At 64.9% G+C, this 57,671-nt stretch carries 53 protein-coding genes (2 of these 53 cut by a window edge); 37 read left to right on the top strand and 16 right to left on the bottom strand.

The features are described from left to right. From mraY to O4220_RS12235, 17 genes are all read left to right on the top strand, one after another. Positions 1-127 carry the end of a phospho-N-acetylmuramoyl-pentapeptide-transferase gene (gene mraY, locus O4220_RS12155; protein ID WP_032379042.1) on the top strand. 959 nt of this gene lie to the left of the window's left edge, so only the last 127 of its 1,086 coding nucleotides appear in the window; its start codon lies off the left edge, out of view; its stop codon occupies positions 125-127. A 2-nt stretch (positions 128-129) separates the two neighbouring features. Then, the gene (murD, locus tag O4220_RS12160) at positions 130-1,590 is read left to right on the top strand and encodes a UDP-N-acetylmuramoyl-L-alanine--D-glutamate ligase (protein WP_269604476.1); all 1,461 of its coding nucleotides are present in this window, start codon (positions 130-132) and stop codon (positions 1,588-1,590) included. Further along, positions 1,587-3,203 carry a putative lipid II flippase FtsW gene (gene ftsW, locus O4220_RS12165; protein ID WP_269604477.1) on the top strand — a complete coding sequence of 539 codons (1,617 nt, stop codon included), beginning with the start codon at positions 1,587-1,589 and terminating at the stop codon, positions 3,201-3,203. Before murD ends, ftsW begins: the two co-directional genes overlap by 4 nt. After that, positions 3,200-4,342: an undecaprenyldiphospho-muramoylpentapeptide beta-N-acetylglucosaminyltransferase gene (murG, locus tag O4220_RS12170; protein ID WP_269604478.1), complete on the top strand. Its 1,143-nt coding sequence runs from the start codon at positions 3,200-3,202 to the stop codon at positions 4,340-4,342. Before ftsW ends, murG begins: the two co-directional genes overlap by 4 nt. Positions 4,343-4,408: 66 nt before the next feature. Beyond that, positions 4,409-5,914, top strand: a complete 1,506-nt coding sequence (murC, locus tag O4220_RS12175; protein ID WP_269604617.1) for a UDP-N-acetylmuramate--L-alanine ligase — start codon at positions 4,409-4,411, stop codon at positions 5,912-5,914. Between the two features lie 71 nt (positions 5,915-5,985). Beyond that, the gene (locus tag O4220_RS12180; protein WP_269604479.1) at positions 5,986-6,705 is read left to right on the top strand and encodes a cell division protein FtsQ/DivIB; all 720 of its coding nucleotides are present in this window, start codon (positions 5,986-5,988) and stop codon (positions 6,703-6,705) included. Positions 6,706-6,877: 172 nt separating this feature from the next. Beyond that, positions 6,878-8,131, top strand: a complete 1,254-nt coding sequence (gene ftsZ / locus O4220_RS12185) for a cell division protein FtsZ (RefSeq protein WP_269604480.1) — start codon at positions 6,878-6,880, stop codon at positions 8,129-8,131. Continuing rightward, the gene (gene pgeF / locus O4220_RS12190) at positions 8,128-8,910 is read left to right on the top strand and encodes a peptidoglycan editing factor PgeF (protein WP_269604481.1); all 783 of its coding nucleotides are present in this window, start codon (positions 8,128-8,130) and stop codon (positions 8,908-8,910) included. Before ftsZ ends, pgeF begins: the two co-directional genes overlap by 4 nt. Positions 8,911-8,929: 19 nt before the next feature. Next, complete coding sequence (locus O4220_RS12195) at positions 8,930-9,688, top strand: YggS family pyridoxal phosphate-dependent enzyme (RefSeq protein ID WP_269604484.1); 759 nt, start codon at positions 8,930-8,932, stop codon at positions 9,686-9,688. A gap of 82 nt (positions 9,689-9,770) precedes the next feature. Beyond that, a complete protein-coding gene (locus tag O4220_RS12200) occupies positions 9,771-10,418 on the top strand; it encodes a cell division protein SepF (RefSeq protein WP_269604486.1) in 648 nt (215 codons plus the stop codon). An 82-nt stretch (positions 10,419-10,500) separates the two neighbouring features. Further along, positions 10,501-10,788, top strand: a complete 288-nt coding sequence (locus O4220_RS12205) for a YggT family protein (protein ID WP_032379036.1) — start codon at positions 10,501-10,503, stop codon at positions 10,786-10,788. Positions 10,789-10,947: 159 nt separating this feature from the next. Further along, complete coding sequence (locus O4220_RS12210; RefSeq protein ID WP_032379035.1) at positions 10,948-11,799, top strand: DivIVA domain-containing protein; 852 nt, start codon at positions 10,948-10,950, stop codon at positions 11,797-11,799. Between the two features lie 81 nt (positions 11,800-11,880). Then, positions 11,881-12,057, top strand: a complete 177-nt coding sequence (locus O4220_RS12215; protein WP_269604490.1) for a hypothetical protein — start codon at positions 11,881-11,883, stop codon at positions 12,055-12,057. Positions 12,058-12,343: 286 nt separating this feature from the next. Continuing rightward, on the top strand, positions 12,344-15,481 hold the full coding sequence (gene ileS, locus O4220_RS12220) for an isoleucine--tRNA ligase (protein ID WP_269604492.1): 3,138 nt from the start codon (positions 12,344-12,346) through the stop codon (positions 15,479-15,481). Next, the gene (locus O4220_RS12225; RefSeq protein WP_269604494.1) at positions 15,478-16,155 is read left to right on the top strand and encodes a peptide deformylase; all 678 of its coding nucleotides are present in this window, start codon (positions 15,478-15,480) and stop codon (positions 16,153-16,155) included. The genes ileS and O4220_RS12225 overlap by 4 nt, the downstream gene beginning before the upstream one ends. 59 nt (positions 16,156-16,214) lie before the next feature. Further along, positions 16,215-17,525: a DNA polymerase IV gene (locus O4220_RS12230; RefSeq protein ID WP_420030380.1), complete on the top strand. Its 1,311-nt coding sequence runs from the start codon at positions 16,215-16,217 to the stop codon at positions 17,523-17,525. 199 nt (positions 17,526-17,724) lie between these two features. Next, the gene (locus O4220_RS12235; protein WP_371829189.1) at positions 17,725-18,213 is read left to right on the top strand and encodes a hypothetical protein; all 489 of its coding nucleotides are present in this window, start codon (positions 17,725-17,727) and stop codon (positions 18,211-18,213) included. 97 nt (positions 18,214-18,310) lie between these two features. Here the strand turns inward: O4220_RS12235 and O4220_RS12240 are convergent, their stop codons facing one another. Then, entirely contained in the window at positions 18,311-19,054 is a 744-nt protein-coding gene (locus O4220_RS12240; RefSeq protein WP_032379032.1) for a sensor domain-containing protein, read from the bottom strand. Then, positions 19,051-20,022: a hypothetical protein gene (locus tag O4220_RS12245; protein ID WP_269604501.1), complete on the bottom strand. Its 972-nt coding sequence runs from the start codon at positions 20,020-20,022 to the stop codon at positions 19,051-19,053. The genes O4220_RS12240 and O4220_RS12245 overlap by 4 nt, the downstream gene beginning before the upstream one ends. Positions 20,023-20,092: 70 nt before the next feature. Between O4220_RS12245 and lspA the strand changes: the two genes are divergently transcribed. From lspA to dnaE, 4 genes are all read left to right on the top strand, one after another. Next, the gene (gene lspA / locus O4220_RS12250) at positions 20,093-20,743 is read left to right on the top strand and encodes a signal peptidase II (RefSeq protein WP_080730625.1); all 651 of its coding nucleotides are present in this window, start codon (positions 20,093-20,095) and stop codon (positions 20,741-20,743) included. Continuing rightward, on the top strand, positions 20,740-21,666 hold the full coding sequence (locus tag O4220_RS12255; RefSeq protein WP_032379030.1) for an RluA family pseudouridine synthase: 927 nt from the start codon (positions 20,740-20,742) through the stop codon (positions 21,664-21,666). Before lspA ends, O4220_RS12255 begins: the two co-directional genes overlap by 4 nt. Continuing rightward, a complete protein-coding gene (locus O4220_RS12260; RefSeq protein ID WP_032379029.1) occupies positions 21,666-22,325 on the top strand; it encodes a hypothetical protein in 660 nt (219 codons plus the stop codon). The genes O4220_RS12255 and O4220_RS12260 overlap by 1 nt, the downstream gene beginning before the upstream one ends. Before the next feature lie 147 nt (positions 22,326-22,472). Further along, the gene (gene dnaE / locus O4220_RS12265) at positions 22,473-26,009 is read left to right on the top strand and encodes a DNA polymerase III subunit alpha (RefSeq protein ID WP_269604507.1); all 3,537 of its coding nucleotides are present in this window, start codon (positions 22,473-22,475) and stop codon (positions 26,007-26,009) included. On the opposite strand, the gene O4220_RS12270 is transcribed toward dnaE, so the two are convergent. Continuing rightward, entirely contained in the window at positions 25,980-26,249 is a 270-nt protein-coding gene (locus O4220_RS12270; protein ID WP_269604509.1) for a hypothetical protein, read from the bottom strand. The two genes, dnaE and O4220_RS12270, sit on opposite strands and share 30 nt — an antisense overlap. Positions 26,250-26,414: 165 nt before the next feature. Here O4220_RS12270 and O4220_RS12275 point away from each other — a divergent pair, with 165 nt between their 5' ends. Beyond that, a complete protein-coding gene (locus O4220_RS12275) occupies positions 26,415-26,849 on the top strand; it encodes a nitroreductase family deazaflavin-dependent oxidoreductase (protein WP_032379532.1) in 435 nt (144 codons plus the stop codon). A 70-nt stretch (positions 26,850-26,919) separates the two neighbouring features. Continuing rightward, positions 26,920-28,275, top strand: a complete 1,356-nt coding sequence (gene ilvA, locus O4220_RS12280; RefSeq protein ID WP_269604513.1) for a threonine ammonia-lyase IlvA — start codon at positions 26,920-26,922, stop codon at positions 28,273-28,275. Between the two features lies 1 nt (position 28,276). Here the strand turns inward: ilvA and O4220_RS12285 are convergent, their stop codons facing one another. Beyond that, complete coding sequence (locus O4220_RS12285) at positions 28,277-28,801, bottom strand: TetR/AcrR family transcriptional regulator (protein WP_269604515.1); 525 nt, start codon at positions 28,799-28,801, stop codon at positions 28,277-28,279. Between the two features lie 134 nt (positions 28,802-28,935). On the opposite strand from O4220_RS12285, the gene O4220_RS12290 reads away from it, so the two are divergent. Beyond that, entirely contained in the window at positions 28,936-30,483 is a 1,548-nt protein-coding gene (locus O4220_RS12290; protein ID WP_269604618.1) for an MFS transporter, read from the top strand. On the opposite strand, the gene treZ is transcribed toward O4220_RS12290, so the two are convergent. The 4 genes from treZ to O4220_RS12310 are packed head-to-tail and all read right to left on the bottom strand — an operon-like array spanning position 30,456 to position 39,087. Further along, positions 30,456-32,204 carry a malto-oligosyltrehalose trehalohydrolase gene (gene treZ / locus O4220_RS12295; protein WP_269604518.1) on the bottom strand — a complete coding sequence of 583 codons (1,749 nt, stop codon included), beginning with the start codon at positions 32,202-32,204 and terminating at the stop codon, positions 30,456-30,458. The two genes, O4220_RS12290 and treZ, sit on opposite strands and share 28 nt — an antisense overlap. Next, the gene (gene treY, locus O4220_RS12300) at positions 32,201-34,576 is read right to left on the bottom strand and encodes a malto-oligosyltrehalose synthase (protein WP_269604520.1); all 2,376 of its coding nucleotides are present in this window, start codon (positions 34,574-34,576) and stop codon (positions 32,201-32,203) included. The genes treZ and treY overlap by 4 nt, the downstream gene beginning before the upstream one ends. A gap of 3 nt (positions 34,577-34,579) precedes the next feature. After that, on the bottom strand, positions 34,580-36,871 hold the full coding sequence (gene glgX, locus O4220_RS12305) for a glycogen debranching protein GlgX (protein ID WP_269604522.1): 2,292 nt from the start codon (positions 36,869-36,871) through the stop codon (positions 34,580-34,582). Between the two features lie 56 nt (positions 36,872-36,927). Further along, on the bottom strand, positions 36,928-39,087 hold the full coding sequence (locus O4220_RS12310) for an acyltransferase family protein (protein WP_269604525.1): 2,160 nt from the start codon (positions 39,085-39,087) through the stop codon (positions 36,928-36,930). A gap of 257 nt (positions 39,088-39,344) precedes the next feature. Between O4220_RS12310 and O4220_RS12315 the strand changes: the two genes are divergently transcribed. After that, the gene (locus O4220_RS12315; protein WP_269604526.1) at positions 39,345-40,553 is read left to right on the top strand and encodes an MFS transporter; all 1,209 of its coding nucleotides are present in this window, start codon (positions 39,345-39,347) and stop codon (positions 40,551-40,553) included. A gap of 529 nt (positions 40,554-41,082) precedes the next feature. Here the strand turns inward: O4220_RS12315 and O4220_RS12320 are convergent. Beyond that, complete coding sequence (locus tag O4220_RS12320) at positions 41,083-41,886, bottom strand: MerR family transcriptional regulator (protein WP_269604528.1); 804 nt, start codon at positions 41,884-41,886, stop codon at positions 41,083-41,085. A 30-nt stretch (positions 41,887-41,916) separates the two neighbouring features. Between O4220_RS12320 and O4220_RS12325 the strand changes: the two genes are divergently transcribed. After that, entirely contained in the window at positions 41,917-42,903 is a 987-nt protein-coding gene (locus O4220_RS12325) for a GGDEF domain-containing protein (protein WP_269604529.1), read from the top strand. A gap of 3 nt (positions 42,904-42,906) precedes the next feature. Here O4220_RS12325 and O4220_RS12330 read toward each other — a convergent pair whose 3' ends face one another. Next, positions 42,907-43,503, bottom strand: coding sequence for a CHAP domain-containing protein (locus tag O4220_RS12330; RefSeq protein ID WP_269604532.1), 597 nt, complete (start codon positions 43,501-43,503; stop codon positions 42,907-42,909). Between the two features lie 95 nt (positions 43,504-43,598). On the opposite strand from O4220_RS12330, the gene O4220_RS12335 reads away from it, so the two are divergent. Continuing rightward, positions 43,599-44,330 carry an SIR2 family NAD-dependent protein deacylase gene (locus tag O4220_RS12335; RefSeq protein ID WP_420030381.1) on the top strand — a complete coding sequence of 244 codons (732 nt, stop codon included), beginning with the start codon at positions 43,599-43,601 and terminating at the stop codon, positions 44,328-44,330. Between the two features lie 44 nt (positions 44,331-44,374). Here O4220_RS12335 and O4220_RS12340 read toward each other — a convergent pair whose 3' ends face one another. The 3 genes from O4220_RS12340 to O4220_RS12350 are packed head-to-tail and all read right to left on the bottom strand — an operon-like array spanning position 44,375 to position 46,700. Beyond that, complete coding sequence (locus O4220_RS12340) at positions 44,375-45,445, bottom strand: hypothetical protein (RefSeq protein ID WP_269604536.1); 1,071 nt, start codon at positions 45,443-45,445, stop codon at positions 44,375-44,377. Further along, positions 45,442-46,302 carry an ABC transporter ATP-binding protein gene (locus O4220_RS12345; RefSeq protein WP_269604538.1) on the bottom strand — a complete coding sequence of 287 codons (861 nt, stop codon included), beginning with the start codon at positions 46,300-46,302 and terminating at the stop codon, positions 45,442-45,444. Before O4220_RS12345 ends, O4220_RS12340 begins: the two co-directional genes overlap by 4 nt. Further along, the gene (locus O4220_RS12350) at positions 46,299-46,700 is read right to left on the bottom strand and encodes a GntR family transcriptional regulator (RefSeq protein ID WP_032403970.1); all 402 of its coding nucleotides are present in this window, start codon (positions 46,698-46,700) and stop codon (positions 46,299-46,301) included. Before O4220_RS12350 ends, O4220_RS12345 begins: the two co-directional genes overlap by 4 nt. A gap of 98 nt (positions 46,701-46,798) precedes the next feature. Between O4220_RS12350 and O4220_RS12355 the strand changes: the two genes are divergently transcribed. Next, a complete protein-coding gene (locus O4220_RS12355; protein WP_269604541.1) occupies positions 46,799-47,188 on the top strand; it encodes a hypothetical protein in 390 nt (129 codons plus the stop codon). Positions 47,189-47,249: 61 nt separating this feature from the next. Here O4220_RS12355 and O4220_RS12360 read toward each other — a convergent pair whose 3' ends face one another. Next, on the bottom strand, positions 47,250-47,819 hold the full coding sequence (locus O4220_RS12360) for a TetR/AcrR family transcriptional regulator (RefSeq protein WP_269604543.1): 570 nt from the start codon (positions 47,817-47,819) through the stop codon (positions 47,250-47,252). A gap of 76 nt (positions 47,820-47,895) precedes the next feature. Here O4220_RS12360 and O4220_RS12365 point away from each other — a divergent pair, with 76 nt between their 5' ends. The 3 genes from O4220_RS12365 (at position 47,896) to O4220_RS12375 (ending at position 51,246) form a co-directional block, all read left to right on the top strand. Continuing rightward, positions 47,896-48,468 (top strand): dihydrofolate reductase family protein, encoded by a 573-nt coding sequence (locus O4220_RS12365; RefSeq protein WP_269604545.1) that lies wholly within the window; start codon positions 47,896-47,898, stop codon positions 48,466-48,468. Between the two features lie 74 nt (positions 48,469-48,542). After that, the gene (secA2, locus tag O4220_RS12370; protein ID WP_269604547.1) at positions 48,543-50,846 is read left to right on the top strand and encodes an accessory Sec system translocase SecA2; all 2,304 of its coding nucleotides are present in this window, start codon (positions 48,543-48,545) and stop codon (positions 50,844-50,846) included. Next, entirely contained in the window at positions 50,839-51,246 is a 408-nt protein-coding gene (locus tag O4220_RS12375) for an META domain-containing protein (protein ID WP_269604550.1), read from the top strand. Before secA2 ends, O4220_RS12375 begins: the two co-directional genes overlap by 8 nt. Positions 51,247-51,258: 12 nt before the next feature. On the opposite strand, the gene O4220_RS12380 is transcribed toward O4220_RS12375, so the two are convergent. Beyond that, complete coding sequence (locus O4220_RS12380) at positions 51,259-51,846, bottom strand: TetR/AcrR family transcriptional regulator C-terminal domain-containing protein (protein WP_269604552.1); 588 nt, start codon at positions 51,844-51,846, stop codon at positions 51,259-51,261. Positions 51,847-51,969: 123 nt separating this feature from the next. Between O4220_RS12380 and bioB the strand changes: the two genes are divergently transcribed. The 3 genes from bioB to O4220_RS12395 are packed head-to-tail and all read left to right on the top strand — an operon-like array spanning position 51,970 to position 53,803. Then, on the top strand, positions 51,970-52,962 hold the full coding sequence (gene bioB / locus O4220_RS12385) for a biotin synthase BioB (RefSeq protein WP_269604619.1): 993 nt from the start codon (positions 51,970-51,972) through the stop codon (positions 52,960-52,962). 22 nt (positions 52,963-52,984) lie between these two features. Then, positions 52,985-53,209 carry a hypothetical protein gene (locus O4220_RS12390; RefSeq protein WP_032379013.1) on the top strand — a complete coding sequence of 75 codons (225 nt, stop codon included), beginning with the start codon at positions 52,985-52,987 and terminating at the stop codon, positions 53,207-53,209. Positions 53,210-53,215: 6 nt separating this feature from the next. Then, positions 53,216-53,803 (top strand): DUF2567 domain-containing protein, encoded by a 588-nt coding sequence (locus tag O4220_RS12395; RefSeq protein WP_269604554.1) that lies wholly within the window; start codon positions 53,216-53,218, stop codon positions 53,801-53,803. Positions 53,804-53,817: 14 nt separating this feature from the next. Here the strand turns inward: O4220_RS12395 and O4220_RS12400 are convergent, their stop codons facing one another. Further along, positions 53,818-54,516 (bottom strand): NUDIX hydrolase, encoded by a 699-nt coding sequence (locus O4220_RS12400; RefSeq protein ID WP_269604556.1) that lies wholly within the window; start codon positions 54,514-54,516, stop codon positions 53,818-53,820. A gap of 79 nt (positions 54,517-54,595) precedes the next feature. Between O4220_RS12400 and nadA the strand changes: the two genes are divergently transcribed. The 3 genes in view from nadA to nadC are tightly spaced (at most 1 nt apart) and all read left to right on the top strand, a layout consistent with a single transcriptional unit that may run on beyond the window. Next, positions 54,596-55,654 carry a quinolinate synthase NadA gene (nadA, locus tag O4220_RS12405; protein ID WP_052065879.1) on the top strand — a complete coding sequence of 353 codons (1,059 nt, stop codon included), beginning with the start codon at positions 54,596-54,598 and terminating at the stop codon, positions 55,652-55,654. Further along, positions 55,651-57,219 carry an L-aspartate oxidase gene (locus O4220_RS12410; protein WP_269604559.1) on the top strand — a complete coding sequence of 523 codons (1,569 nt, stop codon included), beginning with the start codon at positions 55,651-55,653 and terminating at the stop codon, positions 57,217-57,219. Before nadA ends, O4220_RS12410 begins: the two co-directional genes overlap by 4 nt. Before the next feature lies 1 nt (position 57,220). After that, positions 57,221-57,671 carry the 5' portion of a carboxylating nicotinate-nucleotide diphosphorylase gene (gene nadC / locus O4220_RS12415; protein WP_269604561.1) on the top strand. It continues 425 nt past the right edge of the window, so the window shows 451 of its 876 coding nt (coding positions 1-451); its start codon is at positions 57,221-57,223; its stop codon lies off the right edge, out of view.

Genomic DNA, 57,671 nt, shown 5'->3' on the forward strand with positions numbered 1-57,671 from the left:
TCACTTCGAGTTGGCGGGGTGGGCCGAGACGACGGTGATCATCCGGTTCTGGTTGCTGGCCGCCATCGCGTCGGCCGTCGGACTCGCCCTGTTCTACAGCGAGTACCTCGCTGCTGTCGGCGGATAGGCATGAACGAATCTTCGATCGACCTGACGTGGTTGCGCGGTAGTTCTGTGCTGGTGACCGGTGCCCGCGTGTCCGGCCTCGCCGTGGTGCGCCCATTGCTGGACCTCGGGGCCGTCGTCACAGTCACCGATTCCGATCGCGGCGCGCTCGACGGGGCGTCGAGTATCGGTGCCGCGGTGGTGCTGCAGGACGACCTGCTCGGCGATCCCGCGGCGCTGGCAGCGTTTTCGCTCGTTGTCACCAGTCCCGGCTTCCGTCCCGATTCTCCGGTGTTGGCCGCTGCCGCAGAACAGCGCATTCCGGTGTGGGGCGATGTCGAGTTGTCCTGGCACGTGGACAGAGCCGAGCTGTACGGACCGAGAACTCGCTGGCTGGTGGTCACCGGAACCAACGGGAAAACGACCACCACCTCGATGTTGGCGTCGATTCTGGAGGCGGCCGCGATCGAGTCCGTGGCCTGCGGAAATATCGGACTCCCCATCGCCGACGCGTTACGACGCACCCCACATCCGAGTGTTCTCGCTGTGGAACTGTCGTCGTTCCAATTGTTCTGGGCTCCGTCGGTGCATCCGGCGGCCGGGGTGGTGCTCAACATCGCCGAGGATCACCTCGATTGGCACGGCGGCATGGACGGATATGTCCACGCCAAAGCTAGAGCGCTGTCCGGTGACGTCGCTGTCGTCGGCCTCGACGATGCGCGAGCGGCGAGTCTGGCCGCGGGCTCGCCTGCGGACGACGTCGTCGGTTTCCGGTTGGGCGAACCCGCCTCGGGCGAGCTGGGAGTGCGGTCGGGCGTACTCGTGGACAACGCCTTCGGTGAGAACGTCGAACTCCTCGCAGCCGAGGACGTCGAGCCGAGTGGACCCTCCGGCATTCTCGATGCGCTGGCGGCCGCCGCGCTGGCTCGCTCGATAGGGGTGCAGGCAGATACGGTTCGTACCGGTCTGCAGAGCTATCGGGTGGGACCGCATCGCGCGGCGGTGGTGCGCGACCTCGGCGGAGTGACGTTCATCGACGATTCGAAGGCGACGAATCCGCATGCCGCTCGTTCGTCGATCCTGGCCCACGAGCGCGTCGTATGGATCGCGGGCGGGTTGCTCAAGGGTGCCGTGATCGACGATCTGGTCGTGGAGATCGCCGATCGACTCGTTGCTGCGGTGGTGCTCGGCCGCGATGGGATGCAGATCGCACAGGCTTTGGCGCGACACGCGCCCGATGTTCCGGTCGTCAGGCTCCCTTCGGGAGACGATGCTGGTGTGACTCATGGTGCTGAAGATGCTGATGCGGTGATGCGGGCGGTTGTCGCCCATGCGGCCGGACGCGCTGCGCCGGGGGACACGGTCCTGCTGGCTCCCGCGGCTGCATCACTGGACATGTTCGTCGATTACGGCCATCGCGGCCGAAGCTTCGCCGAGTCCGTGCTGCAGCTGGGCCTCGCCGACATCGGATCGCCGCGCTCGTGACCACCGCTGCTCAGCGGCCGCGCCCACCTCGCCGCACCTCACCGCCCCGCACTCGAATCGGCCTGTGGTTCGGCCGTCCGTTGGCGTCGTTCCACCTCATCGTCACGATCGCGGTACTGCTGACGGTGCTGGGCCTGGTGATGGTGCTGTCGGCGTCGTCCGCCGAGTCCTTCGCGGCCGACGAGTCCGGATATGCGCTGTTCACTCAGCAGTTGATCGGAGTGGCGCTGGGAGTCGTCGCGTTCTACGTCGCGCTCCGACTCCCGGTTCGGTACCTCAGGAAGCTGTCGTTTCCGCTGTTCCTGGTCTCGATCACGATGTTGATGCTGGTGCTGATTCCCGGAATCGGTGCCGAGCGTCAGGGTGCGCGACGTTGGTTCGACTTCGGCGTCGTCTCGTTCCAGCCGTCCGAGCTGGCCAAGGTTGCGCTGGTGCTGTGGGGCGCGCACCTGCTGGCCTCGCGTCGCAGCGAACACGGCAACATCAAGTCGTTGCTGGTGCCGCTGCTGCCTGCGGGTCTGCTGATGTGTCTGCTGGTCGTGCTGCAGCCGAACCTGAGTACGGCGATCGCTCTCGGCATCATTCTGGTGGCCCTGCTGTGGTTCGCCGGCCTCAACGCCCGGTTGTTCGGTGCGGTGCTGCTGACGGGTCTGGCGCTGGCGACTGTGCTCGCGTTCACCGCCGGCTACCGCTCCAACCGCGTGAAGGCCTGGCTCAACCCGGGAGAAGACACCTCGGGACTGTCCTACCAGTCGACCCAGGCGAAATACTCGCTGGCCGACGGCGGTTTGTTCGGCCGCGGGTTGGGACAGAGCCGCGCAAAGTGGAGCTATCTTCCCAACGCGCACAACGACTTCATCTTTGCCATCATCGGTGAGGAACTCGGCACGATCGGCTGCCTTGCGGTCATCGGCTTGTTCGGCCTGTTCGTCTACACGGGCCTGCGCATCGCCATGCGTTCGGTCGATCCCTTCCTGCGCCTGTTGACGGCCGGTGCCACCTGCTGGGTGTTCGGTCAGGCCATGATCAACATCAGCTATGTCGTGGGCCTGCTGCCGGTGACCGGTCTGCAGCTGCCGCTGGTGTCCTACGGCGGCACATCGACGGCGATCACCCTGTTGATGTTCGGCATCATCGCAAGCGCTGCCCGCCACGAGCCGGAAGCGATCGCGGCCCTGCACGCCGGGCAGGAGGGTCGAATCGCTCGTGCACTCAAGCTTCCGTTGCCCGCGGTGTTCTCGCCTCAACGCGCCGCGATGGCTCGCTCGAAGTCCACTCGCCCCACCCTGGCCGCTCAGGATCGCAAGCGTCTCGAGGCCCGCAGGGGTAAGGACGGGCGAGGATCGCGCGCACCCGAGCCGGGACGTACCCGAGTGTCGAGTTCTCGGGCAGACACGATGTCGCCCGCATCGACCGACCGACGCGGCGATTCGCTCCGCGGCCGGGCTCGCCGCTCCGAACCGCAGCGTCGTGAGCCGTCGGCCGGGTACCCCGCAGGATCCCGGACGTCCCCCCGGCCTCGTCCCGAACCTCAGACTTCGTACCGTCCGCGACCGGAACCGCAACCCGGTCGCCCACCCGTTCGCTCGGGTGAGCGAGGATATCGACGGTGAAGCAGACCTCTCGACCGATCTCAGTCGTGGTCGCCGGAGGCGGAACGGCCGGGCACATCGAGCCGGCGCTCGCCGTGGCCGACGCCCTCCGCGTCCTCGACCCCACCGTCACCGTCACCGCTCTCGGCAGCAGCCGCGGCCTGGAGACGACGCTCGTACCGGCCCGTGGGTACGCCCTCGAACTCATCCCGCCCGTGCCGCTGCCGCGTAAGCCCACCGTCGACCTGTTGAAGCTGCCGGTCCGCGTCGTGCGATCGGTGCGTCGAACCAGGGAGATATTCGCGGCCGTCGAGGCCGACGTACTCGTCGGCTTCGGTGGTTACGTCGCGCTGCCCGCCTATCTTGCCGCGCGTGGACGGCTGCTCGGTCGCGGTGGCCGACTTCCCGTGGTCATTCACGAAGCCAATGCCAGGGCAGGCATCGCCAACAAGGTCGGGGCTCGGTCCGCTCGACGGGTGCTCGCGGCCGTAGCAGGATCGGGTATCGCGGCGCGCGGCGCAGCCGACGCGGAAGTGATCGGAATCCCGGTGCGCCCCACCATCACCGAACTCGACCGCGAGGCGGTGCGTGCACAGGCCCGGGAACACTTCGGTCTGCCCGAGCACGGCCCGGTGCTGCTGGTGTTCGGTGGTTCGCAGGGAGCCCGATCACTCAACGACGCAGTCTCCGGTGCCTCGTCTGCGCTCGCCGAGGCCGGTATTTCGGTTCTGCACGCGCACGGACCAAAGAACTCTCTCGACGTCGAACAATGCAACCCGAACGCTCCGTACGTCGCGCTGCCGTACATCGACCGGATGGATCTGGCGTACGCGGCCGCGGACCTGGCCATCTGCCGTTCCGGTGCCATGACGGTCGCCGAGGTGTCCGCGACCGGCCTGCCCGCCGTGTACGTACCTCTGCCGCACGGCAACGGCGAGCAGGAGCTCAACGCCCGTCCGGTCGTCGACGCCGGAGGTGGCATCCTGGTGTCCGATGCGACATTGACCGAGCAGTACGTGACCGACACGGTGGTCGCGCTGCTGAACGACACGGAGAAGATTGCTGCCATGTCTCGGGCCGCGGCCGGTGCCGGGCACAAAGGAGCAGCAGCGGCCGTAGCGCAGATCGTGCTCGATACTGCGCACGCGGCGAGACGGTGATCCGGGCGGTGTCGCGCATGCGAAGAGAACGAGGGAGACGTCCGCGTGACAATTGACGGTGCGGCGATGTCGGAATTGCCGGCAGAGCTCGAACGAGTACACATGGTGGGTATCGGTGGTGCCGGAATGTCCGGTATCGCGCGCATCCTGCTGGCTCGCGGCGGGCAGGTATCGGGATCGGACGCCAAGGAATCACGTGGTGTGCTCGCGCTACGTGCACGTGGTGCGCAGGTTCGCATCGGTCACGACGCCAGTGCGCTCGACATGATCGACGGCGGCCCCACTGTCGTCGTCACGACCCATGCCGCGATTCCGAAGACCAATCCAGAGCTGGTCGAGGCCCGGATGCGCGGAATTCCGGTGGTGCTGCGGCCGGCCGTGCTGTCCTCCCTCATGCAGGGCTACCGCACATTGCTGGTCTCGGGCACCCACGGGAAGACGTCGACCACCTCGATGCTGGTGGTCGCGCTTCAGCATTGCGGGTTCGATCCGTCGTTCGCCGTCGGCGGGGAGCTCAACGAGGCCGGGACCAATGCGCACCACGGAAGCGGCGACGTGTTCGTAGCCGAGGCGGACGAGAGCGACGGTTCGCTGCTGCAGTACACGGCCGACGTGATCATCGTGACCAATATCGAGGCCGATCACCTGGACCACTTCGGCACCACCGAGGCCTACGTGCAGGTGTTCGACGACTTCGCCGCTGTGCTGCGCCCCGGCGGCGTGCTCGTGGCATGCATGGACGATCCGGGTTCGGCAGCGCTGGCTCGCCGGGTGGTCGAGAAGAACCTGCCCGGCGTGACGGTGCTCGGCTACGGGTCGTCCGACGTCGACGCCGGACCGGTCGAGATGGCTGTTCGACTGTTGGCGTGGGAGCCCGAGGACATCGGCGGCGTCGCGCAGCTGCAGATCGCCGGTGAGGATGCGGCCCGCACGGTTCGGCTCGGTGTTCCTGGACGGCACACCGCACTCAACGCGCTTGCGGCGTTCGTCGCGGCGCGTCAGGTGGGTGCCGGTACGGAAGAACTGTTGGCCGGACTCACCGGCTTCGGTGGAGTTCATCGACGTTTTCAGTTCACCGGTCGAGAGCACGGCGTTCGAGTGTTCGACGATTACGCACACCATCCCACCGAGGTGCGCGCGGTGTTGACCGCAGCGCAGGCTCTCGTCGCCGGCCAGGACCGCGCAGGTCTCGAGCGGGGGCGGGTCGTGGTGGTGTTCCAACCGCACCTGTATTCGCGGACCGCCACGTTCGCCGAGGAGTTCGGTGCTGCGTTGTCGTTGGCGGACGAGATCGTGGTGCTCGATGTCTACGGTGCACGCGAGGAACCGTTGCCCGGTGTGACGGGAGCACTGGTTGCCGCCTCGGTGACCAAACCGGTGAACTATCAACCGGATCTGTCGTTGGTGGCCAAGCAGGTCGCTCATCTGAGCAGGCCCGGCGACGTGGTCATCACCATGGGGGCCGGTGACGTGACGATGCTCGGCGGACCGATTCTGGACGCACTTCGCTCGAAAACCGATTTCGGTGCTGCGACCGGCCGCGGCGTACCGAAGGATCGGCCGGCGCCGTGACCCGCCGCTCCGATCGAGTCCGTTCTTCGAGGTCGGGAACAGCTGCAGCAGAGAATGATTCACCATCGCCGATGAGCGACAAGCAGGCGCGCGCCCTGGCCAGGGAGCACGAGCGCGCTCGGGTGAAGCGGTCGCGTCGCAAGGCCGTGCTGATTGCGCTTGCCGTCGTTGTCGTGGTGGTGGGATCGGCTGCGCTGGTGTACTTCACGCCGCTGCTGTCGGTTCGGAGCGTCACGGTCGCGGGGGAGTCCTCGGTGTCCGAGCAGGAGATCCTCGACCTGCTCGACGTTCCCGCCGGTCTGCCGCTGGTTCGGGTGGACACGGCTGCAGCGGCGCAGCGGGTGGCCACGATTCCGGCGTTGGCGACGGTGCGCGTGCAGCGCAAGTATCCGTCGACAGTGCAGGTGACTGTCGAGGAGCGAACGCCGGTGGCGTTCTTCGATTCTCCGGACGGTGCCCATCTGCTCGATTCCACCGGGGTGGATTTCGCGATCGCACCTCCGCCGCCGGGAGTTGTGCGGCTGGTGACAGAGAATCCGGTGTTCGGTGATGCGGTGACGAAAGATGCTCTCGCGGTGCTCGATACGCTTCCGCCGCTGCTGCGAGATCAGGTGGGAGAGTTGCGAGCGAGCACCTTGTCCGACATCTCGATTCTGTTGCTCGACGGGCGAACCGTGGTGTGGGGTAGCAAGGACAACTCGGAGCGCAAGGCTGCGGTGGCGATCGCCTTGCTCTCGCAGCCCGGGCAGATCTTCGACGTGTCGAGTCCGGATCTACCCACCACGAAGTAATTTCGGCGCGAGTGACGCATATTTCCGGCGCGGCGTCGGCGCGCCTAATGGCGATAGCCGTCGGTGATGAATAGCGTTCCGAGCAGTTCAGTACTTGACATAACTCTAAGCCTGTGGTTTAGGTTGAGGGTTTTCCACTTTTCACGCAACAACCCATGGAAGGCGAGAGCCCATGACGCCCCCGCACAACTACCTCGCCGTAATCAAGGTCGTCGGCATCGGCGGCGGCGGCGTGAACGCGGTCAACCGCATGATCGAACAGGGACTCAAGGGAGTCGAGTTCATCGCGGTCAACACCGACGCTCAGGCCTTGCTGATGAGTGACGCAGACGTCAAGCTCGACGTGGGCCGCGAACTGACCCGCGGGCTCGGCGCAGGTGCCGATCCCGAGGTGGGTCGCCGCGCAGCAGACGACCACAAGGACGAGATCGAAGAGGTGCTCAAGGGTGCCGACATGGTCTTCGTCACCGCAGGCGAGGGTGGCGGAACCGGTACCGGCGGCGCTCCCGTTGTCGCCAACATCGCCCGCAAGCTCGGTGCGCTGACCGTCGGCGTCGTCACTCGGCCGTTCTCGTTCGAGGGCAAGCGGCGCGGCGGGCAGGCCGATACCGGCATCCAGCAGCTTCGGGAGTCCTGCGACACGCTCATCGTCATCCCCAACGACCGCTTGCTTCAGCTCGGCGATGCAGCGGTGAGCCTCATGGATGCATTCCGCAGCGCCGACGAGGTGCTGCTCAACGGTGTCCAGGGCATCACCGATCTCATCACCACCCCGGGCCTGATCAACGTCGACTTCGCCGACGTCAAGGGCGTCATGTCCGGCGCAGGCAGTGCGCTGATGGGTATCGGCTCCTCCCGCGGCGAAGGTCGCGCGATCAAGGCCGCCGAATCTGCGATCAACTCGCCGCTGCTCGAAGCGTCGATGGAAGGCGCACGCGGAGTGCTGCTGTCCATCGCCGGCGGCTCGGACCTCGGTCTGTTCGAGATCAACGAGGCTGCGTCGCTGGTGCAGGAGGCAGCCCACATCGATGCCAACATCATCTTCGGAACGGTCATCGACGATTCACTCGGCGACGAGGTTCGGGTGACCGTCATCGCCGCAGGCTTCGACGGCGGTACCCCGACGCGCCGCCCGGTCGAAGCGGCCACGTCCACGCGCGGTCCGATCGGATCGGCCCGCTCCGGAGAGGTGTCCTCGCGCACGAACGAGAGCTCCGAGGGTGCTGTGTTCCGTGACCCGGTCGGTGCACCGAGTGCCAGCAGCCTGCCGCCGCTGAACTCGTCGAGCTCGTCCAACCGTGAGTCGTCCAGCCGTGAATCCGGCGGCGGGCAGGGCCGCGAGGGCGTCGGCTCCGGCCGTCGGGTGCCCATCGCCGAGGACGAGGGCGAAGACGAAGTCGACGTACCGTCCTTCATGCGGCGGTGAGCGGTACCGCATCCGCTGGTCCGTTCCGCGTTCGACGCGTCTCGACGACGAGAGCGGGCGGTGTCTCGGCACCCCCGTTCGACACCTTCAATCTCGGCGATCACGTCGGCGACGCCCCGTCTGCTGTCGAGGCCAACCGCCGTCGTCTCGGCGAGAGATTGGGAATGGGCGTCGAGCGGCTCGTCTTCATGGAACAGGTCCACGGGCGCACGGTCACTGTGGTCGACGGTCCCGTGGCCGAGCCGGTGCCGATGACCGATGCATTGGTGACGACACAGCGTGACCTCGGGCTCGTGGTGTTGACCGCCGATTGCGTACCTATCCTGCTCTCCGACGAGGAAGCCGGAGTGATCGCCGCCGTGCACGCAGGTCGGGTCGGTGCCCGTATCGGCATCGTGCCTCGGGTCGTGAATGCCATGGTCGAGCTCGGTGCAGTACCCGCGAGGATCGGTGCATTTCTCGGTCCGGCCGCGAGTGGTCGGCAGTACGAGGTGCCCGCAGCGATGCGTGCGGACGTCGACAAGCATCTCCCCGGCAGCGCGACGACGACGGTTCGCAACACGCCGGGACTCGACATTCCCGCCGGTGTCCGGGCCCAACTGCTCGCGGCCGGAGTGTCGGCCGTGGCACAGGATCCGCGCTGCACCATCGAGGACAGAACTCTGTTCAGCCACCGCCGGGAAGGGTCGACCGGCCGGATCGCCAGCGTGGTCTGGATGGACAGTGCATCGACAGACGAGGCATCGACAGACGAGCAGCCCGCAGCGCCCGGTCGCTGAGCCGGCGGAAGGGGATGTCATGAGCGAACCCATCGAAGACGGCGGGCCGGTCGCGGACCGTGCCATCGAGATCGAGACGGCGTTGACGACGGTCCGCGAACGGTTGCGCCGTGCGTGCGTCGACGCCGGACGCACCCCCGCCGAGGTGGCCCTGCTTCCGGTGACCAAGTTCTTTCCGGCGTCGGACGTGCGCATCCTGTACCGGCTCGGCTGCCGCGACTTCGGCGAATCCCGAGAGCAGGACGCATCGCCGAAGGTTGCCGATACGGCCGAGGATTTCCTCGCCGATCCGCCGCGGTGGCACATGATCGGACACCTGCAGCGAAACAAGGCGAAGTCCGTCGCGGCCTGGGCCCATTCCATCCATTCGGTGGACAGTGCGAGGCTCGTGGCGGCACTGTCGAAGGCGACCACATCCGCTCTGGACGAGGGCGCGCGTCGGTCGGAACTCGACGTGCTTCTTCAAGTCAGTCTCGACGGCGATGTGCACCGCGGAGGAGTCGAACGTGACGAACTCCACGAGCTCGCCGAGGCTGTGTCGAACGCAGCAGGGTTGCGTCTGGCCGGGTTGATGGCGGTGCCGCCTCTCGACGCCGAACCGGAGGCCGCATTCGCCGACCTCGAGAATCTCCACCATCGTCTGTTGCTCGATCATCCCGAGGCACTCGAGCTATCGGCCGGTATGACCGGAGACCTGGAAGCTGCTGTGCGCCACGGATCGACGTGCGTGCGTGTCGGTACCGCAATACTCGGGGCCCGGCCGATAACCTCGCAATGACAGTCCACGGATCACATCAGTCACAACAGACACTTGCGAACCTGAGGATCGACGGTAGACACACTCCACGGAAGGCAGAACGATGAGCACCCTGCACAAGTTCAAGGCGTACTTCGGCATGGTTCCGCTCGCCGACTACGAGGACGACTACCTCGACGATCCGGACACGCGGCGCGGCTCCCGTGGTGGGCGTGACAGCTACGACGAGCTCGACGAACGCGAGTTCGTGAAGCCGTCGTTCGGCGGATCTCGGCACGCTCAACTCGACGACGACTACGACGATTACGAGGCTCCCCGTCCGGCGGCCACCCTGGCCCCGATCGGCGGCCGAGGGCGTGCATCGGCACCGTCGAGCCGAGGTGCCGCCACTCGCGGCGCACTGGCAATGGACACCCGCATGGACGTGCGGGCGGAAACTCGGCGCAGCCCGATCGTCGACGACGGCGGTCCGCTGTCGAAGATCACCACACTGCGTCCCCGCGACTACAGCGAGGCCCGCACGATCGGTGAGCGCTTCCGCGACGGCACCCCGGTGATCATGGACCTGGTGGAGATGAGCAACGCGGACGCCAAGCGACTCGTCGATTTCGCTGCCGGTCTGGCATTTGCGCTCCGCGGTTCCTTCGACAAGGTGGCGACGAAGGTCTTTCTGCTCTCGCCCGCCGATGTCGACGTATCGCCGCAGGAGCGCAGGCGCATCGCCGAGACCGGTTTCTACAGTCAGCAGTGACAGTTTCTCTGTTCGGAGCGGTAGTTCGAGGCTGTGACCAGCGCGCTTTGCTCAGCCTGGCGAAGTCAGGCAGAGTATAGCCGTGATCGTGTTCACGGTGATCAACATCGTATTGTTTCTTTTTTGGCTCCTTCTCATCGGTCGAATCATCGTCGAGTTCATCAGGACTTTTGCGAGAGATTGGCAACCGACGGGAGTCGTCGTCATCTTGCTCGAGGCGATCTTCACGGTGACCGACCCGCCGGTGAAGTTTCTCCGCAGGATCATTCCGCCTCTGAACCTCGGTGGAGTTCGGCTGGACCTGTCCATCATGGTCCTGCTGTTCGTCGTCTTCATCGCGTGGAATGTGACCAGCGGTCTCGCGGCCTGAGGCCGAAGATGGAATGTTAGAACGTAGGACGCGCGCAAGCTGCGTGTCCTGTGTGACAGAATGGACGCCAGTTACAGTTTGATTGTTCTGCACTCGCGCGGAATGGCATATAACTGAATGCTTGCTCTACCGCCCCAAGACGCGTGAAGGGATCCTTCCATGCCGCTGACTCCAGCTGATGTGCACAACGTAGCGTTCAGCAAGCCGCCTATCGGTAAGCGTGGTTACAACGAAGACGAGGTCGACGCTTTCCTCGACCTCGTCGAGCAAGAGCTGTCGCGACTGATCGAAGAGAACGCCGACCTCCGCCAGCGAGTCGGTGAGCTCGATCAGGAGCTCGCGGATGCCAAGAGCTCGGTTCGGCAGAACCCGCAGCCTGCTCAGGTGGCGGCACCGAAGGTCGAGCCGCCGCGCCCGGTGGATCCCCCGAAGCCCGCGCCCGTGGTTCAGCAGCCGGCACCGGTCGCACCCGTTGCCGCAGCCCCTCAGCAGAGTGGCGACTCCAACATGCAGGCCGCGAAGATCCTCGGTCTCGCCCAGGAGATGGCCGATCGTCTCACCGGTGATGCCAAGTCCGAGTCCGAGCAGCTGCTCGGCAATGCTCGCACCAACGCCGAGCGTCTGGTGTCCGATGCACGCACGCGCTCCGAGTCGATGATGTCCGAGGCCCGGCAGAAGTCCGAGTCGCTGCTCTCCGATGCGCAGACGCGCTCCGAGACCCAGCTTCGTCAGGCCAAGGAGAAGGCCGACGCACTGCAGGCCGACGCCGAGCGCAAGCACACCGAGATCATGGCGACGATCAACCAGCAGCGTTCCGTTCTCGAAGGCCGCATCGAGCAGCTCAAGACGTTCGAGCGCGAGTACCGGGTGCGTCTCAAGTCGTACCTCGAATCCCAGCTCGAAGAGCTCGAGAATCGTTCGTCGGCTCTGCCGGTCGACAACGGCCAGGACAACTTCAATCAGGACAACCAGTCGTCCGGGTACAGCCAGTCGTACGCCAAGGGCAACTGACGCTCGAATGCGTCCGCCGACGCTGCCGGTGACGGCAGCGTCGGACCTGGTTGTCATTGCGAGTGGTGAGCGAGGAATCCCGTGTTGGTCCTGACTCTCGGCGCAGCGGCGATCGGCTTCGGATTCTTGGTTCTTGCCCTGATGACGGGGTCCGTCGTGTGGGCATGGGCGTGCATAGTGGTGTGCATTCTCGGAGCGATCATGCTGCTGGTCGGTGCGCTCACCGGCCGTCGACCACCGCCAGAACTCGACAGGTAGCATCACCTTTCGGACAGGTAGTTTCAGGCGTCGATCCGGCCATCACCGGGGAGCCTTCGGAAGAACGACGTTGATGCGAAGCGCCCAGGTGTTTCGGATGGACGTTCAGTAGAACCGAACGGGTGAGCCCGTCACAGCTCACGTGGAGTGGCTCGTTCCGACGGTAGAACCGTCGAGTGCGAGCAAGCGGGGTGGTACCGCGGTATTCGGCGTCCAGATCGTCGAATGTCGTCCCCGTGCCAACAGGTGTCGCGTCTCGTACGCGTCCGGCACGGAGGAGACAGACATGACAGATTCGAGCGCACATCCGAAGAGCTCGTCCTACCCGCTGGTGGATCTCGCCGAGGGTCGCTCGGGAAGTGTTCCGTTCCCCGATCTCGAGCGCATCGTGCTGCACGAGTGGGCCGAGGACGGTACGTTCCGGGCCAGTATCGACAACCGCGCAGATGCCGAGGAGTTCGTCTTCTACGACGGTCCTCCGTTCGCGAACGGCCTGCCGCACTACGGACATCTGCTCACCGGGTACGTCAAGGATCTCGTCCCGCGTTTCCAGACCATGCGTGGCAAGAAGGTCGAGCGCCGCTTCGGTTGGGATTGCCACGGTCTGCCCGCAGAACTGGAAGCGGAGAAGCAGCTCGGCATCAAGGACAAGTCCGAGATCGACGAGATGGGCCTGGCGAAGTTCAACGCCTACTGCAAGCAGTCGGTGCTCCAGTACACCGACGAGTGGCGGGACTACGTCACCCGGCAGGCGCGGTGGGTCGACTTCGACAACGACTACAAGACCCTCGACGTCGACTTCATGGAGTCGGTCATGTGGGCGTTCAAGACGCTGCACGACAAGGGCTTGATCTACCAGGGCTACCGAGTCCTGCCGTACAGCTGGTACGAGCAGACGCCCTTGTCCAATCAGGAAACCCGCCTGGACGACGCATACAAGATGCGTCAGGATCCCGCGGTCACCGTCACGATGCCGTTGACGGCTCCCGGCTCTCCGCTGGACGGCGCGAACGCACTGATCTGGACCACCACTCCGTGGACCCTCCCGTCCAACTTGGCGATCGCTGTGCACCCCGAGGTGCACTACGTGCAGGTGAGAGGCACGGACGGTGAGCGTTACGTGCTTGCCGCTGCGCGTCTTCCGCACTACGCGAAGGAACTGGGGGACGAGCCGGATGTGCTCTCGGAGCACACCGGCTCCGAGTTGGTCGGACTCGCCTATGCACCGCCGTACGACTTCTTCCTCGGCCACGAGAACGCACACCGCGTGCTGCAGGCCGACTACGTCACCACCGATTCGGGCACCGGAATCGTGCACCTCGCACCCGCTTTCGGTGAAGAGGACATGGACGTTGCCACCGAGAACGGTATCGAGGTGGTGCAACCGCTCGACGCGGGCGGAAAGTTCACCTCGCTGGTGCCGCCGTACGAGGGTCTGATGGTGTTCGATGCCAACCCAGTGATCATCAAGGACCTCAAGGCCTCGGGCCGCCTGCTGCGGCACGAGACCATCGAGCACTCGTACCCGCACAGCTGGCGCAGCGGTCAGCCGCTGATCTACATGGCGGTGCCGTCGTGGTTCGTCGCGGTCACCAAGTTCCGTGATCGGATGGTCGAGCTCAACCAGGAGATCACCTGGGTGCCCGAGCACATCAAGGACGGCCAGTTCGGCAAGTGGCTCGAGGGTGCACGCGACTGGAACATCAGCCGAAACCGGTACTGGGGCAGCCCTATCCCGGCGTGGACATCCGACGACCCCGCCTACCCTCGTCTCGACGTGTACGGCAGCCTGGACGAGCTCGAGCGTGACTTCGGGGTGCGTCCGACGGATCTGCATCGTCCGTACATCGATGACCTGACGCGCCCCAACCCGGACGACCCGACCGGTAAGTCCACGATGCGTCGGGTTCCCGAGGTGCTGGACTGCTGGTTCGAGTCGGGCTCGATGCCGTATGCGCAGGTGCACTTCCCGTTCGAGAACGAGGAGTGGTTCTCCACGCACAACCCGGGCGATTTCATCGTCGAGTACAACGGGCAGACCCGCGGCTGGTTCTACACGCTGCACGTGCTGGCGACCGCGCTCTTCGATCGGCCTGCGTTCAAAACTGTTGCCGCACACGGCATCGTGCTCGGCGACGACGGTCTGAAGATGAGCAAGTCCAAGGGTAACTACCCGGACGTCAAGGAGGTCTTCGACCGCGACGGCTCCGACGCCATGCGGTGGTTCCTGATGTCGTCACCCATCCTGCGCGGTGGCAACCTGATCGTCACCGAGCAGGGCATCCGCGAGGGCGTGCGGCAGGCACTGCTGCCGATCTGGAATGCGTGGAGCTTTCTTCAGCTCTACGCCTCGACGCCCGGCCAGTGGCGTACCGATTCGCCGCATGTGCTCGATCGCTACGTTCTCGCCAAGCTGTCGGCCACCCGTGACGCGATCACCGACGCGCTCGAGGGCAACGACATTGCCGGTGCGTGCGACGAGCTGCGTACGTTCTGCGATGCACTGACCAATTGGTATGTGCGACGGTCTCGTTCGCGGTTCTGGAGCGAGGATGCCGACGCGATCGACACCCTGCACACGGTGCTCGAGGTGCTCACGCGCATCGCAGCTCCATTGTTGCCGCTGATCAGCGAAGTGGTGTGGCGGGGCTTGACCGGTCGCCGCTCGGTACACCTGACGGATTGGCCCGAGGCCGACGAGCTGCCGTCGGATCCGGAACTCGTCGAGAGCATGGACGAGGTTCGTACCGTGTGCTCGACTGTGCTCGGTCTGCGTAAGGCGCAGAACCTACGAGTGCGGTTGCCACTGCCCGAGGTGACGGTTGCCGCCGCCGATGCGGAGCGCCTGCGTCCGTTCGTCGACATCATCGCCGACGAGGTCAACGTCAAGAAGATCGATCTCACCGAAGACGTTGCCGTACACGGAAAGTTCGAGCTCGTCGTCAACGCGCGTGCTGCGGGCCCGCGTATCGGCAAGGACGTCCAGAAGGTCATCAAGGCCGTCAAGGCAGGCGATTGGGAAGAGGATGCCGACGGTGTCGTGAGCGCAGCAGGAATAGCGCTGCTGCCCGAGGAGTACACCCGCAAACTCGTTGCCGCGGAGCCGGAGTCGACGGCACCACTGCCCGGTAACGCCGGCCTGGTGGTGCTCGATTCCGCCGTCACCGAGGAGCTCGAGGCGGAGGGCTGGGCCAAGGACCGCATCCGCGAACTCCAGGACGCGCGTCGTAACCACGGGCTCGACGTCTCGGACCGCATCGACATCGTCATCGAGGTGCCCGAGCACCGCCAGGCGTGGCTGGACACTCATCGGGATCTGATCGCGCGCGAGGTGCTCGCACTCTCGCTCGTCGACGGACACGTCGGAGACGACGGCAGCGATCTCGGTGAAGGAGTTCGGGCAGCGGTCACGAAGTCGTCGTGAGCGAAGGGCATGCGAGCGAAGGGCATGTGATCGGCGTGACCGAGGTGGACGGTGCCGTCCGCGAGCTCCTCGCCGGAGCTCGCGGCGGCGTCGTGCCGATCGTCTCCGCAGGCAACCCGGTTCTGCGTTCGCAGGCAACGGCGTACGACGGGCAACTCGACGCCGACACGTTCGCGGAGTTGATCGAGGTGATGCGGGCGACGATGCACGCCGCACCGGGCGTCGGGCTCGCTGCGCCGCAGATCGGCATCCCGCTGCAGATCGCGGTGATCGAGGATTTGTTCGACGTCGACATGGCTGTCGCTCGTGCACGAGAGCGCACCCCGCTGCCGTTCCGAGTGCTGGTCAATCCCAGGTACGCCCCGGTGGGGTCGAGGACGGCAGGCTTCTACGAGGGGTGCCTCAGCGTCCCCGGCTACCAGGCCGTCGTGACCCGAGCAGCCGAGGTACGGCTGGAGTGCACCGACGAATTCGGTCACGAGATCGACGAGGTGGTTCGCGGCTGGCCGGCCCGAATCGTGGCTCACGAGACCGACCACCTCGGCGGAACGCTGTACATCGACGCCGCCGACACCCGATCGTTGACCACGACAGAGAACTACGGTGAGCTGTGGTCGGATCCGACACCCGAACGCGCTGGTCAGGCGCTCGGCTTCACCGTCGATCCTCGCTGACCGTGCCGAACATCGCCGACGACACCCTGCGGAGTCGCCGATGGGTGCTGCACCTGGACATGGATGCGTTCTTCGCGTCCGCCGAACAACTGACTCGGCCCACGCTGCGGGGCCGCCCGGTTCTCGTCGGCGGAGCAGGCGGGCGAGGTGTGGTGGCGGGCTGCAGCTACCAGGCGCGTGCGTTCGGAGCCCGATCAGCGATGCCGATGCATCAGGCACGTCGACTGGTCGGTGCGAGTGCGGTGGTGCTGCCGCCGCGGTTCCCGCTGTACTCGGAGTTGAGTCGACGGGGGTTCGAGGCATTGCGGGGGCGGATGCCCGTCCTCGAACAACTCTCGATCGACGAGGCGTTCGGGGAGCCGGTCGAACTGGCCGGCGCGACGGTGAGCGAGGTCGAGCAGTTCTGCGCGGATCTGCGTGCCCTGGTGTTGGCCGAGACCGGTTTGGTGGCCTCGATCGGTGCTGGATCGGGAAAACAGATCGCCAAGATCGCGTCGGGCCTGGCCAAGCCCGATGGAATCACCGTCGTCGCTCCAGGAATACAGGCCGAGCTGATGGCTGCCCTGCCGGTGCGGAAGCTGTGGGGGATCGGCCCGGTGGCTGGAGAACGGCTGCGGCGCTTGGGAATCGATACGATCGGCAAGTTCGTGGCCACCCCCGAGTCCGAGGTGGCGTCGATTCTCGGTGCCACGATGGGGCCGAGCCTGCATCAGCTGGCGCGCGGCATCGACAATCGAGTGGTGGCCGAGCGCGCCGAGGCCAAGCAGGTCAGCGCCGAAACCACGTTCGCGCAGGATGTGATCTCTCTCGCTCAGCTTCGGCCTGCCATCGAGGCCATCGTCGAGTCCACGCATCGCAGACTGCTGAAGGACGGTCGGGGTGCCAGGACGGTAGTGCTCAAACTGCGCAAGTCCGACATGAGCATCATCACCAGATCGGCGACGTTGCCGTACGCGACCGTGGACAAGCAGACCATTGTGGCCACGGCACAGCGATTGGCGGTCGATCCCGTCGACGTCGGACCGATCCGACTGGTCGGGGTCGGTCTGGCCGGGCTGTCGGCCGTTCGGCAAGGATCGCTGTTCCCCGAACTCGAACACGAACCGGTCGTGGATGCGGCAGACGCGACGGAGGAGTCGGCAGTGGCGGTGGAGGCCGCCGCGGACGTCGTCGTTCCGGACGGCCCGCGGTGGCAGCCCGGCATGGACGTTCGGCATCCCGAATTCGGTCACGGCTGGGTGCAGGGCGCCGGGCACGCGGTGGTGACCGTGCGATTCGAGACCCGCACCACCGGGCCCGGGACCGCGCGTACTTTCGCCGAATCGGACGAGAACCTGGTCGTCGCCGATGTTCTCGACAGCCTGAAGTGAGTTGTGGCAGAGCTGAGGAAACTCTGTGAGGTTTCACAGGTAGGCGTTACGGGTTGTGTCTCGACCGATCCGAGCTGACATAGTGGACTCCGGTCCGAGACGACCACTACCCGCAACGACCGACGAGTCACAGAACGATCGAGACGTGACTCAGAGTGAAAAGGACAAGCACTTGAAGCTTCGCAACACCCGACGGGCAATGGTTGCCGGTATCGCCATCGCCGCAGCCCTCACCATGACCGCCTGCAGTTCCGACGACGGCGGCACGACGGATACGACGACGACGGCCGCCACGACCACCTCCGCGGTCGCTGCTCCCGAGGGCGGCGCGTACCCGCCGGCACCCACGGTCGAGGAGCTCAACACCCAGCTCATGCGTGGACTGGATCCGAACGTCCCGGTCGAGGAGAAGGCGGCTCTGATCCAGGGCGCGTCCGAGGACCCGGATCTGATCAACCAGGTCGCCGCGGCTGCTGTGGCCAACAATGCTCAGATCGAGATCACCAGCATCGACGACCTCGGCACCGGTGTTCTCAACGCGGGCATCACCATCACCCTCAATGGGCAGGCCAACCCCGGCACGTTCCAGTTCGTCCCCGAGGACGGCGTGTGGAAGCTCTCCAAGGAGAACGCCTGCGGCATCGTTTCGCTCGCGCAGCTGACCAGCCCGGCGTGCCCCGCACCCTGAGTCCTGCCGATCGTCTCTGACCGCACCTGAACTGCCGGTGACATCTCCCCTCGGGGACATGTCACCGGCAGTTCTTCGTTCGGAGGCTCGTACCGACTCAGGCGCTGGGCGTGGCCGTTCGGATACGGTCGGCGGCGGCCTCGGCCACGGCCGTGACAGTCGCGGGTTCGAGTCCGCTCTGATCCGAGACGACGATCTGCAGGACGGTCGAATCGACCACGGCCACCACGACGTCGGAGATCAACGTGAATCCCTCGCTGCTGGTGGTCAGACGAATGGAGGCGGACGCGTCACCGATCTGCCGCTGCTCGCGGCCCGCCAACGCGTACTCGACGCTCACCCCGTCCGCATCCGTGCCGGTGAACTCGGCGCACCCGGTCCACGCCTGCTGCACCGATGCGAATGCCTCTGCTGTTCCGGTCCCGGTGTAGCTCGCCGCGTCCTCGTCGATCGACGAGAAGTTCGGCCCCGAGAAGCGAGCCACCGCGGACGACGCCGCACCGCCGAGTTGTTCCGAGACCGGTGCCAGTACGGCCGCGCACGCAGACGGGTCGGTACTGGACTTGTCGGGGGAGTCGTAGTCGGGGGCCGGGTCCAATCCCAGATCTCGGACCGGGTCCGGAATCGAGGAGAAGCCGTCCGGCAAGTCGCCCAGCCCCAGCATCGATGCCGTCAGAACGGCGCTGTCGGTGATGGGCACACCGAGCAGGGGATCCGGAGCGGCGACGGCAGTCGGTGCCGGCGCGGTGGCCTGAGACGGTTCGTCCGAGCTGCATCCGGCGGCTGCGGCGAGTCCGACCAACGACAGCCCGGCCAGCAGACGCGTGGTGGTTCGTGTCATCGGTCACCCCAGGTGATCGAATCTCCGACCGTCTGCCGCAACACGGTCGTGCTGTCGGGATCGGTGTACATCTGATCGCCACCCGCGGTGATCGTCCCACCGACGGGAAGCGGCTGTGTCAGGTCGATGTCGAGGGTTCCCGCGCCTGTATAGGTGTACGACGCGATGTTCAGCGTGCCGGAATTGCCGGGGAGGTTCCACACCGGTGATTCGGGTGTCTGTGTGATGGCGATATCCACGGTCGCCCGGTCGCCGTCGAGTGCTCGCAGCGTGACCGTCGTGCGCTGGTTCAGTGTGATTCCGCTCAGCACCTGCTGATCGATGGTCCACACGGCACCGACACCGACTTCTGCGTCGGGAAAGGCGACGGAGCGGTACACCGCGGCGTTGAACGAGCGTTCGATGGCTGCCCTGGCGGTATCGAGCGCGGCATCGGCCGGAGTGATGTGCAACGCAGTGATCGCTCCGGACTCGGTGGCCGCCAGCCGCGCCGTGGAGCCTTCCGACGCGGACAGTGCGTCGGTCAGGCCCTCGTCGGGTGAGGTGGCGGCCCCGATGGTCAGGTCGATCGACCGCGTCGCCCCGGTCGAGGCGTCGTCTTCCGGCACGGCATCGGCCGTCGACGCGCTCAGCGGCACCGTCAATTCGGGACTGGAGAAGTCCTGCGCCGCCCCGACGTCGATCTGTTGTTGGACGGTGGAGGTGGTCGTGAGGTCGATGTTCTGCGAGTCGGTGTCGGCTGTGTCGAAAGCCAGCACGCGGCGTGGCTCGGCCCCGGGGTCGACGACGGTGGTGGTCGTCGGCGTCACCGCGATCGTCACCTCGTTCGTGGACGCTGTCTGCTCGGCTGCGGGTTCGGTGTCGGTGCTCGAACATCCCGCCACCAGAGCCACCGCGCAGCATGCAGCGAGGAAACCGGCACGGACGGTGCTGGAGTGGACAGTGCTGGCGCGATCGGTCGACTTCACGGCCACCAGGCTACTGACAGCCCGGCCCGTAGCCGTATCGCGCGGCACGGATGAGTGTCCGCCGCCGCCGATGCGCCATGATGGACAGGTGAGTGAAGACCGCGCCGACGACCCGACACCCGAGAGCAGCGGTGTCTCGGCACCGAACGAGACCGCGGACCCGAAGGGGACCGATTCCGACAGTGCTGTCGCCAGGCCCGTGAAGCCACTGAAAACTCGACTGCTGATCGCCATCGCGGCGGTGATTCTGCTGTTCGATCTGGTGACCAAGATTGTGGTCGTGCACTTCGTGAAGCCCGGGAATCCGATCGAGATCGTCGGCGACGTGGTGACGCTGCGATTGGTGCGCAACCCCGGTGCGGCGTTCTCCATGGCGACCGGCATGACGTGGTTGTTGACGGTGGTGGCCGTCGCGGTCGCCATCGGTGTGATCAAGATCGGTCGGACGCTGCGATCACCGTGGTGGGCACTGGGATTGGGTCTGGTTCTCGGCGGCGCACTGGGCAACTTGATCGACCGCTTCTTTCGCGCTCCCGGTCCGTTCCAGGGCCACGTCGTCGACTTCGTGTCGGTGGGCTGGTGGCCGGTGTTCAATGTCGCCGACTCGTCCATCGTCTGCGGGGCGATTCTGCTCGTCGTGCTGAGTCTGTTCGGCTTCGAGCCGAACGGCGAACGCGTGACCAAGTCCACGTCCGATGCCCCGGAGAAGGCCGACTCGTGAGGGAATCGCGTTCCATGCCGGTGCCCGACGGTTTGGACGGAATGCGGGTCGATGCCGGGCTCGCGCGATTGCTGGGACTCTCGCGCACCGTCGCCGCGGCACTGGCCGAAGAGGGTTCGGTTCTGGTCGATCACGGGGCCGTGGGCAAGTCCGATCGTTTGGCCGCAGGCTCGTGGCTCGAAGTGACTCTGCCCGAGCCCGCCCGTGAGTTGACGATCGAAGCCGAACCGGTCGAGGGGATGGAGATTCTCTACGCCGACGACGACGTCGTGGCCGTGGACAAGCCCGTCGGTGTCGCTGCTCATGCCAGCGTGGGCTGGACCGGCCCGACCGTGATCGGCGGTCTGGCTGCTGCCGGGTTCCGAATTTCCACCTCCGGTGCACACGAGCGTCAGGGAATCGTGCACCGTCTCGACGTCGGAACCTCCGGGGTGATGGTGGTCGCGACGTCCGAGCGGGCGTACACCGTGCTCAAGCGTGCGTTCAAAGCGCGGACCATCGACAAGCGTTATCACGCTCTGGTGCAAGGACATCCGGATCCGAGCAGTGGAACCATCGATGCCCCGATCGGGCGACACGGCAGCAACGACTGGAAGTTCGCGGTGCGCGCGGACGGCAAGCCGAGCGTGACCCACTACGACACCGTCGAGGCGTTCCAGGCCGCGAGTTTGTTGGACGTGCACCTGGAAACCGGTCGCACACACCAGATTCGAGTGCACTTCTCGGCCCTGCGCCACCCGTGCTGCGGGGATCTGACCTACGGGGCCGATCCGCGATTGGCCGAACGGCTGGGCCTCGAACGCCAGTGGTTGCATGCGCGTTCGCTCGGCTTCGCGCATCCGTCCGACGGCCGCTGGGTGGAGATCGAGAGCAAGTATCCGGCCGACCTCGAACATGCGCTCGAGGTGCTACGGAAGGCGTGATGCGCGGATTCTCGGGTGTGGTCGGTCTCGTCGCCGCTGCCACTCTGGTGATCGGGGGCCTGGCCGTCGTCGGGAACCTGAACCCGCAACGGCAACTGGGTGTGGGTACCGACAGGCTCGGCCCGGACAGCGGTGAGCAGGTGAGCGATTACCTGGCTCGTGCCGAGACGAGCCTGCTCGCCGATGGTGCCGAACCCCGCTGGGGCTCTGTGTCGTTCGATCGCGAACTCACCGCCGAACAGGCCTATGCCGCAGCGAACGGCGTGCGCATCTCGCAGGTGCTCTTCCGAGTACCGCTCGATCGTGTGCAAACCCCGATACTCACGGTCGGTGTTCCGGGCACTGAACGGTCGGTATCGAACTCGACCGCACGCGCTGCCGGCCAGATACCGGAATCGTTCGGCGCAGGGGACCGGCAGGCGCAGATAGAGGCGGTGTCGCAGCGCCGGTTGCTGGGCGCATGCGCGTGCGTGGTGACATTGGTGGTGCGGGGCACCGCGGCCGAGCTGGGCGAGGTGGCCGGCCGCGACGGAGTGCGGGCGGTGGAGGCGCTTCCGCCCGACGCTGTGTCCGGGAAGTTCGCTGTCGAGCCGTTGCTTCCGGAGTACGTCGACATCGTCGGGCCGCTGCCGGACGACGGGCCGATTCCGGCGGAATGAGGGCAACTCCAGTCTCGTTCGTCACACGCGTCACGTCCTCCCAGGACACACCGACAGCTACGAAAATTCTGTCGGTTCCACCGCTTAGAGTGGGTGCATTCGCGGCTCGTATTTTCGAAAACGCACGACCTTCAGGAGAGAACCTTCGTGGCCGATTCGTTCGTTCATCTGCACAACCACACCGAATATTCGATGCTCGACGGTGCCGCCAAGATCGGGGCCATGTTCGCCGAGGCGGCGCGGTTGGAGATGACGGCGGTCGGGATGACCGACCACGGCAACATGTACGGAGCCAGCGAGTTCTACAACGAGGCCAAGAAGGCCGGTATCAAACCGATCATCGGTATCGAGGCCTACATCGCCCCGGAGTCTCGGTTCAACAAGAAGCGCGTGCTGTGGGGCGATCGGAGCCAGAAGTCCGACGACGTCTCCGGTAGTGGTGCGTACACGCACATGACGATGGTCGCCGAGAACGCCACCGGCGTCCGCAACCTGTTCAAGTTGTCGTCACTCGCGTCGATCGAGGGTCAGCTCGGCAAATGGGCGCGCATGGACGAGGAGATCATTGCCTCGCATGCGGAAGGCATCATCGCCACCACCGGCTGCCCGTCCGGCGAGGTACAGACTCGGCTCCGGCTCGGCCAGGAGCGTGAGGCGCTCGAAGCTGCAGCCAAGTGGCAGGAGATCTGGGGACCGGACAACTTCTTCCTGGAACTGATGGATCACGGCCTGTCCATCGAGCGACGCGTCCGCGAGGGTCTGCTCGATATCGGTAAGAAGCTCTCCATCCCGCCGCTCGCTACCAACGACTGCCACTACGTCACCAAGGATGCTGCCGAGAACCACGAGGCGCTGCTGTGCATTCAGACCGGTAAAACTCTGAGTGACCCCACCCGCTTCAAGTTCGACGGCGACGGTTACTACCTCAAGTCGGCCGCCGAGATGCGTGCACTGTGGGACGACCAGGTGCCCGGTGCCTGCGACAGCACGCTGCTCATCGCCGAGCGAGTCCAGCCGTACGACGAGGTGTGGGCGCACCGAGACCGGATGCCCATCTTCCCGGTTCCCGAGGGCCACACCCAGGGCACCTGGCTCCGTCACGAGGTCATGACCGGTCTCGAGCGTCGGTTCCCCGACGGCCCGGCCGAGGACTACCTCGCGCGGGCAGAGTACGAGATCAAGGTCATCCTGGAAATGGGCTTCCCGGCCTACTTCCTCGTGGTCGGCGACCTGATCAACCATGCCAAGGCCGTCGGCATCCGCGTCGGGCCCGGCCGAGGATCCGCGGCCGGGTCGCTGGTGGCCTATGCCATGGGCATCACCAACATCGATCCGTTGCCACACGGTCTGCTGTTCGAGCGATTCCTCAATCCCGAGCGCGTGTCGATGCCCGATATCGATATCGACTTCGACGATCGTCGCCGCGGGGAGATGGTGCGTTACGCCACCGAGAAGTGGGGCAGCGATCGCGTCGCTCAGGTCATCACCTTCGGCACCATCAAGACCAAGGCGGCCATCAAGGACTCGGCGCGGGTGCAGTTCGGTCAGCCGGGTTTCGGGATCGCCGATCAAATCACCAAGGCGCTGCCGCCGCCCATCATGGCCAAGGACATCTCGGTGGCCGGCATCACCGATCCGTCCCACGAGCGCTACAAGGAGGCCGTCGAGGTCCGTGCGCTCATCGATTCCAACCCCGACGTCGCGACGATCTACAAGACGGCCAAGGGCCTCGAGGGCCTGATCCGTAACGCAGGCGTGCACGCCTGCGCGGTCATCATGTCCTCGGAGCCGCTCACCGACGCCATTCCGGTGTGGAAGCGCGCGCAGGACGGCGCGATCATCACCGGCTGGGATTACCCGTCGTGCGAGGCCATCGGTCTGCTCAAGATGGACTTCCTGGGTCTGCGCAACCTCACCGTCATCGGTGACGCGATCGACAACATCAAGGCCAACCGCGGGATCGAGATCGACCTCGACGCACTGCCGCTCGACGATCCGGCCACGTTCGATCTGCTCTCGCGTGGAGACACACTCGGCGTGTTCCAGCTCGACGGCAGCGCTATGCGAGACCTGCTGCGCCGCATGCAGCCCACCGGCTTCGAGGACATCGTCGCCGTCCTGGCTCTGTACCGCCCCGGTCCGATGGGCATGAACTCCCACAACGATTACGCCGACCGCAAGAACGGTAGGCAAGAGGTCAAGCCGATTCACCCCGAGCTCGAAGAGCCACTCAAGGTGATTCTCGGTGAGACGTACGGCCTGGTGGTCTACCAGGAGCAGATCATGCAGCTCGCGCAGAAGGTCGCCGGGTACACCCTCGGCCAAGCCGACCTGTTGCGCCGCGCCATGGGTAAGAAGAAGCTCTCCGAGCTCGAGAAGGCGTACGCCGGGTTCCGACAGGGCATGTTGGACAACGGTTTCTCCGAGGCGGCCATCAAGGCGCTGTGGGACACCGTGCTGCCGTTCGCCGGCTACGCGTTCAACAAGTCGCACTCGGCGGGCTACGGGCTGGTGTCGTACTGGACCGCGTATCTCAAGGCGAACTACCCGGCCGAGTACATGGCCGGCCTGCTCACCAGCGTCGGCGACGACAAGGACAAGGCCGCGATCTATCTTGCCGACTGCCGCAAGCTCGGCATCACCGTGCTGCCTCCCGACGTCAACGAATCCGAGCTGAACTTCGCGTCGGTCGGCAAGGACATTCGGTTCGGTCTCGGTGCAGTGCGCAACGTGGGCACCAACGTGGTCGCCTCGATCATCAGGGCGCGATCCGAGAAGTCGAAGTACACCGATTTCTCGGACTACCTGGGCAAGATCGACGCAATAGCCTGCAGCAAGAAGGTCACCGAATCCCTCATCAAAGCAGGCGCTTTCGACTCGCTCGACCATCCGCGCAAGGGCCTGATGCTCATTCACGCCGACGCGATCGACGCGGTGATGGGCACCAAGAAGGCCGAGGCGATAGGTCAGTTCGACCTGTTCGGCGGCGAGGACGCCGACGAGTCCATCTCGGTAGTGTTCAACGTTCGGGTGCCGGACGAGGAGTGGGAATCCAAGCACCGGCTCGCTCTCGAACGCGAGATGCTCGGCCTGTACGTCTCCGGCCACCCGCTCCTGGGCGTCGAGCACATGCTGGCCGCGAAGTCCGACTGCAATATCCCGACCATTCTCGAAGGTGACATCAAGGACGGCACTCAGGTCACCGTCGGCGGAATTCTGGCCTCGGTCAACCGGCGGATCAACAAGAACGGTCTGACGTGGGCGTCGGCTCAGCTCGAGGATCTGGCCGGTGGTATCGAAGTGCTGTTCTTCCCACAGGCGTACTCGGTGTTCGGCGCCGATGTCACCGAGGACTCGGTGGTACTCGTCAAGGGTCGGGTGTCGGTGCGCGACGACCGAGTCTCCTTGATCGCGAACGACCTTGCGGTGCCCGATCTTTCGGCGATCGGTATCGACAAGCCTCTCGCGGTCAGTCTGCCGACCCGGCTGTGCACGGCGGACAAGGTCGGTGCTCTCAAACGAGTCCTGTCAAGCCACCCGGGAACCTCGGATGTGCACCTTCGGCTGGTCAGCGGCGACAAGATCACCACGATGAAGCTGGACGACAGTCTGCGCGTCACGCCGACATCGGCGTTGATGGGAGACCTGAAGGCGCTACTGGGACCCGGCTGCCTGACGGGGTGATGCAGGCGCGGTCGGGTGTAGCTCGGTGAGGCGCAGCGTCCACCAGGCCGCGACCGCGATCGCGGCACCGGCGAGTACTGCGGCGTGCAGGGACCCGGCGATCACGAGCATCGCGACGAACACGAATGATCCCAGCGCGAGGGCTTCCAGTTTGTAGACCGGCCACGCGATGCCTGCGACGTCGACGCTGCGCAGGGCAGTGGTGGGTCGGGGGCTCACCCGGGTGCTCGTGAAGGTCATCGCGTTCTCCTCTGCTGCGCCCGCGGTGGTGATGATTCGGCTGTCCGGCGGGCGAAGTTCAGACTATACCCATCGAAAGATTCGGTCCACCGAACTTGCCATCTGGACCAGGCAATGTGGTCGATCTCGTGGCGTCACGCGCACGAGAGGTGTTCACTGAAAGTCATGCCATTGACAGGAGAATACGAACCGAGTTCATCCGACTGGGCCCGTGAGCAGGCCGAGCGATACGAGAACTCCGGCGGAACCGAGGGTACGACGATGAACGGGATGCCGGTCGTGCTGCTGACCACCAAGGGGAACAAGAGCGGCAAGCTGCGCAAGTCGCCGTTGATGAGAGTCGAACACGACGGCGAGTACGCCATCGTGGCCTCGCTGGGTGGAGCACCCAAGCATCCGGTTTGGTACCACAACGTCAAAGCCGAGCCGCTCGTCGAGTTGCAGGACGGAACCGAGAAGCACGACTATGTCGCTCGCGAGGTGACCGGCGACGAGAAAGCCGTGTGGTGGGAACGCTCGGTCGCGGCCTACCCCGATTACGCGGACTATCAGAAGAAGACCGATCGCGAGATCCCGGTGTTCGTCCTCGCGCGCGTCTGAACTCGAGCCATCAGAGGAGTGGAACGGTCCCGAGTGGGTGACCGTTCCACTCTGGTGGCAGCATGTGCTGGTGTCTTCATCCCCTGACCTCGCCTCTCAGCACCCATCGTCGGTAGCCGTCACCGCGGCCGATATCGATGCCGCTGCGGTGCGAATTTCGGCGGTGGTGGCCGCAACACCCCTGCAGCTGTGCGAGCGGTTGTCGGCGCAGACCGGCGCGAAGGTCTACCTCAAGCGCGAAGACTTGCAGATCGTGCGGTCGTACAAAATTCGTGGTGCCTACAACCTGATGGACCAGCTGACCGATGCCGAGCGGGCTGTCGGCGTGGTCACCGCGAGCGCAGGCAACCATGCTCAGGGAGTGGCGTTCGCATGTCGCTCGATGCAGGTGCACGGTCGCATCTACGTTCCCGCGAACACGCCCAAGCAGAAACGCGACCGAATCCGAGTGCACGGCGGTGACTTCGTGGAGCTCATCGTCATCGGCGACACATTCGATGCCGCGGCGGCTGCTGCAGCCGCAGATGTCGCCCGCACCGGTGCCACCATGGTGCCGCCGTTCGACGATCCGCGAACCGTGGCCGGGCAGGGCACCATTGCCGCCGAGATGATCGATCAGCTCGGCGGGGCACCCGATGTGGTCGTGATGCCCGTCGGCGGAGGCGGATGCATCGCCGGCATCTCCAGCTACCTTCGTGAGCGCGCACCGCAGACGTCACTGGTGGGTGTCGAACCGTCCGGCGCGGCGTCCATGACTGCCGCGCTGATCGCCGGCGGTCCGGTGACACTCTCCGAGATCGATCCCTTCGTCGACGGGGCCGCCGTCCGCCGCATCGGCGACGTGCCGTACTCGGCGTTGCAGTCGCTCGGTGCCACGGTGGTGTCCCATGCTTCGTTGCCGCTGATCACCGCGCCGGTGTTCGACAGTTCCGGCCCCGGTGCATTCCTGATCACCCAGATCGACGAGGGCGCGGTCTGTACCGCGATGCTCGAGCTGTACCAGAACGAAGGCGTCATCGCCGAGCCTGCAGGCGCGTTGGCCGTTGCGGCGCTTGAGCATCTCGACGTCGCGCCGGGAAGCACAGTCGTGTGTTTGGTGTCCGGCGGCAACAACGACGTCTCTCGCTACGGCGAAATTCTCGAGCGATCGCTCGTTCACCTGGGCCTGAAGCACTACTTTCTCGTGGACTTTCCGCAGGAGCCCGGCGCGCTGCGTCGTTTTCTCGACGAGGTGCTCGGGCCCGAGGACGACATCACCTTGTTCGAGTACGTCAAGCGCAACAACCGGGAGACGGGTGCCGCGCTCGTCGGTATTCAACTCGGCGCTGCGGACGGACTCTCTTCCCTCCTCGAACGGATGCGGTCCTCGCACCTGCAGGTGGAGCAGTTGGAGCCGGGTTCGCCGGTGTACCGCTACTTGACCTGAGTCAGCGACCGAGCAGGCGGTCGACGACACGCTTGTGTAATTCGGGGTCCACTGCCGGTAGGTCGAGCACGGCACCGAGGTAGATCCCGTCGCCGACGAGACGGACGATCTCGGCCTGGACCGGATCGTCTATCTCTGTGCGTAGGCCCTCGTCCCACTGCTGCATCATGTCGGTGACGGCATCCTGCACCTCGCCCGAGTTCCCGTCGACGCTGCGCAGTGCCGCCAGCGTGGAGCGATACAGGGCGATTTCCTTGTCCGAAATGGAATCGGGTGGCTGCAGATACCACTCCGCCACAGAGGTGCCACCCTCCGCAGCGTCGGCACGCTGTCGATCGGCCTGAACGGCGAGCCGCCGGACCATGGCAGCAACCAGCGAGTCCTTGGTCTTGAAGTGATACAGCAAGCCGCCCTTCGATACCCCGGCGGCGGCGGCGACGCTGTCCAGAGTCACTTTTGTCATGCCGTGTTCGAGGAGCAGCGTCTCGAGTGAATCCAAAATTCGGTCGCGGGTGTCCGATGACATGGAATTCACTTTACCGGCTGGACGGTTGGCGGTACTCTCGATCACTGTACCGGCTGGACGGTTGGTACTCGCAGCCGTTTCGGACCGGCCATCGCCGGCACCGAACGTAGAACGTAGGAGAAGCAGTGAGTGACATGCGCACCGATTCGGTGCACGAGGTAGCCGGGGGATCCGAGCACCGGGCGACTCCGCGAGACTGGCTCGGTCTGGTGGTACTGGCGTTCGCCGTCTTGCTCATCGCGGTCGACGGCACTGTCCTCGACCTGGCGTTGCCTTTCATCAGTTCGGACCTGGCGCCGAGCAGCAACCAGTTGCTGTGGATCATCGACGTCTACTCGTTCGTATTGGCCGGCCTGCTCATCACCATGGGCACGCTCGGCGACCGAATCGGCCGTCGCCGATTGCTACTGATCGGTGCTGCGGGCTTCGGTATCGCCTCACTCGTAGCGGCCGTGTCGACCAGCGCGGAGATGCTGATCGCGGCCCGGGTGTTGCAGGGTATTTCCGGTGCGACGTTGATGCCCGCGACCCTGGGCTTGATTCGAACCATCTTCCTGAACCCGCGTCAACGCGTCGCCGCGATCGGCGTCTGGGGCGCAATGGCCGGTGGCGGTGCCGCTGCCGGTCCGCTCGTGGGCGGTTGGCTGCTCGAGCACTTCTGGTGGGGATCGGTGTTTCTCATCAACATCCCCGTGATGCTCGTGCTGATCGCGCTGGGACCGCTGGTGATTCCCGAGTCGAAGGACCCGAACCCGGGTCGGTTCGACCTCACGAGTTCGGCGCTGTCGATGCTCGCCATCGTGCCGCTGGTATTCGCGGTGAAAGAGACTGCGGCACACGGCTTCGACGTGGTCTACGTGCTGTCGGCGGTGGTCGGTGTGATCGCCGGATACGTGTTCGTCCGCCGTCAGCGCACCCTCGCGGCACCGATGATCGACCTGAGACTGTTTGCCAACCGGGCGTTCTCGACGGGCGTCGCAACGAACTTCCTGTCGGTGTTCGCCCTCGCCGGGGTCCTGTTCTTCGGTTCGCAGTATCTGCAGCTCGTGCTCGGCAACAGCCCGCTCGAGGCGGGTCTGTTGCTGCTTCCCGGTACCGCCGCCAGCATCGTCACCTCACTGCTGGTTGCAGTCCTGGTTCGATACTTCAGTGCGGGAACGGTTCTCGGGGTCGCAATGTTCGTCGCCGCCGCGGGTGCCGGGATCCTGGTCGGCCTCGCAACCGACAGCGGTCCGGCCCTGTTCATTGCCGGGTTCGTCCTCGTGGGGGCCGGCGTCGGTGTCGCGCTGACGCTGACCTCAGAGCTGGTGGTCAGTGCCGTCGAACCCGAACGGGCGGGAGCTGCCTCGGCAGTGTCGGAAACCGCATACGAACTGGGTATCGCACTGGGCGTCGCACTACTCGGCACCGTTGTCATGGCGATCTTCCGTCGCGGCATCGACGTCACGCAGCTGACCCCCGAACTGGGGGCAAGGGCCGGTGAGACTCTCGGCGGTGCCGATTCGGTAGCCCGTGAGCTGCCGGACTCGGTGGCGACGGGTCTACTGGACTCCGCGCATGCTGCCTTCGTCTCGGGCATGCATGTCGCGGCCGTCGCCACCGCGGTGGTGCTGGCCATCACCGCCGTGTTCGTCCTGGTCAATCTACGCAGGCGTCAGGATTCCAGTACCACGACGGAGTGACCGGGAACCGTTGTGGTGGAGCCGGTCTCGTCCGATGTCGTCGGCTCCCACTCGAGCAGTGGTGAGCCGCCGACCGGCACGGTCACAGCAGATTCGGACAGGTTGCACACCACGCTGAGCCGGCTACGGCGAACGACGATCCATTTCGCGTCCTCGTCGTAGTCCACCTTCACGTGGTCCAGCCACGGGTCGGTCAGTTCGGTCCGGTCGCGGCGAAGCCTCAACAGATCGCGGTAGAGGGCCAACAGTCGCGCATGGTCTCCGTCGCCCAGTTCCGACCAGTTCAGCTTCGACCGCGTGAAGGTCTCGGGATCCTGTGGGTCCGGGATATCGCTCTTGTCCCAGCCGTGTTCGGCGAATTCCGCCTTGCGCCCCTCGGCGGTGGCCTTGCCGAGCTCTGGCTCGGGGTGTGAGGTGAAGAATTGGAACGGCGTCGACGCTCCCCACTCCTCGCCCATGAACAACATCGGTGTGTAGGGCGAGGTCAACACCAGAGCAGCCTTGATCGCGAGCTGGCCGGGGGAGAGGTAGAACCCCGGTCGATCGCCGATTGCGCGGTTGCCGACCTGATCGTGAGTGGTCGTATAGGTCACCAGTGAACTGGCCGGAATACGACGCGTATCCAGCGGGCGGCCGTGGATCCGACCGCGGAAGCTCGAATACGTTCCGGCATGAAAGAACCCCTGCCGCAGCGTGTTCGCCAAGCCCTGGAGGGAACCGAAGTCGCCGTAGTATCCCTGCCGCTCACCGGAAACGGCCGCATGGATCGCGTGGTGAATGTCGTCGTCCCATTGCGCGTCGAGTCCGTACCCGCCACCCGACCGTGCCGTGATCAGCGAAGGATCGTTGAGGTCGCTTTCGGCGATCAGGGTCAGTGGACGACCGAGATGTGCCGACAGGGTGCGGGTTTCGATCGAGAGCTGCTCGAGTAGATGCACCGCAGTGTGGTCGACTATCGCGTGTACTGCATCCAGACGCAAGGCGTCGATGTGGAACTCGGAGAACCAACGCAGCGCGTTGTCGAGGGCGTATCGCCGCACCTCGCCCGAGTCGGCATCGGCGTAGTTGATCGCCTGACCCCAGCTGTTGGCACCCTCGGTCATGTAGGGGCCGAAGCGTTCGAGATAGTTACCGGACGGGCCGAGGTGGTTGTAGACCACGTCCAGAACGACGCCGATGCCGCGGCCGTGGCAGGCATCGACCAAGCGCTGCAAGCCTTCCGGGCCACCGTATGCCTCGTGCACGGTGTACCAGAGCACACCGTCGTAGCCCCAGTTGTGTACGCCGTTGAATCCGTTGACCGGCATGATCTCGACGAACGTCACGCCGAGGTCGACCAGATGATCGAGCTTGGTGATAGCCGCATCGAACGTGCCTTCGTCGGTGAACGTGCCGATGTGCAGCTCGTAGATCGACGAGCCGGGCAGTTGCCGTCCGGTCCAGGAAGCGTCGGTCCACAGCGTCGGATCGATGTCGAAGACCTGGGACAGCTCGTGTACGCCGTCGGGCTGCCGCGGCGATCGCGGATCCGGCAGCGCCTTGTCTGCGTCGTCGAGCAGGAAACCGTAACGACTTGTCGGGCTGCAGTCGACGTCCGCATGCCACCACCCGTTCGAGGAGCGCTGCATCGGATGCACCGTGTCGTCGAGCTGGAGGCGGACCGTCTCCGGGGTCGGTGCCCAGACCTGGAACCGACGGGTCGCTGCTGTCGGGGATGTCACTGTGTCACCGCTTCTTCGTTGTCGCGCACCAGGAGTGCGACCGGGAGTGAGGCGAACACCTCGGCCACCGAGACGGTGCCCGTGTGTTCGGAGTCGGTGATTCGATCGCGCCACCGGCCATCGGGCAGTGTCACGGATGTCTCACCCCAGCCCGTCTCGGACACGCCGAGCGAGAGTCTGGTCGCCAGCGCGATCACGTCGGCGTTTCCGGGAACCGGGCCGCGTGCGAATCCGACGAGGTGCTCGGCAGCGGATCCGTCCGCGACGATCGGCGCATAGGTGCCGCCGACGAAGCTCTCCGGCCGCTCGCGGCGTACGTGCAGCGCGGAGCGAACCACGGCCAGCTTGGCAGCACCCGTATCGATCGAGAGTGCACCGGTGTTCGACGCGGCGAGCATCGATCGACGGACGGAGTAATCGACCGGCCTGCGGTTGTCGGGATCGACGAGCGAGTCCTCCCACAACTCGGTTCCCTGGTACACATCGGGGATGCCGGGGCCGGCCAGGTTCAACAACTTCTGCCCGAGCGCGTCGGAATGGCCGTGAGGAGCGAGCTTCTCGACCAGCATCGTCATCGATCGAGCGACGGCACCATCGAAGATGGCGTCGAGCCAGCCGTGTACCGCGGACTCGAACTCCTCGTCCGGAGCAGTCCACGTCGTACGGAGAGCGGCCTCGCGGATTGCCTTCTCCGCGTAGGCGTGAACGCGTTCACGCAGCGTGGACGTGATCACTCCGTCGACCGGCCAGACGCCGAAGAGGTTCTGCCACAGGAACATTCCCGTTGTACCGTCGGGGCTCGGGGTCAGCTCTTCCCAGTCGGTGATGCAGCGAGCCCACAGCTCGGGAGTCTGCGACAGTACGCCGATTCGCGCACGCACATCCTCACCGCGTTTGGTGTCGTGAGTCGACAGGGTGGTCATCGCAGCCGGCCAGCGTCGCGCTCGATCGGCATTGGTCAGATGGTAATACGCTGTGCTGCAACCGAATCGGCTCGGGTCGCCGCCCACCTCTTGCAGGGAGATCAACCGGTTGGCGCGGTAGAACAGGCAGTCCTCTACGCCTTTGGCTGTGACAGCACCGCAGACCTGGTCGAAGCGGACCGGAGATTCTGCACCGGTGACGAGGGCGGTCGCCAGTGCGCCAAGACCGCCGGCCAGGTCCGGCTGCTCCTCGCCGACAGCAGCGATCACGCCCGGCAGCACGCCGGCGAGCGGTGCATAGTCGGTCCGGTAGACCGGGACGGCCGCGACGACGGCAGCTATCGCGTCGATGACGGACTCGAGTTCGACGGTGGAGCCGGACTCGCGAACAACGGCCCGAGCGAGGCGTCGCACCTCGGGTGACAGGTCGCCGCGAGCAACACCGGTCTTGAGGTCGAGTTCCGTCTCGTGCAGCGTGTCGCTGTCGTAGGCGATGCCCGAACGTACCTGCGAGAGCGCGGTGAGCGCATGAACGCCCTCGGGGTCGACGAACACCCCACCGACGGCGGCCAACGCGTCGTATCCGGTCGTTCCGTCGACGGGCAGCGACTCGTCCAGCGGTTCACCGTCGGCCAGGATCTTCTCGATGACGAGCCACCGGTCGGGCCCGAGAAGTCCGCGCAGTTCGGTGAGATAACCCGCGGGGTCGGCCAGGCCGTCGGGATGGTCGACCCGCAGTCCGTCGATCAGTCCGTCGTCGATCCACCCGGCCACCTGACGATGGGAGTCGGTGAAGACGTCGAGGTCCTCCTGCCGGATTCCCGCCAGGCCGTTCACGGAGAAGAACCGTCGGTATCCGATCAGCCCGTCGGACCAGCTCACCAATCGGTAGGCCTGACGGTCGTGTACGGCCTGCGCATCGTCGCCGTCGGTGCCGTCTGCGATGGGGAAGCGGTGCTCGTAGAACGCGAGCAGAGGTTGCTCCTCGGAGCGGTCGACGGTCAGTTCTCCGACGTCGCTCGCGCTGCCGAGCACAGGGATTGCGATCTTGCCGTCGACGCCGTTGTCGGCTCCGAAGTCGATGTCGAAGTACGTCGCGTACTCGGAGTCGCGACCGCGTCGCAGCACGTCCCACCACCACGCGTTCTGCCGCGGGTCCTCCACCCCGACGTGGTTGGGCACGATGTCGACGATTATCCCCATGCCCAGCTCCGCGGCACGAGAATGCAACTGCGTCAACGCTTCTCTACCGCCCAGGGCGGCCGAGACCGTCGAGGTGTCGGTGACGTCGTATCCGTGTGTCGATCCGTCGGTCGCAGTCAGGATCGGCGACAGGTACAGGTGCGTGACCCCGAGGTCGTGGAGATAATCGACCACGTCGGAGGCGTCGGCCAGGGTGAAGGCATCGCCCCGCAGTTGTAACCGGTATGTACTGGTGGGCAGCGGCATGTGTCAGGCAGTCTTTCGTAGAACGAGCAAGGAACGAGCGGTGACTTCCACCGGTGTACCCGCTTCTATCGATTTCTCACCCGCTCCGGTGCGGGCTGCTGTGTCGAGGGCGACCGTCCACTCCTTGGCGTAGTTCCCGTCCGGGGTCACGAACTCGAGCGTTTCGTGATGTGCGTTGAAGCACAACAGGAACGAGTCGTCCACCACGCGCTCACCGCGCTGATTCGGTTCCGGAATTCCTTCGCCGTTGAGGAACACGGTCAGCGACTTGCCGAAGCCGCTGTCCCAATCCTCGGGAGTCATCTCTTCGCCCGCAGGGGTCAGCCACGCGATATCTCGTGCCTGCTCGCCGGTTCGGATGGGACGGCCCTCGAAGAACCTCCGACGACGAAACACCGGGTGTTCGGCGCGTAGTGCGATGGCGTTGCGCGTGAACTCGATCAGTTCCGCGTTGGTCTCGGCCAACGACCAGTCCATCCATGCCAGTTCGGAGTCCTGGCAGTACACGTTGTTGTTGCCCTGCTGTGTTCGTGCCATCTCGTCGCCGTGAGCGATCATCGGCGTACCTTGGCTGAGCAGCAGAGTCGCCATGATGTTGCGGATCTGGCGGGCTCGGAGGTCCAGAATTTCCGGATCGTCGGTCGGTCCCTCGACGCCGCAGTTCCAGGATCGGTTGTGGCTCTCGCCGTCGTTGTTGCCCTCACCGTTGGCCTCGTTGTGCTTGTCGTTGTACGAGACGAGATCGTTGAGGGTGAATCCGTCGTGGGCAATGACGAAGTTGATGCTTGCCCCGGGGCGACGACCGTTCGACTCGTACAGATCCGAGGATCCGGTCAGCCTCGACGCGAACTCGCCCAGCGTCGCGGGCTCCCCGCGCCAGTAGTCACGCACGGTGTCGCGGTACTTGCCGTTCCACTCCGTCCACAGCCCGGGGAAGTTGCCGACCTGGTAGCCACCCTCACCGATGTCCCAGGGCTCGGCGATCAGCTTCACCTGGCTGACGACCGGATCCTGCTGAACCAGATCGAAGAATGCGCTCAGGCGATCGACATCGTGCAGTTCGCGAGCCAACGTGGATGCGAGGTCGAATCGGAACCCGTCCACATGCATCTCGGTCACCCAGTAGCGCAACGAGTCCATGATCAGCTGCAGCGTGTGCGGGTGTCGGGCGTTGAGACTGTTGCCGGTACCCGTGTAGTCCATGTAGTGCTCGAGATCGCCGTCGACGAGCCGGTAGTACGCCGCGTTGTCGATGCCGCGGAAGCTGATGGTCGGGCCCATGTGATTGCCCTCGGCGGTGTGGTTGTAGACCACGTCGAGTATCACCTCGATTCCGGCGGCGTGGAACGCGCGAACCATGGCCTTGAACTCGGTGACCGCGGCACCGGGCGACTGCAGCGACGAGTACTCCGCATGTGGGGCTAGGAAGCCGAATGTGTTGTATCCCCAGTAGTTTCGCAGTCCCTTGTCCAGCAGAACCTGATCCTGCATGAACTGGTGCACCGGCATGAGTTCGATGGCCGTGACACCGAGGTGGTTGAGGTGGTCGATGATCACTGGATGCGCCAGGCCTGCGTAGGTGCCGCGCTCGGCCTCGGGAATCTCGGGGTGGTTGATTGTCATGCCCTTGACGTGGGCCTCGTAGATCACGGTCTCGTGGTACGGGCGTTTCGGGGCGCGATCGGCCTGCCAGTCGAAGAAGGGGTTGATCACGACGGTGGTCATCGTGTGACCGAGCGAATCATGCTGGGGGAAGTCGTTGTTCGGCACGTCGTCGTGCGCGATGGGAGCTTCCTCGATGAGTTCGTCGTCGGGATCGGCGAGGTCGGTGGCGTCCTCGAACGGGGCCTCGGCGTCGAGTGACTTCGCGGACTCCTGATCGACCTGTACCTCGGCCTCGGGTTCGGGAGCCGGCGCGTCCATGTTGTACGAGAACAGCGATCGGTCGCCGTCGAACGATCCCTCGAACGCCTTGCCGTACGGATCCACGAGCAGCTTGCTCGGGTCGCAGCGATGCCCGGCTGCCGGATCCCACGGGCCGTGAACGCGGTAGCCGTAGCGCTGACCCGGTACCACCGTGGGCAGATATGCGTGCCAGACGTAGCCGTCGGACTCCTCGAAACGGATGCGGGTCTCGGTTCCGTCGTCGGCGATCAAGCACAGATCCACGGCCTCCGCGACCTCGGAAAACAGTGCGAAATTGGTTCCTGCTCCGTCGTAGGTCGCGCCGAGCGGATAAGCGGATCCCGGCCATACGGCGATGGCAGGCGTGTCGTCGGAGGCTTCGTGCAGCATGGATCAACCCTACTGTGGCCGGTGAGCCCGGGCTTACCGAGCGCGAGGCGCTCGGCTCACGGACCGTCCCACCATCCGGTGGCCGTCCCGATCTGTCGTCCCAGCTCGGTGGTCAGAGTTCGCACGTAGGTCGCAGTGAGATGATGCTCGTCACGGTAGATCAGTACGTTGCCTTGCTCGACGCGGCACACCGAATCGTCGCAGACGGCATCGGACAGGTCGAGAGAGGAGAACCCGGGAAACTGGAACGAGGCTGCCAGCGCCGGATTGACGGGGTCGAGAGCTTCGTCCCTGGGAATGCCGCACGAGGTGGCATTGCCGCCGTCGGCCAGGCAATCGATGGCGCGATAAGCAAGCCACGGGGTGTCCCGAACACCCAGTATTCCGACACCCTCCGCAGCGAGTTCCCGCCACACTGCGGCGTACCAGGTGGGGGTGTAATCGCCGGGGAAGTCCTCCCGCGGGCGGGTGGTGGTGGTGAACACGTAGGCAGGTTTCATCGCCGCGACGTCGGCGAGCACGGTCTGCGTCCAGTCGAGACAATCCGGATATTCGTTGAGGCCGAGCATCGGCATCGTGTCCGTGCTCAACGGGCAGCCCATCTTGAGGAATGTCACGACCTTGAACCCGTGCCGGAGTCCGAGCGCGTCGAGGGCGGTCACCCAGTGCTCGGCGTGTGAGCTGCCCGCCAGCACGATGGTTCGGTTCGCGTCGAGGTCGCCGTAACTGCAGGAGACCGCATCGCGTGTCTCGAAGTCGGCGATGCAGCCTTCGAGGGTGGTGACGGGGAGATCCTCGGGTGCCGAATACAGCGGGGGACGGATGGCGGCCGACTCGGCGCGAATCCCGTCGGTCAGTTCGAGCGCTCCCGGGTGAGTCAGTTCGTCGACCGATTCATCGGCCTGCACCGCGGTGACAGACCGGTCGATGTAGACGTTCCATCCGATCGAACCGGCCGTGACGACGAGCGCGGCGACGCCCGCGCAGGCAGTAGCCGCGATACGTCCAGGTGTGAACGTGCTCGACTGTGTGGGGCGCTCGACCAGACGCACGGTCAGCCATGCGAGCGCCACCGACGCCCCGACGATGCACAGACCCCCGAGTACGTCTGCATGGGATCTGTCGGTCGCCGACAAATAGAAGATCAGCAGTGGCCAGTGCCACAGGTACAGCGGAAATGCGATCGATCCGACCCAAGCGAAGAACCGGTTGGAGAGCGTGGCCGCGACGGCGGTCTCGGACCCGGCGACGATCAACGCCAGGGTCGCAAGCACCGGAATCAGGGCCAAGGGACCGGGAAACGCAGTCACCCCGTCGACGACGAAACCGCACGCGACGATGACGGCCATACCGACAACGGCCAGGACTCCGCGTGCGGTCGACGACAAGCGGGAATGTCTGGCCGACGCCGCAGCGACCGAGCTGTCGGTTCGCGCAGCGGCCGAGCTGTCGGTTCGCGCAGCGATCAGGGCCGCGAGTGCGGCACCGAGCATGATCTCCCAGAGGCGCGCACCGGTGTCGTAGTAGTTCCATGCCTGATGCCGTCGAACACCGTCCGCCGCGTACACGAAGGACACCACAGCGACCATGGCGAAGATCACGGCAAAGGTGCGTGGTCGTAGACTTCGTGGCCCCTCGGGTCGGGCGATGCGTCTGAGCCATGCGAGACCGAACACGACGGCAATGGCCAGCAGATAGAACTGGAACTGCACGGCGACCGACCACAGATGCTGAACGGGGCTCACCGAGGGATCGGCCGCCAAGTAGTCGTTCGCTGTTGTCGCCAGCTGCCAGTTCACGTAATAGAAGACACCGGATACGAGTTGATCACCCAGGTCTGCCCAGCGGGTGCGCGGCAGAAGGAACACCGATGCGACGGCGACTGCGAGCAGCGTGATCAGCAGCGGTGGACCGAGTCTGCGCAGCACGCGCGTGATGCGGGTGATCGGATTCAGGCTTGCCCCGGCCTCGGCCGATCTCAGTAGAGATGCGGTGAAGAAGAACCCGGACAGCGTCAGGAAGACGTCGACGCCCCCCGACACGCGACCCATCCAGATGTGGAACACGACGACGAGTGCGATCGCGACGCCGCGCAAGCCGTTGAGATCTCGCCGTTGCGGTGGTCGACCCTGTGGGCCGGGTACCGGAGCAGAAGCGCCCTGGACCGGTGTCGTGAAATCGGTGGCCGAGTCGCTGTCGGTCGGGTGTACATGCATGAAGGAGAAGTGGCTCCGGCTGTCGATCGACTACTCGGTCGGATGTGCGATACCGGGCAAACAATACGTGTACGCGAGGTGAAGCACTTCTCGGAGTCTGCTTCAGGGCAATAGTCCCAGTTCGGGAGCGTGGAGGTTGGTCCGACGCATTGCCTTCTTGCGCGGATAGAGCGCGTGTGCAACTATTTGCCAAGCGCGTGCAACTACACGCGATAGCCAGATATTTACCTACGCCACTTCGTCTTAGGAGATTCGACATGCCACTCGGCCTGCTCGCCCTCGCAATCGGAGGATTCGGCATCGGTTTGACCGAATTCGTCATCATGGGCCTACTACCGGAGGTCGCGGCCGACTTCTCGGTCACCGAAGCCACTGCCGGCTGGCTCATCACCGGCTATGCGTTGTCCGTCGTCGTCGGAGCACTGGTGGTCACCGCTGCGGTGACGCGACTTCCCCGCAAGACCGTCCTGCTCGCCCTGATCTGTCTGTTCATCGCAGGCAACCTGATCTCCGCACTCTCGGGCAGTTACGACACGATGCTGCTCGGTCGTGTGGTCGCAGCGCTGTGCCACGGAGCGTTCTTCGGAATCGGTGCCGTGGTCGCGGCAGGTCTGGTCGAGCCCGCAAAGAAGGCGGGAGCGATTGCCATGATGTTCGCCGGCCTCACCGCCGCCAACGTTCTCGGCGTTCCGTTCGGAACGTTCCTCGGTCAGAGTTACGGATGGCGGTCGGCGTTCTGGGCCATCACGGTGATCGGCATCGTTGCGCTGATCGGCATTGCGGCCCTCGTTCCTCGGGAAACCGGGATCGGTGAGGAGAGCGATCTGCGGCGCGAATTGCGTGCGTTCCGGTCTCCCCAGGTATGGCTCTCCATCGCCACGACGGTGCTCGGATTCGGCGGTATGTTCGGCGCGTTCACGTATATTGCGTTCACCCTCACCGACGTCAGCGGTTTCGCGTCGAGCTCGGTGCCCTGGCTGCTCGTGCTGTTCGGCGGAGGCCTCTTCGTCGGAAACTACCTCGGCGGCAGGGCCGCCGACCGCAACCTCACCGCCACGTTGTTGACGCTGCTCGGCTCATTGACCGTCGTTCTCGTCTTCTTCGCTCTGACCGCGGAGAGTCGTCCGGCGACTGTGGCCTCCCTCGTCCTCATGGGCGCTTTCGGTTTCGCGACGGTGCCGGGGCTGCAGATGCGAGTGATGTCGTTCGCCCCCGACGCCCCGACGATGGCGTCCGGTGCGAACATCGCCGCGTTCAATCTCGGAAATGCGTTGGGCGCGTGGCTCGGCGGCGTGACCATCTCGGCCGGCCTCGGCTACACCTCGCCCATCTGGGCCGGATCCGGTATCACGGTGCTCGCGTTGGTGGTCCTTTTGTTCGCAACTCGTCTGCTGCGCCGGTCTACTCCCGGGTCCGATGTGGAGGGCGTGAGCGCAGCAACCAGTGCGGCGGGATCGTCCACCTGAACACCGAACGAGTGAGCGGAGCCGGATATCCGCCATCGCTGCAGGAGTGCGGGAACCAGAACCTCTGTGGCACTGGACAGCTCGATATCGACCGCGGTGCCGTCCTGGTTCGGCAGGGCGAGCCGCCCGCCGTCGAGAGCAGGCGACACGACGCCGTAGCGTCGGTGGATTCGGACCGACGCGATATCCGCGCGGTCCACTTTCGCTACGACGGTGCCGGACATGCGTAGAACGAGGGCGTCGGGTGAGAGAACATGCGGGTGCGCCCGAGCCAGGGCGACCGACGACGCGAGCAACACCAGGGACGCCACCGACAAGGCTGCGACCAGCGCGCTGAGCCACAGCCACGGAATCAGTAAGTGCAGAACGACCATCTCGATCACGGTGGCAGCACCGAACATCAGGGGTAATCCGAGCGTTCCCCGGGTAACAGTGAACGCGGTCGAGTCCGCAGCGATCGGCGCGTGCTGCCCGCGCGTCCAGAGCACCAACGAGTGCCATCTACCGACTTGGGCAGGGAAGTCGACCGTCATCGGGTGCCTCCGGAGCGTGGGTGTTCGGTCGTCTGCAGGCGTGCGGTGGCACGGACGATCACAGTGCGCTGGGCCGGATCGGGCAGGATGTCGTCGATACTCAGGGAGCTGATCTCATCGGCGTTCGCAGCGATATCGGATGGATCGGAGGCAAGTGAACAGAGGTCGAGCATCGACTCCAGTTCTGCGGCGAGCGAATCGATATCGCTCTCCGCCTCGTCCGGGTCTCTGCCTTCGAGGGCGCTGAATCTGCGTAGAAGTCCGAGGTATTTCTGACGAAGGCCGTGGTCGCCGAGTGTCGCGGTCACCGTCTCGAAGAACGATGCGGGAACGGCTCCCGATATCGCCATCACCTCGAGTAGATCGCGTTCACGGATCAACGTTTCTCGGTCCGAATCGACGGAAGCGTCGATCAGCACGCTCAGGGCGTCGGCCACCTCGCGCGGAAGTGCAGTCAGCTTGCGATGCTCGACTGCGTCGTTCAGTAGTGCCGAGAGGTGGATGTGTTTGCGGGCGAGCGCGGACTGCTCCAGTTCGATACCGACGAGAAGAGCCCGGAGGTCGGCGACCACATCGGTCTCGCCCGCCGGGGGCCCACCGAGTGCGGCGGCTATCTCGCCCAGTGGCATTCCACAGTCGGCCAGCCACCGGATTCTCATCAGCCGAATGACGTCGTCGATCGTGTACTCGCGATATCCGTTGGACAGACGGCGCGGCTCGTCGAGCAAGCCGAGGCGGTGGTAATGACGCACCGTTCGCGGTGTCGTTCCGACGGCCTCCGCCAGAGATCCGATTCTCATGTCGTCAGTGTGAACCTTGACGCTACGTCAATGTCAAGACCGCCTGTCGTCGGCTACCCAAGGCCGGGCGCGGCAGCGCGGCGTATCGTCGGGTCGTCGTGTGAATCGTCGTGGCTCGCACCGTTCGAGGAAGAGACCTGGCTGAAGATGGTCGACGCCGATCGTTGGTACAGGGAGATATTCGAGGCCAGCACCGTCGGTTTGGCGCTCGCCGACGAAGACGGACTGCTGGTTCTCGCCAACGAGGCCTACGCAGCAATCGTCGGGTGTCCTCGTGATCGTTTGCCCGGCAGATCTTCTCGTCAGTTCACCCACCCCGACGACTTGGCCCAGCACGCCGCCATGGAGCAGATCATGGACGACGCGAAGGCTCGCGGGGAATCGGTTCGCGTCGAGAAGCGCTACCTGCATGCCGACGGCACGGTCCGGTGGGGTTGGATCTCGGCCAGCGAGGTTCCTGGACCGGAGGGACAAAGGTGGACGATGGCCGTTGTGCACGACATCACCGACCGGAGGCGCGTCGAGGAAGACCTGCGTGTAGCCGCACAGACCGACGCCCTCACCGGACTGCTCAATCGGCGAGGATGGCGAGATCGGTTGCACCAGTTGACCACACCGCCGGGGGCTGAGGGCGCGGTTGCGCTTGCCATGATCGATTTCGACCGCTTCAAGTTGTACAACGACAAGTACGGCCACGGCCGCGGTGACCAACTGTTGGTTCGGTTCTCCGCTGCTGCGACAGATCTGCTCGGTGGCCGAGCCTCGATCGCGAGATGGGGTGGAGAGGAGTTCGCTCTCGCGATGCCGGGAGTGGGATCGACGACGATGGCGGCCGTGCTGACCGAGCTCGCCGCCGTCGTTCCCGACCGGCAGACATTCTCCGCGGGGCACACGACGTTGCGACGAGGGGAGTCCGTGGACGACTGCTTCGATCGCGCCGACATGTTGCTCTTTGAGGCCAAGCGAGATGGTGGCGCGCGATCGTACAGCGACGGAAGCTGCCGGCCCGGCGAGTGAGCGTCAGTTCGCCAATCGGCCGAATCCGACCACGCCGGAGTCGGATCCGTAGTGCAAGGTGTGGACTCGGATCTTTCCGGCCTCGTTACCTCCGACGGTGATGGCCTCGTCTCCGTCGACCGCCACGATCACGTTGGTGTGCTGGCCGATCCAGCTGCTGTTGTCGTAGAGCACCACGTCGCCCACCGATGGCGTGTAGCTACCGACAGCCTCGAATCGACCCTGCTCCTGGTAGTACTCCTGCAGTGTGTAGACGCCGGGTATGCGCCACGAACCGGAATTGGGGTTCGAGAGCGGCATATCCGCTTCCTTCATGATCCAGCTGACGAAGTCGGCACACCAGGCTTCGTCCACACCCTCGGCATAGAACGTTCCCGGGCGCTGCTGCTCGTGCTCGGTGCGCAACAGTTCCACCACCCGGGTCTGATCGGTCGTCAGTTCACCGGTATTCACCTCGGGAAAAGCCTGGGTGTCCCACGGGATGTATCGGCTCGGTGCCAGCCACAGAACACCGACGGCCGCGACCACGACGACAGCCGTGCAGGCCGCCACCCACAGTGGCCACCGTCGTCGAGTACGCACGCTCGTGTCGATGCTCATGCCACCACGGTAGCGCGACCGGACACACAGCTTGGCACAATGAGGTCGTGACCTTCCCTCGTGACCTCCCGACCCATGCTGTTCCAGAGCCTGTGGTGAACGCTGCCCGCGCAGCGTCGAGCATCACCGTTCTCACGGGTGCGGGCATGTCGGCCGAGTCGGGGATCGCAACTTTTCGGGATGCCCAGAGCGGGTTGTGGAAGGACTTCGATCCCAAGGACCTCGCCAGCCCCGAGGGCTGGATGGCCGACAGTGATCTGGTGTGGGGCTGGTATCGGTGGCGAGCGGAATTGGTGCGGCGCTCCGAGCCCAACGCCGGACATGTGGCGCTTGCCCAGTGGCAGCAACGAGCGCACGTCGACATCGCCACCCAGAATGTCGACGACCTTCACGAGAGAGCGGGGGCAACGGTTCTCGCGCACGTACACGGCAGTTTGTTCGAGCCGTACTGCAGCGACTGCGGGACGCGGGCAGCACTCGACGCCGGTGCCGCCGACGCACCGGCCGAGGCGGACCAGCGGGTTCCGCCGCCGGAATGTCCGGTGTGCGGCGGGCTGATTCGGCCGGGTGCGGTGTGGTTCGGCGAATCGTTGCCCGAGGCCGCGTGGGAGGCGGCCGAGGACGCCGTCCGACGTGCCGACCTCGTTCTCGTGGTCGGCACGTCGGGAGTCGTGTACCCGTTCGCGGGACTGCCTGCGATCGCTCGTAGCGCCGGCGCCACGGTCGTCGAGATCAACCCGGTCGAGACCGAGGTCTCGGACATGGCCGATCACCGGTGGCGTACCACTGCGGCGGTGGGGCTCCCTGAGTTGATTGCGCAACTCTGATGGTGGTGGCTTCGAGCCGCGTCGCATGTTGCATGGACCCGCCGTCACGGTCGCAGTCTCCGCACCAGCAGCAGTGACAACCCACCCAACAGGGAGGCGATCACCGATGTGAGGGCTGTCTCTATCGCCTGGAACCGCCAGAACAGTCGATCCTCGTGGTACTTCGTCTCGAAGGCTTCGGCACCCTGACCACGGATGCAGTCGAGTTGTAGTTGCTTGACTTGCGCGAGCAGCTTGTCCGAGTACGCCTCGTACTCGGCGACCGTCTCGAATTCGCTCATGTCTCGACGGTTCTCGAGTTGGCTGCACTGTTGCCAGTCGATAGCCACGGGTTGTCCATTCGAGTCGACATAGTCGGACGAAAAAACCCAACGGGCATAGAAAAGGTCACTCGAGTCGAGTGGCAGCGAGAAGTCGGGGGTACCGCCGCCGTACATCTCGTTGCTCTTCTGTTCCAGGGTCAGTTCCTCGACGGACGCAGCCGCATAATGCTCCCTGATCTGCGTGGGAAATACCGCGATCAGCAGCGATGTCGCGATGACGGTTCCGACCATCGCTGCCACTGTGTTTCGTAGAACCAATGCAAATGTCGCGCCGAGCATCAATCCGACGGCGGTGTACCCACCCGTGACGAATCCGGTTGCACCGAAAACGGGAAATTCGAGGACCGAATCGTATCCGCCGAACGCGACGGCGAACTCGTCGGGCGCGGTCTGGTACTTGGCCCAGTACAACGAGCACCCCAGCAGAGTCATGGCGAGCACGGTGGGCACGAACACCACGGCCACTCGTATCGTGTACCACCGCCGACGGCTGACGGACTGGCTCAAACCCAGTACGTGCGTTCGACGTTCGAGGTCACGGGAGAACGCCGTTACGCCGACGAAGGCACCCAGCACCACCGGTAGGGCGACGGTCAGCATGACGGCGACAGTCTGGGCGGTTTCCGCCTTGCACTCGGTGGCGTCGAACGACAGGCATCCACTCAGGGAAGCCGTGGGGAAAACGCCACCGTCGATGACGGTGATCGCAATGGTGATCGTTGCCAACAGAAGTGGGGTCAGCACCCCGAGCAGAATTGTCGCGCGAAATTGTCTCCACGTCACCCAGATCATGCCGCTACCTCCGCACCGAGGTGTGCGAGTACGACGTCGTCCACGGTAGCGTCTTCGACGGTCCAGCCCGGTCGCGCTGTCTCCGGTCTGGTGCCGCGGACGACGAATACCGTTGCACCGGAACCGGATACGTCGGAGACGATGGTTCCGTTGTCAACGGTGGGTTCGTCAGCGGTGCTACCGACGAGGAGGTAGTGCTCGGCGGTGATGGCATCCAGGTCACCGTCGAGTCGAATCCCTCCGTCGCGCAACAGGAGTAGTCGGTCGGCGACGTCGACCAGTTCCGACAACACATGAGACGAGAGGACGATGGTCGTGCCGTTCTCGGCCGCGTCGCGCATGAGAGTTCGGGCCACGGCGCGACGGGCGACCGGATCCAGGTCGGCGAGAGGCTCGTCGAGCAGCAGTACCTGCGGTCGCCGACCCAGGGCCAAGGCCAGCGCGACCCGGGTGCGGTGGCCGGGGGAGAGTGACTTGACGCGTGCCGAGGCGGCTATGCCCGCTGCGTCCACGAGTTCTGCCGCGTACGCATCGTCCCAGTGCACGTTGGTGTTTCGGCCGAACCGGAGCGTATCGGCGACGGTGAAGTGCGGATAAAGGGGTTTGTGCTGAGCGAGGTAGGAGAGGCCGGGCGCGATCCCACGTTGGCCCACGGCTTCGCCCAGCACTCGAATGTTCCCGGAATCCGGTGTGAGCAGTCCGACGGCCAGCGACATCAGAGTCGACTTGCCTGCACCGTTGGAGCCGACCAACGCTGTGACGCTTCCTCTTTCGATGGCAAACGAGCAGTGGTCGAGGACAGTCTTTCGGCGGAACGACTTGACCACCTCGTCCATGGTGAGAACTGCGTCGGTCATGATCCGTCTCTTTCCGGTCGGTCGAAGTGGGTGTCGAGGGCAGCGGTGACGATGGCCTCGAGGTCCGGTCGGTCCAGTCCAGCTGCGAGGCAATGGCGAATCCAGCGGCCCAGTTCGTTCTCGAGGGCCGATCGTTCGGCCATGCCGGGTTTCGCCAGAGAGGCGACGACGAAGGTTCCCGATCCGGTCCGTGGTTCGACCAGGCCTTCTCGTTCGAGTTCGCGGTAGGCCTTGAGCACGGTGTTCGGGTTGATGGCAAGCGCCGTGACCACGTCTTTCGCCGTCGGGAGCTTGTCGCCGACAGTGAGTGATCCGAGGCGTAAGGCCTGTTTGGTCTGCAGTATCAGTTGGACATATGTGGGGATGCCGGACTGACGATCGATACGGTAGGCGATCACCAGGACCCTTTCACTAGTTGATTAGTGGAAGACGGTAATGCGGACTGGTCTGTTTGTCCAACATCGGCCTGCCGGGAATGGGTCGTACCGTTCTCGGCATGACACCTGATACGGAAACGATCGACCGCTTCTTCGCTCGCTACACGGGGTATCTGACCTCGGGTGATCTCGACGGTCTGGCCGAAATCTACAACTATCCTGCTTTGGCTGTGACAGCGCGGGGTTGCGCGGCGATCGCCGCGCCACAGCAAACCCGAGAGTTCTTCGAGCAGGGGCAGGCCTACTACCGATCGCGCGGAATACACGGCGTGCGAGCTCGGGACATCGTCACCGAGATCGAGGTGCCGGGGGTGTGGGTCGGTCATCTGCTTCTGGAAAACCTCGACTCCGACGGCCGGCCGGTGGGAACCGAGCGCAATGCCTATCAGGTGGTGACGGACGAGGACGGTACTCGTCGGATCGCGGTGACAACGCCCCTCGATGCCTGAGGCCGCAGGCGTCGGTCGTGTGCGTTGGAGTCGCCGATCCCGGACCGGTTTCGGGAAATGCTCAAGGGTGTAGAAGGCCTGCAACCAGAGCGTCGACAACGTCGTCCGTCGAGGTGTCCGGATCGACCGGGTAGGTCAAGCGGTCGAGCAGTAGGCCATCGATCGCGTAGTGGAAGAGTGCGACTTCCTTGCGACCCCCGGGTAGCCCTGCGGCGAGGTTGAATTCGACGTCGGCAGAGAAGTTGGAGCGCTGCCAGCTGCCCAGCATCTCCCTGACCTCCGGTCGTCTCGATGCCTCGAGCCGCAACTCGAACAATGCAAGTGTCACGTCGCTGTTCGCGAGGAGTCGGGCGACGATGTCGCGGATGTACGCGCCGAACAGCTCTGGGCTGGGAGGTTGCGCAGCGAGTGGTTCGTGGACCTCCGCGTCGGGGGCAAGTCTCTGACCGATTCGCTCGATCAGTCCGGCAATGACGTCGGCGCGGGTCTTGAAGTAGTTCGACGCCGTTCCTCTGGGGACAGCTGCTTCCTCGTCGATGGCGCGGTGGGTCAGTCCACGTGCACCTTCTGTGGCGAGCAGTCGAAGCCCGGCGTCGGCCAGTTCCGAGCGTCGGAGTGGGTTACGAGCCATGCCAACAGGCTAGCGGAACCACGACTGTTGTCGTAGTCTAACGCAACCACTACATCCGTCGTGATCGGAGAATTTCATGCGTGAACTGGTTTATTACGTCGCCGTCAGTCTCGACGGCTACATCGCTGCCCCCGACGACTCGTTCGCGGACTTCCCGATGCAGGGCGACCACATCGACATGATTCTGCGTGAGTACACCGACACCATTCCGACACTGGGCCTTCGGGCGACGGGACTGACCCCCGACCTGAGTCGTTTCGATACTGTGCTCATGGGGTGGAACACGTACAAGGCCGGTGGAATCCATCCCCCGGAGGGTCCTTACGGCCACTTGAAGCAGTACGTTTTCTCGCGCAACCACTCGGGCGTGGAACCGGCCGTGACTCTCACCGGTGAGGAGCCCGTGGCGATGGTTCGAAAGCTGAAGAGAGAGAACGGGAGTGGAATTTGGCTGGCCGGCGGAGGGATGTTGGCGTCGGCTGTGGCGGGCGAAATAGACAGGCTGATTCTCAAGGTGAACCCGATACTCCTCGGCTCGGGTAAGCGCCTGTTCGCCGAGCGTGTGTACTCGCCGACCCGAAGTCGCCTCGTGTCCAGTAGGCCCTTCGAATCGGGGGTGGTGGTGAACGAGTACACGGTCGATCGCTGATGCAGAACCGAGGACGACGTCGCACTCGGTACTGTGGAAAGGAACGTTCTTTCTTTCTCAGGTAGGGATTGCACATGGCTTTGGGCTCCGACCGGTTCTGGCGTGTACTCGGACGCTCCGCGCAGAAGGCGCAGACCACGTCCCGTCAGCGCGTCGACCGAGCCCAGGAGCACGCCGAGTGGGCGGCCGCTCTGGACGACAGCGACTTGGCGACAGAGGCGACCGCACTTCGCGTCGACACTGCAGCGCGGCTCGATGTTCCGCGGTACCTCGCACTGGTGCGTGAGGCGAGCGAGCGAACCCTGTCCATGCGGCCCTTCGACGTCCAGCTCCACGGTGCCGTGCGACTTCTCGCCGGCGACGTGGTGGAGATGGCGACCGGTGAGGGCAAGACGTTGGCCGGTGCGATCGCTGCCGTCGGATACGTGTTGTCCGGTCGCGCGGTGCACGTCATCTCGGTCAACGACTTCCTCGCACAACGCGACGCGCAGTGGATGAAGCCGTTGTTCGAGGTTCTGGGTATCACGGTCGGTTCCATCGGTGAGGCGTCGACCGCGCAGGAGCGTCGCACCGCGTACGCCTGCGACATCACGTACGCCTCGGTCAACGAGGTCGGCTTCGACGTCCTGCGTGATCATCTGGTGAACGATCGACAGGACCTGGTCTCGCCCGTCCCGGACGTCGCGCTGATCGACGAGGCCGACTCCGTCCTGGTGGACGAGGCGCTCGTCCCGTTGGTGCTGGCCGGTTCGGTGTCGGGTGACGTCTCGACGTCGACGGTGATGAACGCAGTCCGATTGTTGGACAAGGGTGTTCACTACGACACCGATACCGAGGGAAGGAACGTGTTCCTCACCGACGAGGGCGCGTTGCGGATCGAGAAAGAGCTCGGCGGAATCGATCTGTACTCCGAGCAGCATGTCGGATCGACCCTTGTCGCGGTCAATGTGGCTCTGCACGCGCAGGTGCTGGTGCAGCGCGACGTCGATTACATCGTCCGTGACGGACGGGTTCAGCTGATCAACGCCTCGCGTGGCCGCGTCGCCGAACTGCAGCGCTGGCCGGACGGGTTACAGGCGGCGGTCGAGATCAAAGAGGGGCTCGAGCCCACCGAGACCGGCGAAATTCTCGACACGATCACCGTGCAGGCGCTGATCAATCGGTACGCCACGGTGTGCGGTATGACCGGCACGGCGATGGCGGCGGGGGAGCAGCTTCGTACGTTCTACAGCCTCGGTGTCTCGATCATCGAGCCCAATGTGCCGACCGCGCGTGTCGACGAGAACGACCGTGTATACGACACGATCGAGCACAAGAACGCTGCAATTGCACTGCAGGTCAAGGAAATTCACGAGACCGGCCAGCCGATTCTCATCGGAACCCATGACGTCGCCGAGTCCGAGGCATTGGCCGAGACTCTCACTGCGTCGGGCGTGGACGTGGTGGTACTGAATGCGAAGAACGATGCGGAGGAGGCAGCGGTCATCGCCGCGGCCGGAGTGCACGGCGCGGTGACGGTGTCGACTCAGATCGCCGGTCGCGGAACCGATATCAAGCTCGGCGGTCCCGACGGTGCCGATCGCGAACGTATTGCCGAGCTCGGCGGACTGTTCGTTCTCGGCACGGGTCGCCACACCACCGAGCGACTCGACAATCAGCTCCGGGGACGCGCAGGTCGGCAGGGAGATCCGGGTCGTTCGCTGTTCTTCGGCAGCTGGGAGGACGACGTCGTCGAGAACAACATCGGCGACAAGGACGCACCCAAGGGCATCGACGATACCGGCCTGTTCACCTCCTCTTCAGCGGCCGACCGCGTCGACCACGCGCAACGCATCGCCGAGGGGCAGATGCTCGAAATTCATTCGCGTACATGGCGTTACAACCAGTTGACGGCTCAACATCGCGAGATCCTGGATCGCCGCCGAGCGACGTTGCTCGACTCGAACGAGGCGTTGACTCTGCTCGAGCAACAGTCGCCGAAGCGCTCGAAAGAGCTCCGCGAGAACGTGTCCGAGGAGACGCTTGTCGAGGTCGCCCGCCAGATAGTCCTGTACCACCTCGATCGATCCTGGTCCGATTACCTTGCGCACCTCGCAGACGTGCGTGAGAGCATCCACCTTCGGGCGTTGGGACGCGAAAATCCGTTGGACGAATATCACCGCATCGCGGTCGAAGCGTTCAGGACGGTGTCGTCGAAGGCGATGGATCTCTCGCACGCCACCTTCGAGTCGGCCGACATCACCTCGGACGGCATCGATCTCGACGACGCCGGTTTGCGTCGACCGACGTCGACCTGGACGTACATGGTGCACGACAACCCGTTCGCGTCCCGTGGAAATGCCGGTGCGGCCGGCCTGGGGCCGATCTTCGGTGGCTGACGCGCGGCGCGCGATGGTCGCTCTCGCATTGGGCGTGAGCGCGGTGGCTTCCGGGTGTGCCGACTCGTACGGAGAATTCCCGGCCGACAAGACCTACACGTCCATCGACACTTCCGACTCGTATATGCCGGTGGACGGAACCACGATCAGGCTCGAATTCGCCGACGACCGAATCTCGGCGGAGGCCGGGTGCAACAGGTTGTTCGGCACGGTGGACACCTCGCAGGGCAGGATCACCACCGATTCTCTGGGTTCCACCCGAATGGGCTGCCCACAGGCATTGATGGATCAGGACGCGTGGCTCTCGTCGTTCCTGACGTCCACGCCACGGTGGTCTCGGAACGACGGCACCATGACCCTGGACAACGGCAGCGAACGAATCGTCTTCGCGGAGTCCTGACCGGCCGGAGTTCTAGCGCCTGATCCGATCGGTTGTCGAGTGGCGGACTCCGTCGACGAAGAGCCGCAATCCGAAATCGAATCTGCTGGTGGGGTCCGGACTTTCGAACATGGGGGACGCCTCGGGGGTGAGGGCTCCCGCGGAGTCCATCTGTAGACGCGATTGTTCGTCGACTGTCTGGCCGAGAACGTAGTACAGCAGCGTGTCGGCGGTCAGTTCCGCGTCGCGTCGCGGAAGTCCCGCGCGAATGCAGACGGCGGCAATGCGTTCGCGGATGTGATTGGTGGTCATCCTCGACGCGTAGGTCGCGGCGACCAGTTCGGCCCCGTCTCGACGGGAAAGAAGCGCGTCGCGCAGCCGATGAGCGATCTGTTCGATCTGCGTGTCCCATGCGCCCTCTGTGGGTGGAGCATCGGCGCTGGACAGCAGATGGTCGGCGATCGCGCCGAGCAGGGTCTGTTTGTTGGGGAAGTGCCAGTACAGCGCACCGGGCTGCACGTGAAGGGACGTCGCCAGCCGGCGCATTGTCAGGTCGGCCAGGCCGTACTCGTCGAGGATGGCAATCGCGCCGTCCAGGACGTCTTGCCTGTTGAGTTGCACTGCTTCCCCCAAGTCGCTCGACGCCTCGTCGCTTTGACAGTAGCCGAGCGCGGTGCCTAACGTGAACGCCGTTCAACTTGAACGGTGTTCAATGAGTCGCCGTTCGACTACGAGGGGACCGGAATGGACATTCTGCGCACGGCGCGTACACAGGTGCTCGACGACGGAATTGCGCTCGAACGATCTCAGGTTCTCGAGGTCCTCGAACTCGGCGACGACCGTCTGGAGGAGGCGATGCTGCTGGCGCACGAGGTGCGGATGAAGTGGTGCGGCCCCGAGGTGGAGGTGGAGGGAATTGTCAGCCTCAAGACCGGGGGATGTCCCGAGGACTGCCACTTCTGCTCGCAATCGGGGCTTTTCGCATCTCCGGTGCGCGCTGCCTGGCTCGACATCCCGTCTCTGGTCGAGGCGGCCAAGCAGACCGCGAAGACCGGGGCAACGGAATTCTGCATTGTCGCCGCAGTGCGCGGACCCGACGCTCGGCTGCTCGCTCAGGTCGCCGCGGGAATCGAGGCCATTCGGAACGAGGTCGAGATCGATATCGCCTGCTCGTTGGGCATGCTCGATCAGGATCAGGTCGATCAGCTTGCAGCGATGGGCGTACATCGTTACAACCACAACCTCGAGACCTCTCGCTCGTACTTTCCGAACGTGGTGACCACGCACACCTGGGAGGAACGGTGGAACACGCTTCGGATGGTGCGGGAGGCAGGCATGGAGGTGTGTTGCGGCGGCATCCTCGGGATGGGGGAGACACTCGAGCAGCGTGCCGAGTTCGCGGCCGATCTCACCGCACTTCGGCCCGACGAAGTGCCGTTGAACTTCCTCAATCCGAGACCGGGGACCCCGTTCGGAGACCTCGACGTGCTACCGGCATCCGATGCTCTGCGCGCCGTCGCCGCGTTCCGTCTCGCGCTGCCGCGGACGATTCTGCGATTCGCAGGCGGCCGCGAGATCACTCTCGGTGATCTGGGTGCCAAGCAGGGAATTCTCGGCGGCATCAATGCCGTCATCGTCGGCAACTACCTGACGACGCTCGGTCGTCCGGCAGAACAGGATCTCGATCTTCTCGGCGAGCTGCAGATGCCGATCAAAGCGCTCAACTCGACTATCTGATGGGCGTATTAGGGTGGGTCGAATGACGAGTGAGACCCGCTACGACCCGTACACCGGTCGGCCTGTCGACGCCGGAGCCGAGGTGGGTGCGGATTCGTTGTCGGTCGCCGTCCGGCTCGGGTTGGAGCCGCCGCGGTTCTGCGCAGAATGCGGTCGCCGCATGGTGGTGCAGATAGTCCCCGACGGGTGGTCCTCGGTGTGCTCGCGGCACGGCCTGATCGACTCTGCAGCGACGGGCAGGCGCTAGGTGTCCATGTCGGAACTGCTCGAAAGTCCGCCGCGACACAGCACCCGCCGGGTTCTGGCGGTGGTGGTAGCGATATCGGTGGCGCTGTCTGCATTGGGCGGAATGCTGTGGGGACTCCTGGTGCCCGCGCAGCAGCTGCTCGTGGTGGCGCAGGACCGCGGGGCGGCTCTGACCGGTGAGAGTCTGCACCGATTCGACGCCATCGCAATCTTTTCCCTCGTCTCGTTCGCCCTCGGTCTCGTACTCCCGGTCGGTTGGTGGCTGTGGAAGTCGGAGCGGGGTCCACGGCTGTTCGCGGCTATCTTCGTCGGTGCGCTGGCCGGTTCGATCGCTGCGATCGTGGTCGGCAATGCTATTGCCGCCCTGCGATTCCCGAAGGCCACCGACCCTGCAGTGGGCTCGATCGTCACGGTGGCACCGAGCATCGAGACCCCACTGGTACTGATCGTCCAGGCGCTGACGGCGTCGTTGGTCGTTCTGCTGTTGGCAGCAATGAATCCCAACGACAATCTGCGATATACCGATCCCGAACCCGAGGAACTGGACGCCGAGCCGTTCCCGCCGCCGTCGTTCGACTCGAATCGGACCGACTGACACGGCGGCCAGGTTCACACCTGCGGGGGACGCAACGCGGCGAACTCGTCGGTGACCCGAATGCTGTTGTCGGCGAAGCGAAACAGAGCCGGTGGCCTGCCGCCGGCTTTACCCGACGGTGCCCGACGGCCGGTGGGTTCGATGACGCCGCGACGGCTCAGTACCCGCTGCAGGTTGGTGGCATCCACCTGGTACCCCAGTGCGGCACCGTAGATTTCACGCAGCGACGAGATCGCGAAGTCGACCGGAGCCAGTGCGAAGCCGATGTTGGTGTAGGACAGCTTTGCCACCAGGCGGTGTCGGGCGTGAGCGACGACGGTTCCATGATCGAACGACATGTCGGGAAGCGCCGAAACCGGGTGCCATGTGGTGTCCGAGGGGAGTGTCGGCTCGGCCGATATCGGCACCAGGCCGAGGAATGTCGACGCGATCCGCCGATCTCCCGGTACGCGGTCGGGTTCGCTGAAGATGGACAGCTGCTCCAGGTGCGCAACCGAGCGCACATCTACCTTCTCGGCGAGCTGACGGCGCGCGGACGCGGCTAGATTCTCGTCGTCGCGCAGGGACCCACCGGGAAGCGACCAGGTGCCGACCTCGGGGTCGAGAGCGCGCTGCCACAGCAGCACTGCCAGTTCGGGACTATCCGGGTCGGAAAAGGCTCGAACTTGGAACACCGCGATGAGTACTTCGTGGACGGTGCTACGATGAATCATGTTTTCGATCATAGGTCGAAAACCCCCTCGGAGGAAATTCGGTCACCGACGACCGGATGATCGGTGAAGGAGAACCGTCATGACCAGCAGCGCTACCCGGGTGAACATCCTGGACTCGGCATTCGCCGGAGTTCGCGACATCGTCGACGGAGCAGGTGGCTACGGGGGAGTGGAGGCAACTCCGGAGTGGGCCGCAGAAGTGCGACGGCTTGCCGATCTACGCGGCGCGACGCTGCTCGCTCACAACTACCAGCTGCCTGCGATTCAGGATGTCGCCGACCACGTCGGCGACTCCCTCGCCCTCTCGCGTATGGCCGCCGAGGTCTCCGAGGACACGATCGTGTTCTGCGGTGTTCATTTCATGGCCGAGACCGCCAAGATCCTGAGCCCGCAGAAGACGATCCTCATCCCGGATCAGCGCGCCGGCTGCTCGCTGGCAGATTCCATCACCGCAGACCAGCTCCGCGAATGGAAGGCCGATTTTCCCGACGCCGTCGTCGTCTCGTACGTCAACACCACCGCCGAGATCAAAGCACTGACCGATATCTGCTGCACGTCGTCCAACGCCGTGGAGGTCGTGCAGTCCATCGACCCCAGCCGCGACATCCTGTTCCTGCCGGATCAGTTCCTCGGCGCACACGTCAAGCGCGTGACCGGACGCGAGAATCTGCATATCTGGGCCGGAGAATGCCACGTGCACGCCGGCATCAACGGCGACGAGCTGGCCGAGAAGTCTCGCACCCACCCCGATGCAGAGCTGTACGTGCACCCCGAATGCGGTTGCGCCACGTCGGCTCTCTACCTCGCCGGTGAAGGATTCGTTCCGGCCGAGAAGGTCAAGATTCTCTCCACCGGCGGCATGCTCGACGCTGCCCGCACCACCGCGTCGAAGCAGGTTCTGGTCGCCACCGAGATCGGCATGCTGCACCAACTGCGCATGGCCGCACCCGACGTGGACTTTCTCGCCGTCAACGACCGTGCATCGTGCGGCTACATGAAGATGATCACCCCTGCCGCGCTGCTTCGCTGCCTCGTCGAAGGACGAGACGAGGTACACGTCGACCTCGAAACTGCGAACATCGCCAGCAAGTCGGTGCAGCGGATGATCGAAATCGGTACCCCCGGCGGCGGCGAGTGAATCCGTCCGTCTCATGGGAAGCCGGAGCTGATCTGGTCGTCGTCGGCGGCGGTATCGCCGGACTCACTGCGGCTCGTACTGCTGCCGCTCGCGGCCTTCGGGTGCTGACCGTGAGCAAGGGCGGTTCCACCGAGACCGCGACGCAGTATGCCCAGGGCGGGATCGCTGTCGTCGGAGCAGAGCTCGACGATTCGATCGAATCGCACGTGGCCGATACCTGTTCAGCCGGTGCCGGACTGTGCGACGAGGACGCCGTGCGATCCATCGTTGCCGGCGGGCGGGCGGCGATCGCCTCGCTCGAAGCTGCGGGTGCCGAGTTCGATCGCACTGCCGACGGCTCCGTCGCGCGCACCAGGGAAGGCGGCCACAGTGTGCGCCGCATCATCCATGCCGGCGGCGACGCCACCGGGGCCGAGGTGCAGCGCACACTCGACGGCGCGGTGCCGACGGTGCAGTTCGACACCACCGCGCTGCGGGTGCTGACCACCGACGGCGAGGTTGTAGGTCTTCTCGTCCGTGGGCCTCGCGGCGTCGGCGTCGTTCATTGCCCGACGGTTCTCCTGGCCACCGGCGGACTGGGGCAGCTGTTCTCGTGCAGCACCAACCCGGCCGGCGCAACGGCAGACGGCATCGCGCTCGCCCTGGATGCAGGTGCCCGGGTGGCCGATCTCGAATTCGTGCAGTTCCATCCGACGGTGCTGTTCGCTGCAGGAACGACGGGACGCCGTCCGTTGATCAGCGAGGCGGTACGCGGCGAGGGCGCCCATCTCGTGGATGTCGCAGGCCGTGCGTTCATGGCCGGAGTGCACCCGCTCGGTGATCTTGCGCCCCGCGACGTGGTGTCCCGGGCCATTGCCGAACTGCTGCACGACAGCGTCGACGACCACGTGCTGCTGGACGCCCGCCTCGTGGAGCACTTCCACGAGCGATTCCCGACCGTGACCGCCTCGTGCCTCGAGGCCGGCATCGATCCGGCGACGGACCTGATTCCCGTGGCACCTGCAGCGCACTATTCGTGCGGAGGAGTGGTGACGGATACGGCTGGACGGACCTCGGTTCCGGGCTTGCTCGCCGCGGGTGAAGTGGCACGCACAGGCTTGCACGGCGCGAACAGGTTGGCGTCGAACAGCCTGCTCGAAGGCCTTGTCGTGGGTGAGCGTGCGGCAATTGTGGCTACCGAACGGGTCGGCAAGAGGGTCGAGGTCACAGATCTCGCATTACCCACCTATCGCCGCATCGACCGCGGCGTGCTGCAGCGCACGATGACGGCCGATGTGGGTGTGGTTCGTGATGCGGCGGGACTCGCTGCGGCGCAACGCGTCCTGGCCCACGGTGTCGTGTCGGAACCGCCGGTCGAGGCACGTGCTGTCGAGGATGCTGCGTTGACAGCTGCGGCGGAGGTCATAGTTCTGGCCGCGAACCACCGCCGCGAAAGCAGAGGGTGCCACACCCGACGCGATTTCCCCGAGAGTGCACCGGCGCAACGTCGAAGCCTGCACATCGAACGAGATCCCGAGGGACAGCTGGCGATCGTGAACGACGACGTGATGACGGGAGCGAGCTGACATGACCGATATCTCGACCGAGGTGAACCCTGGCGTCGACCGAGCCGAGGTGCTCGCGCTGATCCGGACGGCGCTGGACGAGGACCTACGGTACGGTCCCGACATCACTACCACGGCAACGGTTTCCGAGGACGCGGTGGCGACGGCCTCGGTGGTGTCACGCCAGTTCGGCACGATCGCCGGCCTCGATGTCGGCCTTCTGGTCCTCGACGAGGTGATCGGTCCCGACGGGTACTCCATCGTGCATCGCATCGAGGACGGGTCGAGTGTCGAACCAGGACAGGCCGTTCTGACGGTCGAGGCCCCGACACGGGGATTGCTGACCGCGGAGCGCACGATGCTCAACATCGTGTGCCATCTCTCGGGGATCGCCACCGCGACAGCCGGCTGGGTCGCCGAGGTTGCGGATACCGAGTGCAAGATTCGGGACAGCCGAAAGACGTTGCCGGGCA

It is taken from the genome of Rhodococcus ruber (genome assembly GCF_027270735.1).
Taxonomy (GTDB): domain Bacteria; phylum Actinomycetota; class Actinomycetes; order Mycobacteriales; family Mycobacteriaceae; genus Rhodococcoides; species Rhodococcoides rubrum_A.

Excerpts from the sequence above, each read along its gene's own strand:
- murD (WP_269604476.1), top strand. The coding sequence starts at position 130 with ATGAACGAATCTTCGATCGACCTGACGTGGTTGCGCGGTAGTTCTGTG.
- murC (WP_269604617.1), top strand. The coding sequence starts at position 4,409 with ATGTCGGAATTGCCGGCAGAGCTCGAACGAGTACACATGGTGGGTATC.
- O4220_RS12180 (WP_269604479.1), top strand. The coding sequence starts at position 5,986 with ATGAGCGACAAGCAGGCGCGCGCCCTGGCCAGGGAGCACGAGCGCGCT.
- ftsZ (WP_269604480.1), top strand. The coding sequence starts at position 6,878 with ATGACGCCCCCGCACAACTACCTCGCCGTAATCAAGGTCGTCGGCATC.
- O4220_RS12195 (WP_269604484.1), top strand. The coding sequence starts at position 8,930 with ATGAGCGAACCCATCGAAGACGGCGGGCCGGTCGCGGACCGTGCCATC.
- O4220_RS12200 (WP_269604486.1), top strand. The coding sequence starts at position 9,771 with ATGAGCACCCTGCACAAGTTCAAGGCGTACTTCGGCATGGTTCCGCTC.
- O4220_RS12210 (WP_032379035.1), top strand. The coding sequence starts at position 10,948 with ATGCCGCTGACTCCAGCTGATGTGCACAACGTAGCGTTCAGCAAGCCG.
- ileS (WP_269604492.1), top strand. The coding sequence starts at position 12,344 with ATGACAGATTCGAGCGCACATCCGAAGAGCTCGTCCTACCCGCTGGTG.
- O4220_RS12230 (WP_420030380.1), top strand. The coding sequence starts at position 16,215 with ATGGATGCGTTCTTCGCGTCCGCCGAACAACTGACTCGGCCCACGCTG.
- O4220_RS12235 (WP_371829189.1), top strand. The coding sequence starts at position 17,725 with ATGGTTGCCGGTATCGCCATCGCCGCAGCCCTCACCATGACCGCCTGC.
- O4220_RS12240 (WP_032379032.1), bottom strand. The coding sequence starts at position 19,054 with ATGACACGAACCACCACGCGTCTGCTGGCCGGGCTGTCGTTGGTCGGA.
- lspA (WP_080730625.1), top strand. The coding sequence starts at position 20,093 with ATGCGCCATGATGGACAGGTGAGTGAAGACCGCGCCGACGACCCGACA.
- O4220_RS12260 (WP_032379029.1), top strand. The coding sequence starts at position 21,666 with ATGCGCGGATTCTCGGGTGTGGTCGGTCTCGTCGCCGCTGCCACTCTG.
- O4220_RS12270 (WP_269604509.1), bottom strand. The coding sequence starts at position 26,249 with ATGACCTTCACGAGCACCCGGGTGAGCCCCCGACCCACCACTGCCCTG.
- O4220_RS12275 (WP_032379532.1), top strand. The coding sequence starts at position 26,415 with ATGCCATTGACAGGAGAATACGAACCGAGTTCATCCGACTGGGCCCGT.
- O4220_RS12285 (WP_269604515.1), bottom strand. The coding sequence starts at position 28,801 with ATGTCATCGGACACCCGCGACCGAATTTTGGATTCACTCGAGACGCTG.
- O4220_RS12290 (WP_269604618.1), top strand. The coding sequence starts at position 28,936 with ATGCGCACCGATTCGGTGCACGAGGTAGCCGGGGGATCCGAGCACCGG.
- treY (WP_269604520.1), bottom strand. The coding sequence starts at position 34,576 with ATGCCGCTGCCCACCAGTACATACCGGTTACAACTGCGGGGCGATGCC.
- glgX (WP_269604522.1), bottom strand. The coding sequence starts at position 36,871 with ATGCTGCACGAAGCCTCCGACGACACGCCTGCCATCGCCGTATGGCCG.
- O4220_RS12310 (WP_269604525.1), bottom strand. The coding sequence starts at position 39,087 with ATGCATGTACACCCGACCGACAGCGACTCGGCCACCGATTTCACGACA.
- O4220_RS12315 (WP_269604526.1), top strand. The coding sequence starts at position 39,345 with ATGCCACTCGGCCTGCTCGCCCTCGCAATCGGAGGATTCGGCATCGGT.
- O4220_RS12320 (WP_269604528.1), bottom strand. The coding sequence starts at position 41,886 with ATGAGAATCGGATCTCTGGCGGAGGCCGTCGGAACGACACCGCGAACG.
- O4220_RS12325 (WP_269604529.1), top strand. The coding sequence starts at position 41,917 with ATGTCAAGACCGCCTGTCGTCGGCTACCCAAGGCCGGGCGCGGCAGCG.
- O4220_RS12330 (WP_269604532.1), bottom strand. The coding sequence starts at position 43,503 with ATGAGCATCGACACGAGCGTGCGTACTCGACGACGGTGGCCACTGTGG.
- O4220_RS12340 (WP_269604536.1), bottom strand. The coding sequence starts at position 45,445 with ATGATCTGGGTGACGTGGAGACAATTTCGCGCGACAATTCTGCTCGGG.
- O4220_RS12345 (WP_269604538.1), bottom strand. The coding sequence starts at position 46,302 with ATGACCGACGCAGTTCTCACCATGGACGAGGTGGTCAAGTCGTTCCGC.
- O4220_RS12355 (WP_269604541.1), top strand. The coding sequence starts at position 46,799 with ATGACACCTGATACGGAAACGATCGACCGCTTCTTCGCTCGCTACACG.
- O4220_RS12360 (WP_269604543.1), bottom strand. The coding sequence starts at position 47,819 with ATGGCTCGTAACCCACTCCGACGCTCGGAACTGGCCGACGCCGGGCTT.
- O4220_RS12365 (WP_269604545.1), top strand. The coding sequence starts at position 47,896 with ATGCGTGAACTGGTTTATTACGTCGCCGTCAGTCTCGACGGCTACATC.
- secA2 (WP_269604547.1), top strand. The coding sequence starts at position 48,543 with ATGGCTTTGGGCTCCGACCGGTTCTGGCGTGTACTCGGACGCTCCGCG.
- bioB (WP_269604619.1), top strand. The coding sequence starts at position 51,970 with ATGGACATTCTGCGCACGGCGCGTACACAGGTGCTCGACGACGGAATT.
- O4220_RS12390 (WP_032379013.1), top strand. The coding sequence starts at position 52,985 with ATGACGAGTGAGACCCGCTACGACCCGTACACCGGTCGGCCTGTCGAC.
- O4220_RS12395 (WP_269604554.1), top strand. The coding sequence starts at position 53,216 with ATGTCGGAACTGCTCGAAAGTCCGCCGCGACACAGCACCCGCCGGGTT.
- O4220_RS12400 (WP_269604556.1), bottom strand. The coding sequence starts at position 54,516 with ATGATTCATCGTAGCACCGTCCACGAAGTACTCATCGCGGTGTTCCAA.
- nadA (WP_052065879.1), top strand. The coding sequence starts at position 54,596 with ATGACCAGCAGCGCTACCCGGGTGAACATCCTGGACTCGGCATTCGCC.